Annotated in this window: 36 protein-coding genes, 3 tRNA genes and 1 other RNA gene (1 of these 40 cut by a window edge); 19 read left to right on the forward strand and 21 right to left on the reverse strand. The window is 25.0% G+C overall.

Translation table 4 applies throughout. From position 1 onward, the window contains the following. Nucleotides 1–151: 151 nt before the first annotated feature. Genes der through QMA87_RS02195 form a run of 3 tightly spaced genes read right to left on the reverse strand, consistent with a single transcriptional unit; the run spans nt 152 to nt 2,310 of the window. Nucleotides 152–1,444, reverse strand: coding sequence for a ribosome biogenesis GTPase Der (gene der / locus QMA87_RS02185; RefSeq protein WP_283823627.1), 1,293 nt, complete (start codon nt 1,442–1,444; stop codon nt 152–154). After that, a complete protein-coding gene (gene cmk / locus QMA87_RS02190) occupies nt 1,437–2,102 on the reverse strand; it encodes a (d)CMP kinase (protein ID WP_283823626.1) in 666 nt (221 codons plus the stop codon). Before cmk ends, der begins: the two co-directional genes overlap by 8 nt. Then, entirely contained in the window at nt 2,089–2,310 is a 222-nt protein-coding gene (locus QMA87_RS02195) for a hypothetical protein (RefSeq protein WP_283823625.1), read from the reverse strand. The genes cmk and QMA87_RS02195 overlap by 14 nt, the downstream gene beginning before the upstream one ends. Nucleotides 2,311–2,710: 400 nt before the next feature. Here QMA87_RS02195 and QMA87_RS02200 point away from each other — a divergent pair, with 400 nt between their 5' ends. From QMA87_RS02200 to QMA87_RS02235, 8 genes are all read left to right on the forward strand, one after another. Then, complete coding sequence (locus QMA87_RS02200) at nt 2,711–4,324, forward strand: M3 family metallopeptidase (protein ID WP_283833759.1); 1,614 nt, start codon at nt 2,711–2,713, stop codon at nt 4,322–4,324. Nucleotides 4,325–4,541: 217 nt separating this feature from the next. Continuing rightward, nucleotides 4,542–7,490, forward strand: coding sequence for an OppA family ABC transporter substrate-binding lipoprotein (locus tag QMA87_RS02205; RefSeq protein ID WP_283833760.1), 2,949 nt, complete (start codon nt 4,542–4,544; stop codon nt 7,488–7,490). A 10-nt stretch (nt 7,491–7,500) separates the two neighbouring features. After that, nucleotides 7,501–8,718, forward strand: a complete 1,218-nt coding sequence (locus QMA87_RS02210; RefSeq protein WP_283833287.1) for an ABC transporter permease — start codon at nt 7,501–7,503, stop codon at nt 8,716–8,718. After that, entirely contained in the window at nt 8,711–10,102 is a 1,392-nt protein-coding gene (locus QMA87_RS02215; RefSeq protein ID WP_283833761.1) for an ABC transporter permease, read from the forward strand. The genes QMA87_RS02210 and QMA87_RS02215 overlap by 8 nt, the downstream gene beginning before the upstream one ends. Nucleotides 10,103–10,104: 2 nt before the next feature. Further along, nucleotides 10,105–11,253, forward strand: coding sequence for an ABC transporter ATP-binding protein (locus tag QMA87_RS02220; protein ID WP_336619106.1), 1,149 nt, complete (start codon nt 10,105–10,107; stop codon nt 11,251–11,253). Beyond that, on the forward strand, nt 11,240–13,930 hold the full coding sequence (locus QMA87_RS02225; protein ID WP_283833762.1) for an ATP-binding cassette domain-containing protein: 2,691 nt from the start codon (nt 11,240–11,242) through the stop codon (nt 13,928–13,930). The genes QMA87_RS02220 and QMA87_RS02225 overlap by 14 nt, the downstream gene beginning before the upstream one ends. A 1,139-nt stretch (nt 13,931–15,069) precedes the next feature. Further along, nucleotides 15,070–15,146: transfer RNA gene (locus QMA87_RS02230), tRNA-Arg, on the forward strand. Nucleotides 15,147–15,256: 110 nt separating this feature from the next. After that, a complete protein-coding gene (locus QMA87_RS02235) occupies nt 15,257–17,152 on the forward strand; it encodes a ribonuclease J (RefSeq protein WP_283823617.1) in 1,896 nt (631 codons plus the stop codon). 27 nt (nt 17,153–17,179) lie between these two features. Here QMA87_RS02235 and QMA87_RS02240 read toward each other — a convergent pair whose 3' ends face one another. Further along, nucleotides 17,180–18,370, reverse strand: a complete 1,191-nt coding sequence (locus QMA87_RS02240) for a phosphopentomutase (protein ID WP_283827188.1) — start codon at nt 18,368–18,370, stop codon at nt 17,180–17,182. A 148-nt stretch (nt 18,371–18,518) separates the two neighbouring features. Between QMA87_RS02240 and QMA87_RS02245 the strand changes: the two genes are divergently transcribed. Both QMA87_RS02245 and QMA87_RS02250 read left to right on the forward strand, forming a co-directional pair. Further along, nucleotides 18,519–18,604 (forward strand) — tRNA-Leu (locus QMA87_RS02245). Between the two features lie 5 nt (nt 18,605–18,609). Next, nucleotides 18,610–18,685, forward strand: a tRNA-Lys gene (locus QMA87_RS02250). Between the two features lie 84 nt (nt 18,686–18,769). Here QMA87_RS02250 and ssrA read toward each other — a convergent pair. The 3 genes from ssrA to rsmD form a co-directional block, all read right to left on the reverse strand. Beyond that, nucleotides 18,770–19,154, reverse strand: a transfer-messenger RNA (tmRNA) gene (gene ssrA / locus QMA87_RS02255). Nucleotides 19,155–19,187: 33 nt separating this feature from the next. Next, nucleotides 19,188–20,342 carry a hypothetical protein gene (locus QMA87_RS02260; protein ID WP_283833763.1) on the reverse strand — a complete coding sequence of 385 codons (1,155 nt, stop codon included), beginning with the start codon at nt 20,340–20,342 and terminating at the stop codon, nt 19,188–19,190. Beyond that, nucleotides 20,332–20,883, reverse strand: a complete 552-nt coding sequence (gene rsmD / locus QMA87_RS02265; protein WP_283823614.1) for a 16S rRNA (guanine(966)-N(2))-methyltransferase RsmD — start codon at nt 20,881–20,883, stop codon at nt 20,332–20,334. The genes QMA87_RS02260 and rsmD overlap by 11 nt, the downstream gene beginning before the upstream one ends. A 46-nt stretch (nt 20,884–20,929) precedes the next feature. Between rsmD and QMA87_RS02270 the strand changes: the two genes are divergently transcribed. After that, nucleotides 20,930–21,478, forward strand: coding sequence for a peptide deformylase (locus tag QMA87_RS02270; protein ID WP_283823613.1), 549 nt, complete (start codon nt 20,930–20,932; stop codon nt 21,476–21,478). Nucleotides 21,479–21,548: 70 nt separating this feature from the next. Here QMA87_RS02270 and QMA87_RS02275 read toward each other — a convergent pair whose 3' ends face one another. The 6 genes from QMA87_RS02275 to QMA87_RS02295 form a co-directional block, all read right to left on the reverse strand. Further along, entirely contained in the window at nt 21,549–22,886 is a 1,338-nt protein-coding gene (locus QMA87_RS02275; RefSeq protein WP_283833764.1) for a hypothetical protein, read from the reverse strand. Between the two features lie 1,241 nt (nt 22,887–24,127). Further along, the gene (locus tag QMA87_RS03235; protein ID WP_369128165.1) at nt 24,128–24,295 is read right to left on the reverse strand and encodes a helix-turn-helix domain-containing protein; all 168 of its coding nucleotides are present in this window, start codon (nt 24,293–24,295) and stop codon (nt 24,128–24,130) included. A 117-nt stretch (nt 24,296–24,412) separates the two neighbouring features. Next, the gene (locus QMA87_RS02280; RefSeq protein ID WP_283823786.1) at nt 24,413–25,588 is read right to left on the reverse strand and encodes a hypothetical protein; all 1,176 of its coding nucleotides are present in this window, start codon (nt 25,586–25,588) and stop codon (nt 24,413–24,415) included. A 1,194-nt stretch (nt 25,589–26,782) separates the two neighbouring features. Continuing rightward, nucleotides 26,783–31,165, reverse strand: coding sequence for a DNA-directed RNA polymerase subunit beta' (rpoC, locus tag QMA87_RS02285; RefSeq protein WP_283823787.1), 4,383 nt, complete (start codon nt 31,163–31,165; stop codon nt 26,783–26,785). Beyond that, the gene (rpoB, locus tag QMA87_RS02290; protein WP_283823788.1) at nt 31,165–34,797 is read right to left on the reverse strand and encodes a DNA-directed RNA polymerase subunit beta; all 3,633 of its coding nucleotides are present in this window, start codon (nt 34,795–34,797) and stop codon (nt 31,165–31,167) included. The genes rpoC and rpoB overlap by 1 nt, the downstream gene beginning before the upstream one ends. Before the next feature lie 102 nt (nt 34,798–34,899). Continuing rightward, the gene (locus QMA87_RS02295) at nt 34,900–36,087 is read right to left on the reverse strand and encodes a hypothetical protein (protein WP_283833765.1); all 1,188 of its coding nucleotides are present in this window, start codon (nt 36,085–36,087) and stop codon (nt 34,900–34,902) included. Between the two features lie 146 nt (nt 36,088–36,233). On the opposite strand from QMA87_RS02295, the gene pyrH reads away from it, so the two are divergent. The 3 genes from pyrH to pulA all read left to right on the forward strand — a co-directional run bounded on the left by pyrH (nt 36,234) and on the right by pulA (nt 39,702). Beyond that, nucleotides 36,234–36,950, forward strand: coding sequence for a UMP kinase (pyrH, locus tag QMA87_RS02300; RefSeq protein WP_283823790.1), 717 nt, complete (start codon nt 36,234–36,236; stop codon nt 36,948–36,950). Next, nucleotides 36,950–37,501, forward strand: coding sequence for a ribosome-recycling factor (locus QMA87_RS02305; protein WP_283823791.1), 552 nt, complete (start codon nt 36,950–36,952; stop codon nt 37,499–37,501). Before pyrH ends, QMA87_RS02305 begins: the two co-directional genes overlap by 1 nt. A 119-nt stretch (nt 37,502–37,620) precedes the next feature. Beyond that, on the forward strand, nt 37,621–39,702 hold the full coding sequence (pulA, locus tag QMA87_RS02310) for a type I pullulanase (protein WP_283833766.1): 2,082 nt from the start codon (nt 37,621–37,623) through the stop codon (nt 39,700–39,702). A gap of 20 nt (nt 39,703–39,722) precedes the next feature. Here the strand turns inward: pulA and QMA87_RS02315 are convergent, their stop codons facing one another. Then, nucleotides 39,723–41,723: a C1 family peptidase gene (locus QMA87_RS02315; RefSeq protein WP_283833767.1), complete on the reverse strand. Its 2,001-nt coding sequence runs from the start codon at nt 41,721–41,723 to the stop codon at nt 39,723–39,725. Nucleotides 41,724–41,956: 233 nt separating this feature from the next. On the opposite strand from QMA87_RS02315, the gene QMA87_RS02320 reads away from it, so the two are divergent. Further along, complete coding sequence (locus QMA87_RS02320) at nt 41,957–42,565, forward strand: hypothetical protein (RefSeq protein WP_283833768.1); 609 nt, start codon at nt 41,957–41,959, stop codon at nt 42,563–42,565. Between the two features lie 44 nt (nt 42,566–42,609). On the opposite strand, the gene QMA87_RS02325 is transcribed toward QMA87_RS02320, so the two are convergent. From QMA87_RS02325 to QMA87_RS02340, 4 genes are all read right to left on the reverse strand, one after another. Continuing rightward, complete coding sequence (locus QMA87_RS02325) at nt 42,610–47,205, reverse strand: alpha-amylase family glycosyl hydrolase (protein WP_283833769.1); 4,596 nt, start codon at nt 47,203–47,205, stop codon at nt 42,610–42,612. Between the two features lie 164 nt (nt 47,206–47,369). Further along, nucleotides 47,370–48,785: a DUF2130 domain-containing protein gene (locus QMA87_RS02330; protein WP_283833770.1), complete on the reverse strand. Its 1,416-nt coding sequence runs from the start codon at nt 48,783–48,785 to the stop codon at nt 47,370–47,372. Beyond that, entirely contained in the window at nt 48,778–50,721 is a 1,944-nt protein-coding gene (locus QMA87_RS02335; RefSeq protein ID WP_283833771.1) for a UU173 family protein, read from the reverse strand. The genes QMA87_RS02330 and QMA87_RS02335 overlap by 8 nt, the downstream gene beginning before the upstream one ends. Before the next feature lies 1 nt (nt 50,722). Further along, nucleotides 50,723–51,595 (reverse strand): MAGa7180 family putative nuclease, encoded by an 873-nt coding sequence (locus tag QMA87_RS02340; protein WP_283823874.1) that lies wholly within the window; start codon nt 51,593–51,595, stop codon nt 50,723–50,725. 347 nt (nt 51,596–51,942) lie between these two features. Here QMA87_RS02340 and QMA87_RS02345 point away from each other — a divergent pair, with 347 nt between their 5' ends. The 3 genes from QMA87_RS02345 (at nt 51,943) to QMA87_RS02355 (ending at nt 55,610) form a co-directional block, all read left to right on the forward strand. Next, entirely contained in the window at nt 51,943–52,554 is a 612-nt protein-coding gene (locus QMA87_RS02345) for a hypothetical protein (RefSeq protein ID WP_283833772.1), read from the forward strand. Nucleotides 52,555–52,706: 152 nt separating this feature from the next. Next, nucleotides 52,707–53,708, forward strand: coding sequence for an IS30 family transposase (locus QMA87_RS02350; RefSeq protein WP_283833773.1), 1,002 nt, complete (start codon nt 52,707–52,709; stop codon nt 53,706–53,708). 519 nt (nt 53,709–54,227) lie between these two features. Then, on the forward strand, nt 54,228–55,610 hold the full coding sequence (locus tag QMA87_RS02355) for a hypothetical protein (protein ID WP_283833774.1): 1,383 nt from the start codon (nt 54,228–54,230) through the stop codon (nt 55,608–55,610). A gap of 81 nt (nt 55,611–55,691) precedes the next feature. On the opposite strand, the gene rbfA is transcribed toward QMA87_RS02355, so the two are convergent. From rbfA to ftsY, 3 genes are read right to left on the reverse strand one after another with little or no spacing between them, the layout of a single operon-like run. Beyond that, entirely contained in the window at nt 55,692–56,033 is a 342-nt protein-coding gene (rbfA, locus tag QMA87_RS02360; RefSeq protein WP_283833775.1) for a 30S ribosome-binding factor RbfA, read from the reverse strand. A gap of 1 nt (nt 56,034) precedes the next feature. Further along, nucleotides 56,035–56,253 carry a sigma factor-like helix-turn-helix DNA-binding protein gene (locus QMA87_RS02365; protein WP_283827342.1) on the reverse strand — a complete coding sequence of 73 codons (219 nt, stop codon included), beginning with the start codon at nt 56,251–56,253 and terminating at the stop codon, nt 56,035–56,037. Beyond that, nucleotides 56,253–57,383, reverse strand: coding sequence for a signal recognition particle-docking protein FtsY (gene ftsY / locus QMA87_RS02370; protein WP_283827343.1), 1,131 nt, complete (start codon nt 57,381–57,383; stop codon nt 56,253–56,255). The genes QMA87_RS02365 and ftsY overlap by 1 nt, the downstream gene beginning before the upstream one ends. Nucleotides 57,384–57,434: 51 nt before the next feature. Between ftsY and tpiA the strand changes: the two genes are divergently transcribed. Next, nucleotides 57,435–57,671 carry the 5' portion of a triose-phosphate isomerase gene (gene tpiA / locus QMA87_RS02375; RefSeq protein WP_283833776.1) on the forward strand. 480 nt of this gene lie beyond the right edge of the window, so the window shows 237 of its 717 coding nt (coding positions 1–237); the start codon lies at nt 57,435–57,437; its stop codon lies off the right edge, out of view.

The raw sequence follows: 57,671 nt of genomic DNA on the forward strand, positions 1-57,671 counted from the left end.
TAGTAACTTTTTAAAATGTATTTTACTTATATTTAAATTTTTTTGTATTTTGTTTATTGTTATTTTATTTTAATAATTTAGCAAAATTAGAATAAAAAATGTAGCTAAATTGAAATTTAGCTACAAATTTATAAAAAACAATATTATTATTTTACTTGTTAATAAAATTAAGTTTTATTGGACAACCTTCAAGATTTATTGATTCTCTCAATTCGTTTTCAATTGCTCTTTCATAAGTAAAGTGTAAATAGTTTTTATTATTTACATATAAATTAAACATAGGAATTTTAAAAGGTATTTGTTTAATTAATTTGATTTGTAAAACACCTCCATGATAAGATTTTGGTTGTCTAAATGTTTGCATATCAAGAAGAATATTTGTTAATACACTTGGTGATATTATTCTTGTTAAATTATCTCTTACCATTTCAAGAGTAGAAACAAATTTATTAATATTTTTATTATCTTTAACAGAAATAAAAATAATTGGAACTCAAGGAATAAAATGTAATTTATTTCTTATTTTTTTCTCATACTCTTTTTGTGTGTTAGTATCTTTTTTAATTAAATCTCATTTATTAATTAAAACAATAATAGGCTTATTATTCTCTAAGGCATAACCTACAATTTTTGAATCAAAATGATCTAAATCTTTTGAAGCATCAATTAAAATAATTGAAAGATCTGACTCACTAAGTGATCTTTGTGCTCTCATTAAAGCATAATGCTCAACTGATTCTACTAATCTACTTTTCTTTAAAATACCAGCAGTATCAATAATTTCATAATCCTTTTTATTAATACTAATCAAATTACTTACACTATCTCTTGTTGTTCCCGGAATATCAGAAACTATTGAACGATTTTCGTTAGAAAGTAAATTAAATAAACTCGATTTTCCTGCATTTGGTTTACCAATAATTGAGATTTTAAAATTTTTGGATTCTTTTTCAGAAATTTTAGAAAAATAAGAAGTCACACAATCAAGTAGATCACCAATTCCTTGTCCATGTAAAGCTGAAATTTGAAATACTTCATCAATACCTGTTCCAAATCATGAATAAACCATATCATTATTATGTTCTAATTTATTCATAGCTAAAATAACTTTTTTTCCTGATTTTCTTAATTTATTAATAATAAATAAATCATCATTTGTAATTTCGCTACGAGCATCAGCAACAAAAATAATAACATTTGCTTCTTCAATAGCAATTTCTGCTTGAATTAATATTTCTTTTTGAAAAGATGCATGATCAATATGGATACCACCAGTATCAATAATATAAAATTCTTTACTCTGTCAATGAGCTTTATGATAAAGACGATCTCTAGTCACGCCAGGCTGATCATCAACAATTGACTTTCTTTTTTGAATTATTCTATTGAATAATGTACTTTTTCCAACATTTGGACGCCCTATTAATGCTACTATATTATTCATTTTCCCTTTCTTTTGCAAGAGATATAATTTTTTCAACGACTTCTCTTATGCTCATATGTGTACAATCTATTTCATATGCATCTTCCACCTTCATTAAAGGGTCAACACTTCTTTCCATATCGGATTGATCTCTTTTTAATACTTCATTTAAAACTTCGTGTTTTTCTGAAGCAAAACCTAATTCATGATTTTGTTTCAGCCTTCTGTCCGCTCTAACATTTGGCTCAGCTCATAGAAAAATTTTAAGTTCTGCATTTGGCATTAAACGATAAGTAGTATCTCTGCCATCCATTACTATTCCGCTTTTACCTTTAATTAAATTATGAATATAATTAATTACATAATCACGAATATACTTTTTTTGTGATAATTTTGATGCAACTTCAGAAATAACTTCTTTTCTTACATGATTACTAATATCAACCCCATTAAGAATTACCGTATTTTTTTCAGGAATAATATCTAATTTACTTAAAATGCTAGTAATCTTTTCATCATCATTAAGATTAATATTATTTTCTCAAACATAATATGAAATCGCTCTATATATGCTGCCTGAATTAATAAAAGTGTAACCATATTCATCACTAATTATTTTACTAATTGTTGATTTACCAACTCCGCTAGGTCCATCAATAGCTATATTAATTTTTTTCATAATTTTTCCTACTTTCTACTTTTATATTATCTTTAAATTCTTCTAAAGGACATATGTCCATCATGTTTTTAAACAAAAAATGATATATTTCATTTTTAAACATAGGTAATTTTATTTCATCTATATCAATTTTTAAATTATCTAATTGTATTTTTTTAAAATTTTCTTCTAATTTTTTATAAGAGTATTTATTTATTTTTTTACTCATAAAATTCCTTGTGTTTACTAAGTTCTTTAATTATAGTTTAAAAAAGGCAAATTTTAAAAATATCTTAAACAAAGATCGGCACTTTCTTTTAATAAAATTTAAATTAAAAATAATTAAATAAAATAAAAAGTTTTTCAAGACAATAATTTTTTATCTCCATATATATAACAAAAAAATCATTTTATTTTAAATTTAATTTTTTTTGACTATTTTTTAATAATTTTATTATAATTTACCTATGTTTAGTAAATCGTTAAATGTAGTTAATAAAAATATATTTGCAATTCGTGTAAATAAAATTACGCTTTTTTAACTATCGTTTAATACTTAAGAAATTAAAAAAATAAAAGTACAAAACGATAGAGGCAAGCCTTTATCGTTTTTATTTAAAAGGGGGAAGATGAAACAATATAAAAATATTAATGATGTTGAAATTCAATATCGTTGAGATTTAGAAGATATTTTACAAAATAAAAGTAAAGAAAAATTATTAGAAGAAATTATTAAATTACAAAAGTACATAATTCTTAATAAAGAAAATAAATATAAAACATTAAAAAACTATTTAGTTATTCTTGAAAAAAGTAATGAAGTGGAAATTCTTACAAATAAATTAAAAAATTACATTTCAAATAAGTTAAGTGAAAATATTTTTAATAATGAAATGTTGGAATTTTCTTTAAAAGTAGAAAATATATTTGAAAAATTAGAAATAGAAAACGGATCAGAAATTGAGCGTATATCAAAATATCAAAAGCGGTTAAGAAGATGAAGTAAGTCACCAAAGCTTTTAACATATAAACGTTTTCTTATTCATACACTTGATTCTTTAAAACATAAATTACCTAAGAATGTTGAAGAATATATAATTAAAACTAGTTTTTCAATTCCTTCGCCTTATGAAATTTTTAATATTGTTGAAAACAATGAAATAGATTATGGCCAATTATTAAAAAATGGCAAAAAAATTAAAATTACTAATGCTAATTTATCATCGTTATTTAAAGATAAAAATAAAGATGTTAGAAAACAGGCGAGAATTAAATTTGCTAAAGCTTATTTAAAAAGAAAAAATTTGCTTTCAAGAACATTGTTTGATCAATTTAAGCTTATTGTTTCTGAAGCAAAAAATAGAAATTATCAGTCAACTATTGACATGCTAACTTATGATGATAGAATTTCAAAAACCTTTATTAAAAAATTTATTGAAAATATTCGCAAAAATCTAAACTCTTTTAAACCATTTTATAAATATAAAAAACAGTTTTATAAATTTAAATTTAAAGAAAAAATGACTAAGTATGATCAAGCCGTTGATCTAGTTAAGTTTAAATCTAAATATACAATTGAAGAAGCTAAAGAAATTATTATTAATGCATTATCAATTTTTGGTGATGATTATATAAAAATTATTAAAAAAGCTTTTAATGAACGATGAATCGACTTTATGAATGTTGATAATAAAAAACAAGGTGCCTATTCTATTGGGGACACATATGGCATTTCCAAAAAATATATATTAATGAATTTTGATGAAACCTTAGATTCTGTTTATACATTAGCCCATGAATTAGGTCATTCTATGCATAGTTATTATTCTGATTTGAATAATCCGATTGAAAATTCTCAATATGAAATTATACTAGCTGAAATAGCTTCAAATGTTAATGAATTAGTTTTATCAAACTACTTAATTAATAACGCTAAAGATGAAAAAGAAAAATTTTATATTTTAGAAAAGATGATTGATAATTTTATTCAAACAGTAAATAAGCAAATTGAATGGGCTGAATATGAATTAAATTTATATGAATCTATTGAACAAGGAGTAGCTACTCCAAGTTGAGAATATATTTCTAAGTTATTTTATGAAAATGCTAAGAAATATCATAATGAAGTATCGCAAAAAAAATTTAAATATAATGAAGAAGATCTAATTGGAGCCATATATGTTCCTCATTATTATATGGGATTTTATATATATAAATATGCTATTGGTTATTTTGTAGCTTAAAGTTTTGTAAAAAATTTTGCAAAGCAGGATAATATTAAAAAATATATAAATAATTTTTTATCTTCAGGAAATAAATATTGACCTTTAGATCTTTTAAAATTAAACGAAATAGATTTAGAAGATCAACAAGTTTATCAAGATTGCTTTAATTATATTGAACAAATAATTGAAAAATGAATTCAATCAGGTAAAAAAATTTTCAGTGAAAGGAAATAGGATGAAAAAATCAAAACTAAGACTTTTAACGCTTGTTAGCGGCACTTCAGTATTAGCTGCTTCTGCGTTTTCAATAAGTTGTTCTACAAACGTTTTACAAAATATACAAAATCAAAGTCTTGAAAGAAAACAAAAACAAATTGTGAGATACAATTCAACTAAAAAAGATAAATTATATTCAAGTAACTTTTCAAATTCATTTGGTTCAGATTCATTTGGAACAGATATAAACTATGCTGGAGCAAGATTTTGAAGATATCAAAGATCTGGCGAAACAAAAGTTATTGACTATATCGTTAAATCAAAAGGTGAAAATGATAAAGTATGAAATTCAAGTTCACAACTTATAGTTAGACCGACATTTGAATGATTTACATTAGATTTAATTAAAGAACTTATTATTACAAAACCTGATGGCTCAACAATTATTTATACAAACTCGAAACATGAGCTAATGCCTACTGATGACGAAATTAAAAAATGAGATAAATGATCTAAAGAAGGAAAACAAGAACAAGCTATTGATGAAATTAAAATGAAATATGGATGAAATGGTGAAGATGTTTCCTTAAAAATTTATTCAAATGATCCTCAATCTATTAACCACGTTGACTTCTTAAAAAACATGAAAGGTGCTGCAAAACTTGCTCTTATTGTAAAAGATGTTAATTATTCAGATTTTGAAGGAAATAAGACAAAATATAAATTGAAAGCAGAAGACTTTTATAATTCATGATTACATACGCAATTATCTGCATTTGATTTTAGAATGCAAAATGGCGGGGTCAAATCTGGAGAAGGTAAAAGTGCTGTTGATGCAATTGGAGAAAGAATCAAAAAGATATTTAATGATCCTAATATTAATTTATTCAAACATGGAAAATCATATCCTAATGGCTACCTATTTGAATTATTTGATGTTGATTTAAAATCTATTTCTAAAAAAGAGAAAACGCTCCAAAGCGTTAAAGATTCAACTGGCAAACTACAAGAGGCTTTTGTTTTCTATGCTTCTGACGAAAAAATTGGCGGACAATTTAATCAATTATTTTTTACATTTATTAATGACACAACATTTGTACCTCTTCCAACAGAATATATTATTGAAAATAATGAAAAAGATCATTTTGATGGGAAATTAAACCTTAAAGAATATATTAAAGATACAAATTCTTTAGCTTATAAATTAGGATATTACTGATATGGTCAAACTTTAGAAAATGTTTTATATATTGGACCATATATTCCTAAAAAATATGATGAATTTACACAGAAAAAAATTTACTTTCAAAATCCCAATTATTGAGATCAAGAATGAGTAAAAGCTCAAGATAATATTAAAGTTATTCAAGAAGAATATAAAACTTCCCCACTTAATCCAATTGAATTTGCTACTGAACAATTAAATGCTTATAAGGCCGGGTTAATTGATTCAATTGCTTTTAGAGATTTATCTGATACTGTTAAAGAAGAATTAATAGCTGGTGTGCCCGGTATGCCTATTGACTATTCAAAAACAGAAAACAAAAATAAAACATTATTTAGTTTATTTGAAACAACAGCTCCAGATCCTTGATATGTTAATAAGGTTGATGAAAATGGTAACCCGCTTTCTAAAGAAGAATATGAAAAACAAAAGTCCGCTGCTATTAGCAAATTTCAATTTAATGATCAATACAGTAAAATCATTTATGGATTAACAAGAGAAGAATTAAAACTGGAAGAAAAAAGAATTTCAACTCTTGATGCAATGTTAAAAACAGCAAAATCATTTAGATCAATTTACATGAATGTTGCCAATATGTATGCTTTAGCTGATTATATTTCAACTGGTCAAGCAAAACCGCTACTTCCCGGTATGGCTCAAGATGCTATTTTTAAAACTGGAATGAGTGTAACTCCAAGACATAAATTAAATGAATTAAATAGCACATATGTTTTTGATAAAGACGGAAATAAACATAAATTTGCTGATGGGAGCATTTTACTTAAGCCTGATTTTTCATTCTTAAATAAAGTTGGTTCATTAGAAAGATTGAGAAGTAAATATTATTTAGAACTTCAACAATTAATGAAAGATTTATTGGACAAGGTTTATAAAGAAAATGGATGAAGTAGTGATAAAAAGGTGGCATGACGTAATGTGTTTCGTTTTGCAAATGCTGATGCCAAAATGAAAGATTCTATTAGAAATTTTGAAAAGTTAGTAAATGGTTTAGATCCAAGATTAGAATTTAAACTTGATGTTCCAAGTGATATTAATGATTTAATTGATGCTGTTATCACAAACAAAGGGCCTAAATTCTTTTCTGGTTGAGGTTATGATTATGAAGGTATTGGACAATACTATACTTCTTTGGCTTCATTTGAAGCAGGTTCATTTATTTATATGCTTTCAACAATTTTAAAAGATGAATTTGAAAATAATGGTGCTGCTGGTTATAAAACTAAAATTCCTGAACTTTATAAATTGGCTTTAAAAATTAATGAAAAAATAAGACATGAAGTAGAAATTACCGAAAAAAATAAAGACAAATTTATTTATCTGCCTATTGATCTTAAAGATATAGTAACAGCAACTAACTATGAAATATTGCATGGCGATCTTGAATTTACTAAAACAAAAATTGTTGATGGCCATGTTGAAAAATTAGACCCATCAATTGAAAAAGATAAAAAACAAATTGATAAAATTAAAAATTCTAATATAGAAAAATTTAAAACTTCATTATCGAAATTTTTCTTATTCTTACAAGAAGAGTACTCAATAGAAGAACATATTGCACTAATTCAAGAAATTAATTCAATATTTGGATGAGACTTCGGAGTACAATTGCAAATTACTACATCATTTAATAAATTTGTAAAGAACCCTAAATTCATTACGCCCGGCGGTTCATCAAGTATTCCATATGTACAAGATATAAAGCTTGTTTTAGATATTAAATAGAAAGGAAATAATGTTTAAATACATACTTAAAAGATTAATGTTGGCTATTTTAACAATGCTTATTATTATTGTGGTTGTTTATACAGTAACTGCATTATTTCAAAAAGATCCTTTTGTCTCATTAGAAGATGCTGGTAATAACGCTAATATTAAGGAGGAAAACTTAAAATTAGCAAATGCATACTTTTTAAAAGATAAAAGCGGGGCATGAGTCCCTGTTTTGGATAGACTGGCTTTATATTTATTTGGTAATAAATTTTTTGGAATGCCAATTTATTTTAGAGCTTCTACTCAAGAATTGTTCCAAACTATATCAGTTACTGGAACGCCACAAACAGAAACAATTTATGGAATATTTGAAGGTAATCCAGGACCAATTTTCTTACCCGAAAATGCACCGGGTATTAACATTGCGGAAATTTCTGTTGATCAGCAAATACCATTACTATTTTTTAGACCTCTTAAATATACAATTGGTGTTACATTACCTTCATTTATAATTTCAGCAATACTTGGGGTTACTTTGGGTGTTGTTGCTGGATATAAAAGAGGAAAATTTTTAGATACATTTATTAATAGTGCGAGCTTACTATTTGTTGCAATACCTTCATTTGTATTGGCTCCATTAATTATTAAATGAGGGCTAGCATTAGGATTTCCGCCTTCATATTTACCAATTGGTGAATACACATTAGCAGAAGTAATAAAATCATATATACCTATTATTTTTATTATTTCTATATCTTCATTATCAGGTTATATTATTTATACACGTAACCAAGTTGTTACAGTTTTAAATAGTAACTATGTGCTAATAGCGAAATCAAAAGGGTTAAATCAATCACAAATTTTTTTCAAATATGTTTTAAGAAATATTTCAATTCCTTTAGTTGCTATTATTATTCCTTCATATATTATTCTATTATCAGGTTCAATTGTTATTGAAAGATATTGAAATATACCCGGGACCTCAACAATTATTGTTAACTCATTCCAAAAAGGTGAAACAAATATTATTATGTTTAACGTAATATTTTTCTCACTACTTAGCGTATTTACGGCAATTATTGTTGATGTTGCTGTTGCAATTATGGATCCAAGAATTAAATATTCTTCAGATACACCAAACTCATTAATAAAAAGATTTCATGCTTGAAAAATAAGAAAACAAAAAATAAAAGAATTTAAAATGAATTCATTACAACAGAAAGGAGAAATCGATGTCTAAAGAAAATTTATTTAAATTAAGTCCTGAACAGAAAAAATTATTAGTGTTTGCTGACTCAAAAATTAGAAAAAGTACAAATGAAATTACTGGAAAACCTAAGATAATGTTTGTGGAAATTTTAAAACGTTATTTTTCAAATCCATATGTAGTTATTGCAACAATCGTTTTCTTTGCTATCATCGTTATTTCTCTCTCAGTTATTTTATTTTCAAAAGTGTATCATCCAGAATATTTAGAGCAAAATATTTCGCCATATAAAATTGATGTTGCTCCTTCTGCTGCTGGACAATTAATTGATAAATCACCTGAATGGTTACCGCCAGAATATATTCAGATAATTAGCAAATTTAAAGAAACTGGAAATACTTCACTTCTTGGTGGAACTGATGCCGATAAACTTCAAGGTATTTATAACTATATACCTGAACTTAATAAATATTTACAATTAACGCCTGATTATTTAAAAGAAATTAATGGTAGACTTGAATTTACATATAATGCTTATTACTTTAATTATATTAAAAAAGTTATAGAAAAAATGGAGCAGCCAATTTCTGAAGGCGGACTTGGAATTATGTTTAAAGACTTGCTTCCAACAATTAATGGTGATAAACTTGTTGATCCAATAAAAACATTGCAAGGACATGAACAATGAATATCTGATCAATGAAATGAATTTGCAATTAAAGGTGCTTATAAATCACTACTTGGAACAGATGAAGTTGGGAACGATATCTGAACAAGAACATGAGCAGGTACATGACAAGTTATTTGAATTGCTTTAGTGGTAGCTACTATTGAAACAATTATCGGGGTTGCAATTGGAGCTTATTTAGGATTTCATGCTTATAAAAAAGTAGATACAATTATTATGAGAGTAATTGAAATTATTACTTCAATTCCAGGCTTAATTTGATTTTTACTTATTGTTTCATTCTTTAACTCACCATCATCAGGCGCATTAATAATTGCATTTATTATTATTGGCTGAACAGGCCCTGTTGCTGGAGCAAGATTATTTATTATTACAGTTAAAGATGAAGAATTTATTGTTGCCTCAAAATCATTGGGGGCAAAGGAAGCAAGACAAATTTTCTCACATGCCTTGCCAGCAATTATAGGGAAAATTGCGCAGTCATTTGTTAGAAGAATTCCTTCTGTAGTGCTAGGTATATCTTCACTAGCATTTCTAGGTTTTTATAAAGATGATGGGTTAAATGCCAACTTAGGAAGTTTATTAATTGAAGCTAATGGTAAATCTGATAAAAATATTTGATTATTAGTTCTTCCAACAACAATATTAATGTCACTATCATTATCACTACACTTTATCGCGTTAGGAGTGCACGATGCTTTAGATCCTAGAGTAATTCGGGCAAAATAATTATGAAAAAACAAAACTGATTTAAAGAATTAATTCAAGAAATTAAACAAAAATTTATGCCTGTTTCATCTGTTTTAAAAAGCATTGAAACAGAAGATAATTCTTCTGGTTTATTAGAAGTTAAAAACTTAAGAGTTTCTTTTAGAACTTCTAAAAAGAAAGTGATAAATATTGTTAGAGGAGTTGATTTAAAACTTAAAAGAGGGGAGATTGTTGGACTTGTAGGCGAATCAGGTTCAGGTAAAACAGTTACTTCAAAATCTTTATTAAATATTAATGAAAATGCAATTATTCAAACAGATACATTTAGAATTTCTAAATATGATTTATCAAAATTAAAATTTGATAAACAATGACAAGCAATTAGAGGAAGTAAAATTGGTTATATTCCTCAAGATCCACTTACTTCATTAAACCCAACAAGAAAGGTTGGAAAACAATTATTAGATGCATTAAATAATAATATTGAGTGAAAAGATAGATCATTTACACAAAAATATGAATATTTAATTGATTTAATGAAAAAATTTGGTCTACAAAATGCTGAAGACTTATTTTATAGATATCCACATACATTATCTGGTGGTATGAAACAACGTATAGTTATTGCTATGGTTGTAGCTTTAAAACCAGAATTAATTATTGCCGATGAACCAACTACTGCTCTTGATCCTACTGTTCAAGCATCAGTACTTGCTTTATTTGAAAAAATTAGAAAAGATTTTAACATTTCAATTATTATGATTTCGCATAATATTTCAGTTATTGCTAAGTTTTGTGATTATGTTTATGTTATGTATGCTGGAAGAATTGTTGAAAGAGGATTAAAAGAAGAAATTTTTACTGATCCAAAACATCCATATACATGAGCTCTTATTTCAGCAATACCTGAAGATGAAGATGAAAGATTATACACAATTAAAGGTAATCCACCTGATATGGCCAACCTCCCTTCAGGCGATCCATTTGCACCTAGAAATGATTATGCTTTAGAATTAGATTTTATTAAGGAACCGGAATTAATTAAAGTAACAAAAACGCACTATGCGGCCACATGATTGTTGGCCCCGGGCGCTCCAGAAGTACAATTAAATGATGAGCTAAAAAGAAGAATAGAAAGTTTTAAAGAGGTTTTTGATGGAAAAAAGTAAAGAAATACTAAAGGTAAAAAATTTAAAAAAATATTTTGTTAATAGGGGGTTTGTTAATAAGGCTGTTGATGATTTAACTTTTAATCTTAAAGCTGGAGAAATTTTAGGAATTATTGGTGAGTCTGGTTCAGGTAAAACAACTGTAGGTAGAACTCTTATTCGACTATATGAAGATTACAATGGATTCATTACTTTAAATGACAAAATTATTTCAGGTAAAAAATTAACAAAAGCAAGAGAAAAATTTTTAAGAAGAAGTATTCAAATGATTTTTCAAGATCCTCATGCATCACTTAATGGTCAAAAAACTGTTTATTCAATTTTAGAAGAACCTTTAATTGTTAATGGCATGATTAAAGATCGCATTAATGATCTTCTTCAAGATTGAAAAATTATTAAAACAAACTTTAGATATTCATTTGAAAAAGAGTATAAAAAACTCAAACTTTCAAACTTGAAAGCTATTAATGAAACTGCAATTCTTTTTTTTAAAAAATATCACAAAATGATTAATGAACTTGAAATTGAATCAGGTGCTGATATTAAACAAAATGTTGAAATATTACTTTCTTATTTAGAAAAAAAGCAAGAAATGGAATCTTTTATTGTTGATAAAATTTATACAAATTTTGATAATATGCTTAAAATTTATTTTAAATATCAACAAGATTATAGAAATAATAATGTTGATGTTGATGAAATCGAACTTAAAAAGGCAATTAATAATTATGAAAATGTAAAAGCATTAAGAAAAATTACTGAAAAGGGTCATTTATTAGAAACGAAATTAGGTAACAAAATAAAAGAAAAAAATGACAAAATTAGTGAAATTAATGAATTAATTTTAAATAATAAAAATGCTTTTAATAACTACATCAATGAATTTGAATCCGAGTTAAGACTTAAAGAAATTTCTAAAGGGTTGACTCATAATTTAGATGAATTTGCTTTATTAGAAAAAAATATTCTTTTAATTAAAAAATCGCACACTTTAATTAAAGCTATTTCAAAAGAATTAAGATACTTAACAATTGATCAAATTACTGAATTAGTAGATAATATAAAACTTTATAATGCTGAATTTACCGAAAAAGAGTTGAATTTCTCATTTGTTTTAAAACACAAAAAGGAAGTTTCAAGTATTATTCAAGAAAAATATGATTTTAATTATTCAAAATATTTAAAGCTTTCTCAAAAACAACATAAAGAGGCTAATAAAGAAAAAACCAAAATTAAGCACAATGTTGCAAAATTTAAAAGAGAACTTGATATTGAAAAGAAAATTTCTGGAATGAGTAAAGAAAAAGCTTTACTATTAGAAACATTTTTAGTTAAAATTAATAAATTAATTGACAAAAAAGATGATTTGCTTTCTTCAAATGAAGATCCTAATAGATGAATGATTATAGAAAAACTTAAACTTGAAATTAAAGAAACTAAAATTCAATTAAAAGCTGCATTAGCTAAATTTAATGAAAAAGAAAAATCTGCTTATAGACTTAAAAAAGAAGTTTATAAAACAAAAATTACTGAATTAAAATCGCAGTTAAATGATTCAAATCATAAACTAATTTATCAACAAATTAAAAAGGAAAAGACAGAATACTTTAATTCATTAAATTTAAATGTTAAATCAAGTTTTGATCTTAAAGAGGCTGCCAACAAATTGGCTAAAGCAAAAGCTGAAAATAAAGAGGAAATTAAAAAATATATTCAACAAAATATTGAAATTAATTCTAAACTTGATGATGAAATTAAAAAAGAAAATGATTTATATTTATCATTAAAAGCTGAACAATCTGAAGTAAATAAATTATTTGAAATTAAATATAAAGAGGCATTAGATAAATTTAGAGAATATAGTATAACAATTGGAAAATCAAAAAAAGATATTAAATTTGAAATTAATAAATTTATGACAATGTTAAAAGAAAAGCAAGAAACTCTTGAATCATTTAATGTTGAGGTTAAATACTTAAATAAAGATATTAAAAAATTAAATATTTTAATGGGTATTAATGAAACTCTTCTTTCAAAATTATTTAAAAATTCTGATTTATATAGAAATATTCAACATTACTTAATTTACTTTATTGCCAAAAGCAAAATAAGTAACTTATTAACTAAAAATAAAATTTATAAGGCCCTTGAAGATGTTGGTCTTTTAAAACAATTTGCTTATAGATATCCTCATGAATTCAGTGGTGGACAAAGACAAAGAATTGTTATTGCTAGAGCATTAATTTCTGACCCAAGTATTATTGTTGCTGATGAACCTATTGCTTCTTTAGATATCTCTATTCAGGCGCAAATTATTAACTTATTAAAAGATTTATGTGAACAAAAAAATATTGGATTAATATTTATAGCTCATGACCTTTCAATGGTTGAATACATTGCTGATAGAATTTTAATTATGCATCTTGGTAAAGTTGTTGAATCAGGAAAAACAAATAAAATATATGAAAATCCAATTCATCCATATACAAAAAACCTATTTAAAGCAATACCTAAAATTTCAAATGCTGATAAAAAGTTTGAAAATATTTCTTTTGTTTTAGATTATCTTTCAGAACAAAATTTTTATAACATTCCTTCTGTTCACAAATATGACGAAGAACATTTTGTTTATGGAACGGATGCACAATTTATTAAGTGAACAAATAAAAAACGCTAAGCAACTTCAGCTAAAGCAATATAATTTTATATTAAATTTTTTCTGCTCTAGTATATTCGGCTTTAGTTTTTTTAAAACATTTAATAAGTTTTTGCTTATTAACTGAATATGCTTGCTTATATTTTTTAAGTACTATAATAATTTTGTGCTTGGTTTTTGTTTTAAAAACAAACTGATTTTAAGGTATAGAAAAACTAATAAAAATATGAATAATAAATTGTTAAAAACTTAAATATAAATTTTTGCTTTGTATTTTGTTTTTATTTTTTATTATAAAAGTTAAAAAATAATATTAATGAATAAAACCACAACTGCAGCATTCGCGTATTTGTGGTTTTAATTAATTTTTAATTTCAATTATAAAGCTTGTGCTAACTTATTTAATTTTTTAGCTAATTAACTTTTTCTAAATTTAATAATTCATTTATAAATATTGCTAATTTTAAACTGGAATAACAAAATTTTCTTTTTTTAAAATTTTATTTATTAAAACTTTTAAATATATTTGTTAAGAATCATCTATAAAAATAAAAATAACTCTATCTTTTTTAAGAAGTTTTCTAGATAATTAAAATCTTTCGTTCAAAATATTTAGTCAGTCATTGCAGCTAAATTTATATTAATAAACAAATTTGTTTACCAAAATATTTTTTATTATTAGTTATTATATTGCCATTATTTTTTGCTGATTTAGTATTAAAGGAAAATCGATGTAAATTACATCATAATTAGCACATGTACAATCTATCTTTTTCTTTCTTTGCACTACTAATAAAGTTTTTAAAAGCATCATAATTTTTACAAGTAATTGATTGGTTATTAGTTATGCTTTCAATATTATTAAAAAATGATTTTTTATTAAATTTTAATAAAGTTATTTTTTATTATTTATTTCAAGCACTGCGTCAAATGTAAAAATCTTTAAAATTTTCTAAAATTGTTTTAAATATTTTTTTAATTTTTATAAAAATCGCTAACAGCAATTTATCATTTTTTTAGAACTTGAAATAATATTACTTCAAGTTTTTTTTCAAACTTTTAATGTGTATATTATTATTTTTATTTATTATTTTCGTAAAGTAATTATTAAATAAATTTTTATTTTTTTGTAAAAAAGTTATATAATATTTATTATAAATGGTCGCGTAGCTCAGCAGGACAGAGCACGAGCCTTCTAAGCTTGTGGTCAGAGGTTCGAATCCTCTCGTGATCGCCATTTTTTTATACTTTTTAAAGTAATGTGGCGATATAGTATATACTTTTATATATATTATTTTTATAAAATAATATTTAATTGCTTAAAGTTAATAATATATAAGGAGAAAAATGAAACCAACTAAAATCGTTGCATTAGGTGGTGTTCAGGAGATTGGTAAAGCTACATTATTAGTAGAACAAGAAGATAATATTCTACTAATAGATGCTGGTATTAAATTTGCTGACATGTTTTCTACAGGAGTAAAGGGTATTATCCCTGATTATTCTTATTTGAATACACCTGGCAAGAAACCACTAGGAATAATTATTACTCATGGACATGAGGATCATATTGGTGGCGTTGTTTACGCTTTAAAACAAACATCAATTAATAGAATTATTGCTCCAAGAATAGCAATATCTTACTTAAAACTGAAAATGCAAGAGCATGGAATTAGAAGAGAAATTGAATTTATTGAATTGGACAAAAATACTGACTTTAATTTAGGCCCTTTCCGAATAGATGTTTGAACTGCTCAACATTCAATTCCAGATGCGTTTGGAATTAGATTAACTACTGAAAACGGTTCAATTATGTGTACTGGTGACTTTAGGTTTGATTATCGTCCTATTGGTAATTTGACAGATTTTACAAAATTAAAACAAATAGGCGATGAAGGTTTGACTGTTCTTTTATCTGATTCAACAAATGCTATGAGACCGTATCATTCGCCTAGCGAATTGGACATTTTATTTGATATAGAAAAATACATGAGATCTGCTGAAAAGAAAATTATTGTTACTGCTTTTGCTTCAAACCTAACAAGAATGAAAGCAATAATTAATCTTGGTATTAAACTTAAGAAGAAAATTTGTATTTTTGGTCGTTCAATGGTTAATAGTGTTGATATTGGTAGAAAACTAAATTATATTGATGTTCCAGATGATTTATTTATTAATAAAAAACAAATTAATGATTATAATGACAATGAATTATTAATTATTACTACTGGTTCACAAGGTGAAGAATTAGCTGCTTTAGCTAAAATGTCAAATAATAAACATCCACAAGTTCAAATAAAAAATAAAGATTTAATTTTATTTTCAAGTTCACCAATTCCTGGTAACAGAATTAAGATTGAACTTTTAATTAATAAATTATGTAAATTGGGTGCAATTGTTAAAGAAAATGGCGTAGATGGTTATTTACATACTTCAGGTCACGCTTATAAAGATGAACATGCTAAAATATTCCAATTAACAAAACCAAAATACTTTTTGCCTTACCACGGTGAATATCGTATGTCTGTTGTTCATGGTGAATCCGCCGTTAATAACGGAGTTAATAAAAAGAATGTGATGATACCTAAACTAGGAGTTCCATTCTACATGATTAATAATAATTTAATGGAAGCAGATAATGAAAGAATTAATGTGGGGCCAATTTATATTGATGGTAATACAGCATTAGAATCAGATTCTAAAGTATTAAATGAAAGACATAGACTTGGTAATAATGGATTCGTTTATATTATTTTATCAATTGATAAAAAAAATAATAGTATTGTTGGAAAACCAAGCTTAGTTTCTAGAGGAACATTTTATACTAAAAATAATGAAGATGTTATTAATGAGGCTAAAAAAATTGCTCATGGAGCCGTTTTATATACAATTAAAAATACAAACGATTGAGATGTCATTAAGTTAAAAGCATTAATAATTCAAAGATTGCAAGCTTTCTTCTATAAACAAAAAAGAAGAAATCCAATTATAGTTCCGGTTATTTTGTTTACTGAAAATGAAATTAGTGAAGAAATTAATCAATTATCTGTAGAACTAATTGAAAAAGGAAAAGAAAAAGTTATTGAAAAAGAAAAAGCTGTTAAAACTTTTTCTGCTGCACAACAAAAAATTCTCGCGTCATTAAAGCAAGAAATGATTTATGATAATCCTGATGGCGATTTTGATGATGAAGATGAAGAGGATTTAAGAGATCTTCATGAATATGATGAAGACGATATATAAAAACACAGCAGGCGCTGTGTTTTTATATTATATTAATTGATCATAAATATCTTCGCCAGTAGTTTCAATTGGGTCAATGCCAAAGTTTCTTGCAACGATATTACCTGTTGTGCCAAGACCTACAAGTGGTCTATCAAAAGCTTTAGGATGTTTAAACATTTTTGAATATACAGTTAATGGTAAAAATTCTCTTGTATGATTAAATCCTGGATAAGAAGGATCATTGCCATGATCAGAAGTAACAATTAATAAATCATTTTCTTTCATAGCATTAATTAATTTTCCTAATTTAATATCAAATGTAGAAATGTTTTCGGCATATCCTGAAATATTTCTTCTATGTCCATAGTGACTATCAAACTGAACTAAATTAGTAAATATAAATTCATTGCTTGTATTTTTCATTACTAATTCAATTGTTTGATCCATATTTTCAGCATCTGATTTTGTAGGGTATTTTTCATCAATTCCGCTGCCTACATAAATATCATTAATTTTACCTACTGAAATAACTTTAATACCTTTTTCTTGCAATTTATTTAAAATTGTAGTGTCTGGTGTATTCGCATAATCATGTCTATTAAATGTTCTTGTATAGTTTCCTTTTTCACCAATATATGGTCTAGCAATAATTCTACCAACATTTCATTCTGGTCTTGAAGAACATATTCTTCTTGCTTCCTTCGCATATCTATATAGATTGTCTAATCCTGTTCATTCTTCATGAGCACATATTTGTAAAACTGAATCGAATGAAGTATAAACAATAATTGAACCATTTTCTTTTTCTTCATGAGCTAATTCATCAATAATTGTAGTTCCTGAAGCGCTTTTATTACCAACAATTTTTCTTCCGTCAAATGCTTTTGAAAGCTCATTAATTAATTCTTGAGGAAATCCGTTTTCAAAAAATGTTGGAAATGGAACTTCAGTTTTAATTCCCATCATTTCTCAATGACCTGCTAATGTATCTTTAGCATTTGAAACTTCTTGGATTTTTGCTACATAAGCGATTGGATTTTTAACAGGCATAACATTATGAATTTTCGCGATATTAGCAATACCCATATCCCTTCATGTTTTAATTTTAAAGTTTTCGTCTTTTGAAGCTGAATATAGTGTATTAGCTCCTTCATCACCAAATTTCTTTTGGTCTTTATCAGGCCCAATTCCTAATGAATCAGTAACAATCATAATAATACGATTAAATTTTTGCATTTCTTCTCCTTATGTATTAAAATTATAATATGTTTTATTATTAATTGTTAATAAGATAATTATGATAAGTTTTTAAAGGAAATGCTTTAAAAAAATTAAAAATTTTTATTGAAATAAAAAAATTGTTTATATAATAATATAGCTAATAGCCTAAGTGGCGGAATGGTAGACGCAAGGGACTTAAAATCCCTCGGAGGTTACTCTGTGCTGGTTCAAGTCCAGTCTTAGGCACCATAGATGCGTCTTTAGCTCAGCAGGTAGAGCAAATGGCTTTTAACCATTGGGTCAGAGGTTCGAATCCTCTAAGACGTACCATATTGCAAAAGCAGCCTTAAATCTAACTTTGGTTAGATTTTTTTATAGTTTTTTTAAAAAAAAAATCAGAGCGTCGCTCTGGTATGGTGGAGATGCCGGGAGTCGAACCCGGGTCCGCATAAAAATATTATAATTAATTCTACAGTTTAGTTTATTTCAATTTTACTAATTATTATTGACAAATAAACAATTCAAATAATAATAGTCAGTGTAATTTAATTAATTAGTGACACTAAATATACTAATTAACGATCTCTAACCCTATTAATTTATTCGAGAATTATAAACTAATAACTTGCTATCAATTAAACGAAAGCAAGATTTGCATAACCGCTATTTGCGATCATTAATTTTGAGTATTTAAACTCTTTGTTTTCTTCTGTTCCATTTAGGAATGCCTAGTGCCTTATAGTCTGCAGACTACTGCCTTAATTACATACCTAATATACGTCGAAACCATTACATCCCCAAAAAAAGTATATTATAATTATATTATAATTACTTATTCATCACTAAAACTATCTAATACTATTTTAATTTCATTAATATGTTTAAACGCCTTTTTAATATTAAGTAATCTATCTGAAAATGAAAGTGAATTTTCTTTTAAATATAAATTTATATTTTTAATAACTTTAAAATCAGAGTCAATTTTTTTAATAAATTTTTTGTCAATATTAATATTCTCGTGTTTAATTTTATATAAAAATAATGATATATTTTCTTTCGCTTCCTTATATACTTCAAATCAATTAATTTGTTCTACAATTTTTTTTGCTCTTTTTTCAATATATAACATCAACTTAATTTCATTTAAATTTTTAACTAAGTTAGCCGAAATATCTTTTAATTTACTTAAATGTTGTTCCTTAAAATCGGTTTTTTTATTTTCTAAAGTTTTTTTAAAGTTATTTAAAAGTATATATATTTTTGAATAAGGAATTACTTCTTTTAATAGTTTGTCAGCTTCTATTTTTAATGATTCAAATAAAAATTTCTCATACTCATCACATCAATTAATTTCATTAATAAGAAATTTTATTTTCTTGTTAATGAAAAGTATTTCTTCATTTTTATGTTTAAAATTTGTATGTTCACTTTCAATAAAATTTAATTGAGAATATAATGAGTTAATTTCATTTTTGAAATAATTTATTCTTATAAATTTTTTTGTTTCTACAAACTCTGATATCAAACTTAATATTTTTTTATTTTTAAATAAATTGTTTGAAAATTGACTTACTTGCATTAAAAGCCAATCAAATTCAACTTCAAATTTATTTATAAAATTATTAATATTTTTTTCAAGTTTTTTAAATTCAAATATTTTTTTGCATGCTCAAAACAATCTAAAATTATTTAAATTCTTATTATTTATAAGTCATAAATATTTTTCTAATTCATTACTTAACTCATTGGCTTGTTTGCTATAAGTAAAAATTAAACTTGTATTTTTTTCAGAAATTAATAATTCATTATAAATAAGGCCGCAATGTTTATTGATAATTTTTAGCCTTAAAATATCTTTATTGCTTTTTATTTGGCTTTTTTGTATATATTTATTTAAATATATATTTATTGATATGAAAAAAAATAGCAATATAACTGCGCTTGCTAATATTATTAATAAAACTATTTTAATATTGCTAGATTTCATTAAATGATTTTGTTAAGTAGAATATTGTAGTAAGTCCATAATTTTTTTCTGAAAGAATTTCATAACCATCTAAGTTAATATCTTTCTTTCTTCTTGTTTCTACTATAACAATCCCTTCAGGTTCAAGAATAGATCTATTCTTAATAATATTTAAACTCTTATTATAAGCGGATATATCATCATAAGGGGGGTCAATAAAAATTACTGAGTATGTTTCAGTAGTTAAATATAAATAATCAAGAAAATCTTTACAAAATAAATTAACGTTTTTGAGTTTTAAAAGATCAATATTTTGTTTTATAACATTACAAATATCTGTGCCTTTTTCAACAAAATCAACAAATTCATAACCATTACTAACAGCTTCTATTCCCATAGCACCAGTTCCAGCAAAAAGATCTAAAAATCTTTTTTTATTTTCATTAAATCTTAAATAATTAAAAATTGCTTCTCTAATTCTATGCTGTGTTGGTCTTATTTTTTTATTAATATGGCTGATTAATTTTCTATGCCTTAACTCGCCTGAAATAATTTTTATCATAATATATATAATAGTATATTAATTATATTAATATATAATAATTATTATGTTTAAAGTAAAATTAGTTGAATTACCAGAAAAGATTTTAAGAGAAAAAAGCAAGGATGTGCCACTTCCTTTATCTGTTGAAGACATTGAATTAGCAGAAAAAATGATTTGACATGTTACAGATTCGCAAAAAGAAGGAAGTCAGTTTCGTGCTGCTGTTGGAGTTGCAGCAATTCAATATGGAATTCCTAAAAAAATGTTTTATTTTAGAGTTCCTGATAATGATGGAAAAATTATTGTCGAAGATTTAATGATAAATCCTTATTTTGAAGCATATAGTGATTATAAGTTGGCACTAAATACAGGGGAAGGCTGCTTGTCAGTAAATGAAAAATGGCCTAATCAAGAAGGTTATATTTATCGACCTGCTAGGGTTATTCTAAAAGGATATTCATATCTTACAAAAAAAGATGTGACGCATGATTTAAGTGGTTATGCTGCAATTGTTGCTGGGCATGAAATGGATCACTTAAATGGTATGTTATTTATTGATAGAATAAATCGTAAAGATCCTTTTTATAAACCTAAAAATTCTGAATTGATATAATAAAAATAGCGAAATAAATTTTGCTATTTTTATTATTTTTTATTTTATATGCGTTTTAAAAACACAATAATTAGTTGTCATAATTGTTTTCAATTCAATTTTTTATTGTATCAGGCGTAATAATATCAGTAATTTTAAGTTTATTACCATTTCCGTTAGATAATAATCCTCACCCTCAACTTAATATATTACCTAATCCTCATAGATTTGGAATTGATATATATAATTCGTTTTTTTCAGAAAATCATTTTACTATATTAAAAAGAAAATTATACAAAGTGTCTAGTTTATCATTATATTTATCTTTATTTTTATTAATTTTATCTCTTAAAACAGTAATAAGTTTTTCAAATATAGTTAAAAACCCTTTTTTTTCATTATTAAAAATGTTTTTTCCATTTCCTATTATCATATCTACAACTTTTTTTATTGTATTTGAGCCTGAAAAAAATGTTGTTATTTGTGGTAAAAGATTTTTATTATTATTTGAGTTTACAAAAAACATATCAATATCACTAAACTCGGGGAAGGTTTTGAATTTATCTTTTTCATCTGAAACTTTTTTTAACAATTTTAAAAACTCTTCTAAAATTGTTCCGCCATTATCATCTTCAAGTATTTGAAGCAAATATGATATCGGATTATTTTTAATATCTAATTCCCCATTTTTGCCAAAATCTTTTGCTCATCCTTCTATTTCATCTTTACTTATAATGTTTTCAATTTTTTCTTTATCAAAAATAATTTCTTTTGCTTTTCCTAATAAAAAATCAATAAGTTTTTTATTTTCATAATCATTTTCTTTATATAAATAAAAAATTAAATTTTTAAATGAATCTTTAAAATCTACATTAATGTTTTTATATTTTAAATATGTTTTAAAAGCAAGATCAGTAAAATAAGCTTTAGTTTTGTGTAATGGATCTCTATTATACTTAAATAAATATATACCGGCCCCAATAACACCTCCCGCTACTAAAAGTGCTGAAATTGTTGAACCCGCTATAATATAAGCATTTTTCTTTTTATTAGCTGCTTCTAATTCTTTTTTTCTTAGTGTTTGTTTTGCTTTTTTCTTTCAAATTGTAAATATATTTTTAGTTTTTAAAATTGCATTAATATCAGATTTTTTTTCTTTTTCTTCTTCAATATTTTCAAAATTATTTTTTTCTACTAAATTTGAATCAATGATTGAAAAATTATTTAATTGTTGATTATCTTTTATTAGACCAAAAATTAAATCTTGCTTATTATTAAATTTAAACTTATTTTTTTCTTGATTAATTAGTTTCTTGCTAATTTCTTTTTGCACTTCTTTTTTATTTATATTTAAATTACAACTAACAATAGTAGTCGATAATCCTATTACACTTGAAAAAAGAAATGCTAATTTATGTTTTTTGATCATAATATCCTTTCAAATAAAGGCGCAAAATTTACACTTTTAAAAAAATAAATTAACATTATACTATTAAAAAAAATTAATAAAAAAATATTTAAGAATTTATAAATATTAGATTGTTTTGATACATAAATATTATTAAATTACATATTTTTGTTTTGTTAATTTTTAATAAAACTTCAATTATTTGTTGTTGGTTTTACAATAAATAATGAAGTAAATTATATTGTTTTGTGCATAACAAGCAATTAGTCATTTTTAATAAAAAACTTGAACATTGCTGTTCAAGTTCAAAAAGAAATTTTAAGCATAACATTTATGTGCTTGATTTTTTTATTATATATTTTAATCAAAAATGATTAAATAAATTGTTGTAAAAATAAACAAGAAATAATAAAAAATATTCAAATTAATTTGAGATTAATATAAAACAGATTTTTGAATATATCTAATAAATAAAAAAATGAATTATTTTTATTTTTGATTTTCTAATAAAAATAACTTTTAAAATGATTTTCAATTAAAAATATTTTGATACATGCTATTAATTTTACTTACAACTTTTAATAGTTTAAATTCAGTAGTTAAATTGAAATTGTATTTTTTTAAATTATTTTCTAATTAGATCATTTTAATTTTCATTAGATATTCTTATATCCAATTATTTTGCTAAAATACTTATTTTTTTAAATTTTATTTCATTGTAAATTGTTATAAATTCAACAATAAGATTGCGCTTTGTAATAAGTTATTTTATTTTTATGTCGTGATTTTAAGATAACAAACGTTGTAAATCCTACTCTTGTTTTTTTATTAATATTAACGCATTTCATATTTTGATGTTTTTTTTGCGAAGCACCAAATCAATTTCTTAATTACCTTATTCTATTTTTAGTTTTAATTTTTTTAGATCTTATTTAGATAGAAAATACAAAATCAGCACTTGTGAGTATTATTTTTAAAACTAAAGCGTAGCGTTTTTCGCCTTTTCATAATAGCTTATTAATCTATTTCTTTTTGTTAAAACTTAAGAATTTATTTTAATTTAATTAAAAATTGTTCTTAATAGTAACACTTTAATATCTGATATTTTTTTAAATTTAATATAAGTTGCTTTAATTTCAAAATATTTTTATTATATCTATTTTTGAATAGCTACTAAAAGATTAAAATTTGAAATTAACTGAAAAACGAACCATATATTTATGAAGATGGCGTTTAATTGCTTTTTTGTCAACGGCATTAAATTAATAATTATTAAAAAAGTTTGAATTTCTTTTAATTCTTCTCGATATTGTAGAAGGGCTTTTCCCTATTGTTCTAGAAATAGAACGTATACTTACATTATTTTCTAATGATTTTGAACAAAAATCTTCTTTTTTTAAAGCGGAAATATTTTTTGTTATAAAAATTATATAATTTCCCTAAATTACAAATATAGGGTTGCTTTTTTGTTCTTAGAGTAAAAAATCTTAAATGCTTCACATTTAAAATTGCAATTTGGCGAATAGTGAAATAAATTTCACTGTTTTTTAAATAACTTTTATTAGTGTGATTGTTCCTAATGGAGTTTTGTTTGGATTATCAACAGCCTTATTTCTGCCATTTTCATTTATAATATTATAATAATCGCTTAATAAGTATACTTTCTCATTATTTTTTTCATTATATTTCAAATAAAAAGAATTTGTTTGGTTTTTTGCACCTGTATTAGATATTTTTAAAGTTATATTTACTTTTGAAGGATCTTTTACATTTTCGATTCTGATACTAAATTTACCGCTTCCTTCATTTGTAAATTTATCATTTATATTTTTATTAAATGTAAAATTTGGATCAAACGACCCTATTATATTACTTCCTAAACCTTCTCCGAACGCATATAGTGATCAATTTTTATTTTTATATTCTTCTTTTTCAACTTCAAGTATTAATTTATAATTTTTTGACTCATCTAATAATTTTTTATTTCTTGCTTCGATACCCTTATATATTCCATATCCAGCACCAGCAAGAGTTCCTAATCCAAATAATGAAATAAACCCTCCTATTAAATATTCTTTGAAACCAAAATTAGAAAAAAGATTAAATAAGAATCCAGAATTTCTTGGTTTTTGAATTTCCAATAATCGCAATCTTGTTTCTGAAAAAGTTTCTGTATTAGAAACGAAACCTTGTAAGTGGCTTTTAATATTTTCTTCAAAAAACTCTTTTTCTAAATCAATATTTTCAATTATATTTTCCTCATTCAATTTATTATTATTAAATTCTTTCGTAAATTCTTTTTGCAATTTTAATTTTTCATATCCATAAGTAAGGTTAATTTCTTCTAATAATTTTAATAAATTTTGATTTTTTGTTTTTAAGGACAAAAAGTTTCTTTTCGCTTCTCCAAACTCTTGATATTCTTTTATAAGATTAGGTTTTAAAATAATGTCACCAGTTTCTAAAGAAGATATATATTCTAAAGGAAATTTATATTTTTTATCTACTCAATTAACAAAAATATAACCTTCTTTAGTTTTAGGAATATTCAAAATTGTATTTTTATTTGTTATGTAATTTCTTGTTAAATTATTAGTATAAATATTATCAGTTTCAACATAATAAATAGAAAATTCTTTTTCTGAATCTTTTACCGAAATTAATGAAAAAATAATAATTGGAATACTAATAGCTGCTAATAACATTCTAAATTTTTTGTTCATAAATCTTCTTTCAATAAAAAAAATTTTGTATTTTTACATTATTTATAAAATTATAAAATATAAAATTAATAAATTAATTAATTTCAAATAGATAAATTAAATTTCGATTAAAAATAGATGAATTTATTATGCTTATTTTTTAATTAAATTGATGAATCAGATTCTAACAATTATCAAATTTATTAGATTATTGATTTTTATTTTAATTTGAATTGTTATATTTAAATAAAACATTTAAATTAATAAATTAAATTATTAATTTAAAAATGAAGCTATGTGGCAATTTTAACTCTTAAATATTTTTGAAAATAAAATTGTTTTTAATAATTTCTTTAATTGCTTTTGAAAATTTGAATATAATATTTGACTTTAAATTTTGTCAATTATTAAAGTTTTTTATAATTTTTAAACAATTAATTAAATTAGTTTTTTGTTATTTCTTTACTTTTAAAAATTTATTGCGATATGTATTTTTTGGTATTTTAAAAAATTTAACTTTTGTTTGCTTTATCAATCAATCTAAAAATTTTTTGCTTTTATAAGTTTTCTTTTAAAGTAAATTAAAAATAAGATAATTAAAAATGCTTTTGGCTTTTTAAATAAAGAGATGTTATATTTAAATAAAATAAAAAAGTAAAGTAAATCAATTTGAATCTAAAATTACTAAAGCACTTAATAATACAATGTTAAATATTTCAAAATTTTTTAAAATTATTTACTTTATTGATCAAGAATTTTTTTATTTTAATATTTTTTTATCATTATAAGTCTCATTTTTAAAATTAATTATATTTTTAACAAATATTTGTTTTTATTATCTTTTTGAAATTAGTAGTAATTTTTTTAGAAAAATTACTGATTATATTTATTCTTTATCATCTGTTTGTCTTATTTTTTGAATAAGCTATATTTAAATTTTCATTAGATAAGTTACTGAATTTAAAAAAAAATAAGTTTTATTGTATGATAAGTCAAATCGACTATATGTTGTTTTTTAACATATGAAGCAACACTTATGTCATATATAGATATAAATACTAAATTATTCAGAATTAAATATATTTTTTGCTTATTAAACTTTTCTTTTTTTTAATTCATTTTTATATTTTATTATATTTTTAAATTCATTTTATACAAAACAGTCAATTATTAAAAACAAAAAAACTTGAACATTGCTGTTCAAGTTAAATTTAATTATTCCTCATCTTCAAGATCATCAATATAACTATCCAACTGTTCCTCTTCAGTAGCAATTTTGCTAATAAATTCACGCATATTTTCTGGATAGTAATCTACATTAATATCTTCAATATCTTCTTCTTCATTTTCTTCTGTTTCTGCAATTTCAAATATTTTATCTTTAAAGTATTCGGCAGGGTTTTTAATATCATATTTTGATTCAGGTTCATAATTTGCATTAGTTCCAGCAGGAATTTTATGACCAAGAATAATATTTTCTTTTAGACCTTGCAATGTATCTACTTGATTAGAAATTGAAGCATTAACAAGAATTTTAGCAGTTTCTTGATATGAAGCAGCTGCTAAGAATGAACTTGAAAGTAAAGGAGTTTGTTTAGCACCTTTAATTACAGGCTCACCATATGGAGGTCTTAAGTTTTTAGCAATTAATTCCCCAGCTTCTTTTTCATATTCATGAATATCTACTAAATTACCAGCAAAAAATTTAGAATCACCAGCGTATTGAATAAATACTTTTGAAAGCATTTGGCGAATAATAATTTCAATATACTTATCACTAATTGCAATACCTTGCATACGATATAATTTTTGAATTTCTTTTAATAAATAATTCTGTACTGTTTTTGAGTCTGTAACTTCAAGAAGTTTTTTAAGAATAATTGGCCCTTCAATAATTTTTTGACCAGGTTTAACGATATCACCAACTTTAACTCTAATTCTTCTATTGGTTCTAAATGGAATTTTTTCATATTTACTTTCACCATTTACGTTATATTTAATAGTAATTAAAGATTTGTTTGAAACAATATTTTTGTTATCTTTCGATTTGATTTCTTCAATTGATTCAATTACACCAGGATACTTAGCAATTTCAGCTGGACGCCCTCAAGGTTTATCATAAGCGTCAATTAACTCAATTAAACGACCAAAACCTCCTGTAATATCCTCAGCATCGGCAACCCCTCCAGTATGGAATGTACGCATAGTTAACTGTGTACCAGGCTCACCAATTGATTGAGCCGCAATAATACCAACCGCCTCTCCAATTGAAACAATTTTGTTTGTTGCTAAATCTTTACCAAAACATTTTTTACATACACCATTTGTTGTATGACATGAAAGAATTGATCTAATTTGCAATTCATTTACTCTCATTACATCAGAAATATAATATGCTAATTCATCTGTAATTAATTGATTAGGTTCAAGAATAATTTTTCCATTTTCGCCATATAAATATTGAGCAGAAAATCTTCCCTCTATTCTTTCCTTGAAAGGAACAATAATTGTATTTGTTTTTGTATCAATAATATTTTTAATTAGTGTACCAATATCTGATCCACAATCATCTTCTCTAACTACGATTGATTGAGCAACATCAACTAAACGACGTGTTAAATATCCTGACTTGGCAGTGTTAAGCGCTGTATCAGTTAGACCTTTACGAGCCCCGTGAGTTGATGAATAAAATTCATAAGCTGATAGCCCTTCAAGAAATGAAGCCTTAACTGGAACTTCAACTGTTGAACGAACAACTCTTTCATTTTCAGCATCAGCCTTAAGGGTTTTGGCGTTATTTGCCATAAGTCCCCGCATACCAGCAAGCTGAACAAAGTTTGAAATTTTACCACGAGCTCCTGATTTCATCATCATAAATAATGAATTGTCAGGGTGATGTGAAGTAATTTTTTGTAATTCTTTTTGAATTTCATCTTTAACTTTTGTTCATTTTTCAATAGTTAGTTCATATCTTTCATCATCAGTTAAAAGCCCGTCATTATAAGCTTCTTTAAGCTTTTCAATATAACTTTCTCCATCCTTAATAAAGTTTTCTTTATTATGAAGGGTAATAATATCTGAAATAGCAATTGATGTTCCTGATTTTGTTGAATAATTAAATCCAAGATCTTTCATACCATCTAAAATTGTAGCTACTACATTTGTATATTTGAATCAAACATTTTCTAATATTGTCACATAATCTTTTATAGACATTAACATATCTAATTTTTGTTTACGTTTTTCATCATTTAATCTTACAAACTCTTTATAAATAAACTCTTTTAAAATATCAACATGACGTTCATTAATTTTTTCGCCTTTTAAATTTCTGATATTAGCTAATTTTTCTACTCATACATCTTTTTCATAGTAATTATCAAGTGTAATTTCGTTTAAAATTCTTGAAAGTGCTTCTTTTGAAATTGATGTATCATAAGTATCAAAAGCATGTCTAATAATTTTAGCAACTTCTTTTTTGCTTAATGGTCCTGAAACAGGAATTCCCTTAATAAATTCCTTAATATTTGTTCCATAGGGAGCAAAATAAGTTTGCATTACTAAATCGTTATTATGTAATGATGCAGGAGTATTGTCGAAAATAAATTCAAAATTCTTTGGAAATAAATTATTAAATATAAATCTTCCAACTGTTGAAATAATAAATCCGGGTTTATTAAATTTTCTGTCTTTTTTGACTTCTTTTGCAGGAAGTGCAATTAAAGTATGCAATGTTATAAATTTATTTTCATATGCTTTTAACATATCTTGATATGTCATAAAATATCTTCCTTCACCCTTAGCGCCACGTTGTTCCATAGTTAAGTAGTAAAGTCCAATCAACATATCCTGTGAAGGGTTAATAATTGGCTCTCCATCTTTAGGTCCAAGAATATTCCGTGAAGCAAGCATTAATTCTCTTGCTTCGCGAATTGCAATATCAGAAACAGGAACGTGAACTGCCATTTGGTCACCATCAAAATCGGCATTAAAGGCTGTTGTTACAAGTGGATGAAGTTTTATGGCTTTACCTCTAATTAATACTGGCTCAAATGCTTGAATTGAAAGACGGTGTAATGTAGGGGCACGGTTTAAAAGAACTAATTTATTTTTAATAACATTTTCTACATGAGGTCAAATAACATTTTCTCTATTTTCAATAAGTTTACGGGCCGTTTTAATTGATGCAACAACGTTTTTTGATACCAATTCTTTAATAATTCATGGTTCAAATAATTTTGCTGCCATATCACGAGGAATTCCTGTTTGATGCATTTTTAAATTTGGGCCGACAACAATAACACTACGTCCAGAGTAATCAACTCTTTTACCTAATAAGTTTTGTCTAAATCTACCTTTTTTACCAACTAAAGCATCAGAAATAGATTTAAGAGGTCTATTGTCTTTAGCCATAACAGGATTCGGTGTTTTTCTGGCATTATCAATAACGGCGTCAACTGCTTCTTGAATCATACGTAGTTCATTTTGTACGATTAATTTAGGAGAATCAAGTTCATTTCATTTTTTAAGACGATTATTTCTAATAATAATTCTTCTATAAAGTTCATTAATATCTGATGTAGAATGACGACCACCATCAAGTTGAATTAAAGGTCTTAAATCAGCAGGAATAACTGGAAGATTATAAATTAACATACTTGTTGGCTTTTGACCTGAATTAATAAATGAATTAATAACAAATAATCTTTTATATAATCTATCTCTTTCAGTAACTTTAGATTTATTTTCTTTATCATCATTATAAATCTTGTCTTCAATAACTTTGATTTTTCTTTTTACTTTATCTCTCTCTTCTTCAAGATTAATGTTTTCAAGTAAATATTCAATTGCCTTTGAACCTGTACCAATTTTAGCATCAGAATATTCTTCTATAATTTCATTCAATTCATAGAAATCAATACCATAATCTTTACCAATTTTTGACTCAGCCAATTCAACTAAATCTTCAAGTTTTTCGGTAATGTCAATATATTCATCTGAATTTTTGTCTTCAAATTTATCTCTAATTTCAAGTAATGCATTTTTATAAATAACTGCGGCATCATTAATCTCAATTACTGTGTTTTTAGGGAGTGATTTTAATCCTCCTGATTCAAGAACAATATGCGTTTTATAATAAATAATATTTTCAATTGTTGGCTTAGGAATAACTTTTTGAGTTCCTTCAACTGTTAATCCTAATAATTTAAATATTGTTGAGTGATCAATTTTAAAGAATCAAAAGTGTACAACAGGTGTTTCAAGAGCAATATGCCCCATTCTTGAACGACGTGAAATTTTAGGTAAAATTTCTGGTCTTTCTGATCTACAAAGTTCTGTATTAGTACAAATCATATTTTCATTTGATTGCTTATATTTTTTGCCACAAATTACACATTTGTAATCTGTTTTAGGCCCAAAAATTAATTCGTCAAATAAACCGCTTTTTTCTGGTTTATAAGTTTTATAGTTAATTGTTTCAGGTTTTGTAACTTCACCATGAGATCATTCAACAATATCCTTATTTGTAGCAAGAGATAATGAAATTTTATCAATTTGTGATTCATCTAATCCACTATATTTACGTCATTGTTTCATTATTCTCTACCTCCTTCAATATCATCTCTATTAATTTGTTTATTACCTTCAGTAATTTCATCTTCAATAAATTTATCTTTTCTATGAACTTCTAGCTTAATACCTAAACCTCTTAATTCATAAGCAAGAACGTTAAATGATTCTGGCGTACCTGCTTTTGGAAGTGTTTTTCCGCTTGCAAGAGCAGTATATAAATCATTTCTTCCATTAATATTATCTGATTTATATGTTAATAATTCTTGTAAAACATTTGTCGCTCCATAAGATTCAATAGCTCATGTTTCCATTTCTCCAAATCTTTGTCCACCCATTTGAGATTTACCTCCAAGTGGTTGTTGAGTAATTAATGAATATGGTCCTATTGAACGGGCATGCATTTTATCATCAATCATATGGCTTAGTTTTAACATATACATAACACCAACAGAAATTAAATTATCAAATGGCTCACCTGTAATTCCATCATAAAGTTTCATTTTACCATGTCTTGGTAATTGAGCCTCATCAAGAATATCTAATAATTGAGTTTTTGAAATTCCATCAAATACTCTAGTTGCAAATTTTACACCTAATTTTTTTGCTGCTAGCCCAAGGTGTAATTCAAGAATTTGACCAATATTCATACGCGAAGGAACCCCTTGTGGATTTAACATAATATCAACTGGTGTTCCATCTTCCATATATGGCATATCTTCTTCGGGAACAACGATTGAAACAACCCCTTTATTACCATGGCGACCTGCCATTTTATCCCCTACTTTGATTTTCCGTTTTTGTGCAATTCATACTTTTACAATTTTTTCAATGCCGTCTTCTAAAGTATCTCCATTTTCTCTTGAAAGAACTTCAACACCAATAACTGTCCCTGAATGACCATTTTTAACTTTTAAAGATGTATCCTTAATATTTGCTGTTTTTTTACCAAAAATAGCGGCAACTAATTTTTCTTCTGGAGAAGGATTTTCATCACCTTTAGGAGAAACACGCCCAACAAGAATATCACCAGGTTTAACTTCTGCACCAATTGATACTATACCTTGTTCATTTAAATGCCTTTTTGAAAATGTTGATGTATTTGGAATATCAACTGTTAATTCATCATTACCGGCTTTTGAATTTCTAAATAATAATGTTTCTTCTTCAACATGAATTGATGTATAAACATCATCTTTAACTAAACGTTCATTTACAATAACAGCATCCTCAAAATTGTACCCATGTCATGTAGTAAATGCAACAGTAATATTTTTACCAAGTGCTAGTTCCCCATTTTCACAAGAAGGACCATCAGCTAAAATATCTCCTTTTGAAACTAATTGACCAATTTTAACAACTGGTGTTTGATTAATAATAGAACCTTGATTTGATCTTTCATATATTCTTAAAAAATATTTGTCTACTTTTCCTTTTTTTCTTGGCTTATCTTCTTCTACCTTAACATGAATTTGATTTCCATCAACATAAACAACTTCACCATCTCTTTGACAAATAACATTTGAGAAAGAATACTTAGCTATATCAGCTTCAATACCTGTTCCAACAAGTGGCGCTTCAGCAACTAATAACGGGACAGCTTGACGCTGCATATTTGAACCCATAAGTGCCCGGTTAGCATCATTATTTTCTAAAAATGGAATAGCACTAGCGGCAAGAGATGTCATTTGTTTCGAATCAACATCAATAAAGTCAATTTCTTCTCTTGGTGTAGTTACATAATCGCCATTACATCTTGAAATAACAAATTCATCAACAATTTTATTATTTTCGTCAATTCTTGTTGAAGATTGAATAAATTTATGGTTAATTTCTTCTCTAGCTGTTAAATAAACAACATCATCAAAATCAACAATACCATCTGTTACTCTAAAATAAGGTGTTTCTAGAAATCCAAAATCATTGACTTTAGCGTATGTAGCCAAGTTAAGAATAAGCCCAATATTAGGTCCTTCTGGTGTTTCAATTGGACAAATACGCCCATAGTGAGTTGGATGAACATCCCGAACTTCAAATTGTGCTGTTTCACGGTTAAGACCACCAGGCCCTAAAGATGTAATCCGTCTTTTATTTGAAATTTCAGCCAATGGATTAATTTGATCCATAAACTGTGAAAGTTTTGATGTATTATAAAATTGCTTAATTTGATTGTAAATTAATTTATTATTTGTTACATTTTTAGGAGTAATTTTTTCAGTATCTTTACTACTTAAACGCTCGCGTGTATTTTTTACTAGTTTTGAAAATCCAACATTAAATTGGTTATATAATAATTCACCAATTGCAATAATTCTTTTATTCATTAATGAATCTGGATCATCATCTAGCCCTACGCCATCAAGTAAATTAAAGTAATAACCTACAGCTGCAATAATGTCGCTAATAATTAAGTGATGTTCATCAGCTGTTGGGTCTGTTGAAATAACAAGAACTGGCTCTTTTCCAGAATTCATTCAGTTTTTTGTAGGATAAATTAAAAGTGTACCTATTTTAATTCTGTCTTTAAGTTCTGGTTTTTCTAATAATTGTTTTCCATAAACATCAGGCTGAATATCCGGAATATTTTGTAATGATATTTTGCCTGTATCAAATAATTTTTGAATTTTAAGCGCAATTCTATTTGTAATAAATGTATTTTTTGAATATATTGCTTCACCTTCAACAATAATATCTTGAGCTAAATAAGTGTTTGTAATACGATCAACAAAGTTTAGTTTTCTGTTAATCATGTAACGACCTGTTTTTAGCAATGTGTATCTTTTTTTATTAAAAAGCATTCCTGGCAAGAATGAAGCTGCTGCTTCTTCAGTAAACCTGTCACCCTTCTTAAGGTTACGGTAAATATTTTCTTGACAAAGTGCTTTAATTTCATCTGATGAGTAATTAGATTCAACAGCTTGATCATTATTAATTTTATCTTTTTTAATTGTTTCATTTAAAACTCGAGAATCTCCAAAAAGTTTTCTCATTGTTGATGCTGTAATTCCAAATGCGCCCAAAAATGTTGGAAGCACAAAGTTTTTATTTTTGTCAATTTTAATTTTCACATAATCAACACTTGTTCCTGTAACACGGTGAGAAATTTCAATTCATGAACCAATTCTTGGAAGAATTTCTACCTTATTAAAAAGATCATCAGATTGTTTATTACGAACGTTAAGCCCATAATAAACACCAGAACTCCTAATTAATTGAGAAACAATAATTTTTTCTGAACCGTTAATTATAAAAGAGGCTCCTTTTGTCATTAATGGTAATTCACCAAAAAGAACTTCTTCTTCTTTAACTTCACCAGTTTCAGTATTTTGCTTTCTTAACCTTGCGTAAATCTTTGCAGCGTAAGTTGAACCTTTTTGTTTTGCTTCTTTGATTTTTTGTGATTCTTCACCATCAAATTTAATCACTGCTGAATTATCAACATATTCAATTTTTATCTTTTTACTTGTTGAAGTAATTGGATAGTGTTCTTGAAATATTTGTTCTAACCCTGTATCTAAAAATTCTTGAAATGATTTCTTTTGAATTTCTAAAAAGTCTACAACAGGAAGACTTTGCTTACCAATTGCATAGTCTCTTCTTTTTGTAAATGTAGTAAATTGTCTTTCACAATAATCTAATCCTGTTTTTTTATTTTGCATCAATACTCCTTAAATAAATGAAAATAACTAATTAATTATATAATTAGCTTTTTTATTGTATCATAAATATATTTTTATATGTAAAGAATATTATTTATTTTTTTAAGTATTTTTTTGTCGCTCAAATAAGTCAAAAATTTCAGTTATGCATGCTAAAAATTCAAATTTAGCTTGCATAAAACTTTCGCAATTTATTAAAAATAAATTAATATTTTTTAAATTTTGAAATTTGTTACAAAATTTGATATATGCGTAATTTTCATCAATAATTTCTTCATAATTCAAGTTATAAAAAAGTGAAATTTCAGCATAATATTTGGCAATATTTTCATCAGAAAGTAAATAAAATCTTTTGGCTATTGATTCTTCGGTAATAATATTAATTAAACTATCATTTTTAAAATAATTTAAACATGATGCTATTTTTCTAAATCCTATTTTTACTTTATTAATAAAACTTTTATTTAAATTAAATTTATAATTTTTTTTATAAATTTTAATTAGTTCATTTATTACCTTTAATTTGTGTTTATTTTCTGCTTTAAAATCTAATATTTCTTTTTTAAATTTAATTAATTGTTTAATATTTTTAATTCCGTTTAAACTTAATTCTGAAATTAATTGTGCATTAGAAATTGAATGATTTTTAAAATGTGAATTTAGCTTAATTTTTACATTAAATTCATCATTTTTGTTTTTTATTTTAAAATTAAAAACTCGTTGTTTTTTATTAAATTTACTAGTGTCTAATTGCTTGAAAAATGGGTAATCTTCTAAATTTAAAATGCCACTAAAATTTAAATATTGATATTTTTTAATAGAGTGTTTAATTTCAAAATCACCAATTAAATTTGCATTTTCAAGATAATAATTGGCGTTTTTTATATAAATTGTTAGATCATTATTAAGCGCGTCAAATGCTTTTAATAATGAACACTTGCGATTAAAACGTTGAAAATTAAATGAAATATTTTGTAATTTTTTTAAATTTTTTTGCTTTTTTTCTTTATAAAAATAAATATCAACATTAATGTTTTCTTCACTTATTTCTTTTAAACAATAGTAATATGTCGGAATATAAAAATACGTTTTTTTGTCTTTAAAATAATTAAAATTATAACTAAATTCATAAACAAATTTGGTGGCGCAATGTTTTAAAAATTTTTCTTTTTCTTCTTTAGAAATTGTTTTTAAATCAACATTTAAAATTTTTTTAGAGTTTGAAATAATATTACTTCAAGTTTTTTTCGAAATATTTAATGTGTATATATAATAATTTTTTTGTTCCATACTAACAAATAAATTGTTATTGTAATGATTAAAAATAAAAGAAAAAAAAATGATACAATTTGTTTAGTTTTTCTTAAAGTTTAATCAAATTAATCAACTTAAACAAAATTATTTTTATATAATTTATAAGACATAAAGAGGTAATTATGAAAAATAGAATACTGTTGAAGCTTTCTGGCGAAGGATTGGCCAATAAACAGAAGCGTTTAGTTATTGATCCAGTAATTGTTGATGATATTGCTCAACAATTAAAAATAATTAAAAAAGAATTAAAAACGCAGATTGCTATTGTTATTGGTGGTGGTAATCTTTGAAGAGGTGAGTCTGCTGCCAAAAATGGTATGGGAAGAAATAGAGCTGATTATATTGGAATGCTAGCAACTATAATGAATGGTAAGGCATTACAAGATGGTTTTGAAAAACATGGCCTTAAATGTCGCGTTATGTCTTCACTTAATATGGACCCTAAAGTAGCGCAAACTTATGTTAATGAAAAAGCTATTCACAGTTTAAATAAAGGCGAAATAATTATTTTTGTAGGTGGGACAGGAAGACCATTTTTCACAACAGATACTGCAGCAACGTTGTTTGCTTCTGAAATTAAAGCAAGTAAAATATTAATGGGAAAAAATGGTGTTGACGGCATTTATAGTGATGATCCAAAAATTAATCCAGAGGCAATTCATTATGAAAAAATAACATATGATGAAATCATAAAAAAAGAATTAAAAGTTATGGATATAACTGCCACATCAATGGCTAGAGATAATAATATAAAATTAACAGTTTTTGATATTACTAAAAAAGATGCAATTATTAATGTTATAAAAAATAAGGTTAAACATACGGAGGTTACAAACTAATGAAAGATTTTGATGAATATTTAATTATCTTTTTAGAAGAAGCAGATAAGGGAATAGAAGGATATGAGTATAACTTATCTAGAATTTCAACAGGTAGAGCAAATCCACAACTTATTAGAAAAATTAAAGTTAATTATTATGAAAGTTTAACGCCGCTTGAAGAAATAGCACTAATTAGTGTTCCTGAGCCACAACAATTGCTTGTTAAACCTTATGATATTAGTAGTGTTAGAGATATTACTAGTGCCTTAAATAATGCAAATTTAGGTATAGAAGCAATTAATGAAGGAAATCAAGTTAGAATGACATTTCCAACTCTTACAACCGAAAGAAGAAAAGAAATGGTAAAACAAATGTCTAAATATACTGAGCAAGCTAGAATAGCTATTAGAAATGGCAGACATAATGCACTTAAAGCTATGAAAGCAGATGAACTTCCTGAAGATCTAGAAAAAAGATATTCAGATATGATTCAAAAACAAGTTGATAAATATAATGAAATAATTTTAAAATTAACTGACCTAAAAACTAAGGAATTAACAAACATGTAAAACAATCATTCAAGATTGTTTTTTTATTTTTTTATTTAAATTCAATATTTTTAGGCAAAGTAATTAAGAAAAAAAATAAATATATTTAGTAAAATTATTTATACGCTTAAGGAGAACTTATGAAAGAAAATTCAATTTACAATTTTGATAAAACACTTGCATATTTTGACTCATTTACAATAATAACTCTTATTGATACAAAGAAAGTATTTACTAATAATGATAATTATATTTTTGAAAATAATCAATGTACATTAGTGGGTATTGAAGACTTTAAAACATATAACAAAATTTCTATTAAAATTAATACAAAACCTATTTTAAATAAGACTAATTATTTACACATTAATAATGAAAAAATAAAAATTAAGTTTGGATATATTGTAAAAACAGCTGAGTTTGATAAAAAATATGCTGATACAAATTTAGAATTTGGTGCTATTTATGAAAATGATAAAGTTACTTTTAGAATTTGGACACCCGTTTCTGAAAGTGCTAATGTTTTAATTTATGATAAAAATTTAAATTTAATTGCTGTTCATAAAATGAATAAAGTAGGAAAAGGAAGTTGAGAGACTTCATTGCCTGCTGCTGAATATATTTATAAATATCAAGTTATTAATGAAAATGAAGTAAAAGAATTAATTGATCCATATGCTAAAAATTCTACATATAACCACACTCATTCAATTGTTTTAAATCCTAATAAATATATGATAAAACAATATAAAACAGATTGGGGAAACAAAAGTCTTTTAAGATCAATTCTTTATGAGCTAAGTATTAAAGACTTAACTGATAATAAATATTTTAATAATAAAGGTAAATTTTTAGGTTTAGTAGAAACTCATAAAAATGATAATGGTGATATTATTGGATTAGAATACTTAAAGTTGTTAGGTATTACTCACATACAAATATTACCATTTTATGATTTTCAAACTGTTGATGAGTTAGCAGATAAAAAACAATACAATTGAGGTTATGATCCCGTTCAATATAATGTTTCAGAAGGGTCATATATTTCAAATAAAAAAGATTTTAGATCTAGAGTTATAGAAGTTAAACAAATGATTGAAACAATGCATAAAAATAATTTAAATGTTGTTATGGATGTTGTTTATAATCACGTTTATGATGCTAAAACATTTAGTTTTAATCAATTAGTGCCTAATTATTTTTATACTATTGATAATAATGGAAAATATGGTAATGAGTCATTTTGTGGATCTACAAATGATACAAAGCAGTTAATGGTTAGTAAATTTATTATTGATTCATGTATTTATTGAGCTAAATTTTATAATTTAGATGGATTTAGATTTGACTTGATGGGTCTAATTGATACACAAACTATGAATGATTTAGTTGAAAATATTAAAGAATGAAAGCCTGGTTTTCTATTTTATGGAGAAGGTTGAAATATGAAACCTGATACACCAAGTGTAAAATATACTAATCAAATAAATTGACATCAAACACCTGAAGTCGCTCATTTTAATGATATTTTTAGAGGATGCATTAAAGGTGAAGGTGAACATAATAAACCTAATCCAAAAGGATTTTCTATAATTGATAAAAATAGAAATATTAGTAATATAATTAATACTATTTTGGGTTCAATAGGAATTGGCTATACGCCTCACTATTCAACGAAATGCATTAATAATATTAATTATGTATCTATTCATGATGGCTATACTATAAGTGACTATTTAGAAATTAAAGGCGTAGATAAAGAATTTATAAAACCTGTTTCAAAGATGATGATGGGTTTGGTTATTCTTTCTCAAGGCGTGCCTATTATTCATGCTGGCCATGAATTAATGCGCAGTAAAAAGTTGGAAGGAAATTCTTATAATCTTTCTATAGAAATTAATAAATTTCCTTGAGATAACATTAAAGACAACTATGATTTTATTAAATACTTTCAGGATTTAATAAAATTTAGAAAAGAAAATAAATTATTCAGATTAAAAAATACTTTAAATATTTTAAATCATGCTAGAGTGAGTTTTGAAAATGGTATTATTAAGTACAATTTATTTAATGAACAAAAAGATATTTTAATTTATATAAATGTGGAAAATCAAACTGTTGATAATTTTGAAGAAGATAGAGATTTAATAATATCTAGTTATGAAAATAAATTTAATTCATTGCTTCCTTATGAGTTTAAAGTTTATATAAAAAAAATGTAAGATGGCTTACATTTTTTTAATTATTTGTTTTTTCATGATGTGAAAAAGCTAATAAGCATTCCACCTAATGTAGCAATAACTCCTATAATAGGAATTAAAATTTCCTTATTAACAAGTTTAGAATCAATAACAGTTTGATTAGAATTTTCATGTGTTTTTTTAACTGTGTTTTGCTCGTTTTGAACTATTGTGTTATTTACATAATGCTGTAAATAAAGCTCGTTGTCTTTAATTGATTTTTCAGTTGTTATTTGACTGTTTTTAAAAACATTTAATGTTGTTGAATTATTTTTATAGTATTTTCCATTATTGCCACTATAATAAATTTTAATAAAATTATCGCCTTCTTTTAATAGCTTAAAACTTTCTATTATTTTTCAGCCGGCATTTAATGGAATTTCAGAAGTACTATTAATATTTTTTCCAACCTCTAATTTATTTTCTAAATTATATTTATGTTCTTTTCCTCTTCTTACTGTTAAAAATGTTTCATTTTTTCCTTGGTATGTACCTTTTGCCTTAATAACTACATGATTGTAACCAATAACAGAATCATCGTAGTAAAAACCTTGATCAGGGTCTAAAAATTCTTTTAATTCTAAAGTATAATCTTTTTCTCTTATTAAAAAGCGGCCATTAAATGAAACTTCAATATCATCTAAATTAAAATTATCACCAATTCTATAATCATAATTTTTTAAGGTTACTTTAGCATATCTCAAATCATGTAAATTTGTTTCAATATTATGATTTTTTGTAAATGCTTTAATTCTTGCTACTGCACCATTTTTTGCTTTTTGACTACTAATTCATTGATTATTTTCTTGAATATAACTAAAATCGTTTTGTCAATCTTTTTCTTCTCCAAAACGTAATTTAGCATTCTCAGAACCACTTTTTATTTCTGCTACTATACTAAATCATTCCCCGGCTTTTAAAGTTACTTCTTTATCTAATTCAATAGTTCTTATTCCCGCTTTTTCAAATTCAACAATTTTAGATGTAATTTTTTCGCCTAACTCTAAATTTCTAGGATTAATGTTATTTTCTTTTTGTTTGTAAACCGAAATTTCTAATTTGACATTTTCTCCATCAAAGCCAACATTTACTGCCTTTAATTTTTCTTCTTGATTAATGCTAGCGCCTTTTGCTTTATAAGCAACAGCCGCTTTCTTATACTGATGACCATGAACATCTCTAAAAGAACCATCATAATAATAATTGTTTTGATATGAACTACGTGGCATCATATCTAATGTAAATAATTCAGAAACATTAGTGTCATATGAAACCCAATAATATCCATTTTCGCCAAATGAGTTTCCTCAACTATTTTTAACTAATCAAGCACCATTTTGTTTAGTATTGCTTCCAAATAAACTTTTGTCAATATTATCATCTCAACCAACAATAGTCGCAGCATGTGCTCTTTGTTTTTGATGAATGTATTCTTTTGAATTATAATATTTGCCATTATGACCAGGATAAACTAAAAATAAAAATGAAACTGCACCATATTCTTCTATTGCCTTTTTAACTTCTTCACGATAATTTGATTTTTTATGATCAATTTCAATATAATTTTTAACCACATATTCACTAAACTCTGAACCAATTAAATTTTCGTTTTTAAGTTTATTTCATTGAAATAATGAGACTGCCGCTAACGCTGGCTCAAATCCTGATGTTTTTCAATCGAAATGACGATAATTATCAAAGTCAGTATTATGAAGTGGGTCGGCATCTTTTCAACGATTTAATGTTTTAAAAGCTAAATTTTGTTCTGATAAATCTAATTGTTGTGGAATGGTTATAAATTGTTTTTTAATTAAATTTGCTTCAACTACACCAATTGTAGAAAATGCCCAACAAATGCCTTCTGCAAATTGATTTCTAATGTCAGTAAGTGTATTTTTATCTCTTGGGTCAAATTTAGTTTCTTTATATTGCGTTAACTGTGCAGAAGGCAAAAATAATGCAGAGGTAAGTGATAAACCTGTTAAAAATATTTTTTTATTCATAATAAGCTCTTTCTAAAAATAAATTTTAATATTATATTAATTTTACAATTTATAAAAAAGCATTTAAAAAATAAGCAAAAAAAATATAGAAACTTTAATTGTTTTTTAATTTTGCATAAATACTATTAAAATAAAATTTTTATTATTTTGATAGTAAATAGGCATTAAATTCCTAATTTTTTCCTTTTTTAAATATTTAGGCTTCTTGCTTTTAATTGTTTTATGGGGGAAAAATGAATAAAAATTTTACAATAGGTGAAAAAATTACTAAAAAACAATTTGAAGCTAACATGAAACTATATAAAAAGCATGAATATACATTAGTTTATGATCAAGAAAAGATTGAACACACTTTAATCAGTTATAATACTCTTAAAGAAATAGAATCAAGTGGAGATAATATGACTAGAAAAGAATTCGAGAATTTTAAATCAGAGCTTTTAAATATTATTAAAAAAAATGAAAATCAACATCAGGTTGATAAACTGGAAATTAAACAAAGTTTGGATTCATTTAGAAATGAAATTCTTGAAATGCGTAAAGCTGATAAACTGGAAATGAAACAAAGCTTGGATTCATTTAGAAATGAAATTCTTGAAATGCGTAAAGCTGATAAACTGGAAATGAAACAAAGCTTGGATTCATTTAGAAATGAAATTCTTGAAATGCGTAAAGCTGATAAAATTGAAAATGATAAAAGATTTGATTTATTAATTAATTTAATTAAAACTAATCATTTTGAAATTACTAATAGATTAGATAAGCTTGAAGAAGATGTTAAAATGCTAAAATCATTTCATAAAGAAGATATTAAGAATTATCAAACTAATAATAAAAAATAAAGTATAAAAAAATATCAAAACTTTCTTCGATATTTTTTTATACTTTATTTTCTTAATTTTGCAACTAAAACTGTTGTGTTTCCAGCCACTTTATTTGGGTTAGTTTTTTTTATTCCATTTAAATGAACCCCATTTTCATCTAAAAGAGTAATATAAGATTTATCTAATTTGGCACTAATAAATTTATCGTTATCGCTTGAATTTGAAAAAATAATATATTCTTCAAATAAAGGGTCTTTAGGAGATTTAATTCTATATTGAATGTAATTATCAATTGAATTATCATATTGATCAATTACTGCCTTATTTCCTTGTTTTTTAAAATTGAATTCAACAGTTTTTTCTTTCGAGATAGATCAATAAGGTATTTCGCAAATACCAGCAAAATTGTCGTAAATATTTTTGGCATCAATAATTTCGTGTAATCTAAAACTAAATGTTTTTGCAGATGTTCAATATTTATCTTTTTTTGAAAGTGCAAGAATAATAGTTGAAGGAATAATGACTTCACCATATCCATTTTTATCAATATAAATTTTTATTGCATGTTCATTAAATTTTTGAATTTTAGCATAAATATCGCAAATAAATCATTCTTTTTCTCTTGCTTCTTTAGGTGCGTTTATAAATTTAATTTTTATAAAGTTTAAATTTTTATCTTCAAAACTATCAAAAGGACCAAATTCAGTATTTATTTTTGATTCACCAAAAAATCTAAAATTTTCTTGAATTTCTTTGGCAGTTTCAAATCTTAGGCCATATAATTTTTTTCTTAATGCTATTAAATCAGCTACAAAATCACTTAACTCTTTAAATTTTCCTCCAAAATAACTTTTTGAAAGACGATTTCATCTGTATTGATTTGTAACATCAGAAGAGTTAAATGAATTTTCTATATAAATGTTACTTGTATTAAAATTATTATTAACATCTGGCAACATAATTGTTGACATGCATGTCGCAGATCTATCAATATTAGGCTCACCAGCATCTAAGGGTTTTGTTTTACCCATTTCATCGCCGCCATTGATAATTAATCTACCTTGTGATGTAAATAAAATAGCAAAAGATTGTTTTATTAATTTTAATTTATAATCAAGTTGTTCTTCAATAGTTCGCCCTCTTAAATCTGTTGCAATATTTATTTTATCTCATAATGTAAAACCATCATGAATTGAAAGATATTGCAAGGCCTCATTAGGGGAATCTGCAAATATATCATTAGAATTATATCTAATGTTTACATATAAATTTCCTTTTTGAACATTATTTTGAGGGAAGTTTTTAATGCCTGCAATAATACTTGATCTTAATAAATTGGTTTTTCAATCAACACCTTGAACAAATGCTCTATCAAAAGCACCGCCTTCAGATGTTTCTCCTTTAATAGCTCTTCTTATTGAATCATTAAAATATCCTATATCTTTTATGCCGTGATCTTTATATGATGTTCATCCTTTAACTGGCGATTCACCTTTTGGTAAGTCAGTATGAGGTCAAGCCTCTCCATATATAATTGCATCTGGAAATTCATTTCTAATAATATGAACTGTTTCATTATCCATATATCCCAACATATCAAACCTGAATCCATCAACACCATATTCATGCCATAACATTCTTAGGCTTCTTAAAATAATATCTCTCATCATAGGATGCTCAGAAGCAATGGCGGGAGAACCAACGGGGGTAATTCCATCTTTAGATCTAAAATAAACACCGTGAACAATATCATCATATATTTCATTTCTTCACATATGATTATAAACAACATCAACAATAACACCAATATTATTGTCATGTAACTTTTTAATTAACTCTCTTAATTCTTTAATTCTGACATAAGGTTTTTTTGCATCCGATGCTAATCAACCATCAATAGACATGTAACTATGTGGATCATATCCTCAACTATAGTTAGTTACTTTTCCTTCTTCTCCTTTAACAAATTCTTTAGAGTCTTCATCTGTTCCAAAAAAAGCAAGTAATGGTAAAAATTCAATATGAGTAATTCCTAATTTTTTAAGATAGTTAATACCTTCTTCCCAATTAGTCATCCCTTTAAAAGTTCCTGCATATTTAATGGGATTACCCATATCATCTTTTGCACTAATAGTATAATCACGAACATGAATTTCATATGCTATCATAGCATTTAGCTCGCCATTTATTCCGCCTGAATAAATACCTCTTGCTGGTGAAATTTCACCAGCTTTTTCAGAATCCAATCTTACAAATGCTCCTTTACCAATTGAATCAAGAGCCGGATTATGTGATGCCATTGAATAAGCATATGGGTCTAAAACAATCTTTTCAGTTACATTTAAATCATAATCTAAAACATATTGATAAAAATACTCTTCAACTGTAGGCAAATTAATGGTTTCTTGATTCAAAATTCCTTCTCAAACATATTTATGTTCATTTGATCTATGTAATTTGTATTCTCTAATTAATTTGGTTTGATCATGCTTACAAAAAATGCGAATCTTTGCATTTTTTGAAACGGGCGCTCATATTTTAACACTAGCACTCCCATCTTTTAATAAGATTGATCCTAAATCGCTTTTTCTATAAATGATTGTATCTTTTTTAAGTAATTCTCTTGTTATTTCTTCAAGACCTAAATCATATGAATCATATGAAAATCTAAATGAATCACCTAAATTATATTTTGAATCTAATATAATTAAAAATCCATCTTTTTCTGTTTTTTCCATTACTTCATAATCAACAATTTCATTTGTTTTAATTTCGGTAATGTTTAACAGGTTGATACTATAGTTTTTATCTTTTATCCTTTTTTTAAATTTTAAATCAATAACATTTTCTTCAACTCTTTTTATAAACTGTGTTTTATATTCTTCATTAGGGCGCGATTCATAAATACATTTATCATTCATTAAAAATCAAAATTCGGCATAATCAGGATATTTAGGAAATTCTAATGCAGATTCAAAATGTTTAATATTATCTTTATGAAGCATAAACTTTAATCCATTTTCAAGATTAATAATATCTATTTCTGCTTTATAAAAGCCATCTTTATCGGCATTTTTATTAAATAGAATTGGTTTTTTTCATTCTGTTTTTTGAGCTATAGCCTTTAATGATTCATTAGAGTTGAATAAATGAATTCCTCAGTTATCAATTTTTTCATTTGGTTTAAAATGAATAATTAACGTTTTATTAATTTTAGGTTCTTCTTCAGTATTAGGAGCAAAGCCTTCAAGAGTTATAACCTTAATAGCGCTTTCAAAGTTTCTTCTTTCTTTATCATTTCTAAAAATTTCAATATGAAGATCTAATGTTGTTGAATTTAATTTATCACTTAAATTTCATTTAATAAATTTAAATTGATAAGGGTTGCAAATTTTGCTATTTAATAAACATCCGTTTTCGCCTGTATTATTAAATGATCATCTGTCAATAAGTGAATTAATTAATGATAAAGTTTTAACGTCTTTTGGTCTAATTCCTTTTGAATTAATAATTTTTACTTTATCATTAATTTGATTTAATATTTCTTTTGGAATTGTTTTAGTTTTAATAATATTATCTTTAGATTCACATTGGCCTTCACAGCAATTTATACAGTCTTTATTTGGAATACAAGTTTCTACTTTACATTCACCTTCGCAACAATCAAAACAATTATCTTGTTTTTGTTCTTTTTTAACTTCGCATTGGCCTTCACAGCAATTTATACAGTCTTTATTTGGAATACAAGTTTCTACTTTACATTCACCTTCGCAACAATCAAAGCAATTATCTTGTTTTTGTTCTTTTTTAACTTCACATTGGCCTTCACAGCAATTTATACAGTCTTTATTTGGAATGCAAGTTTCTACTTTACATTCACCTTCGCAACAATCAAAACAATTATCTTGTTTTTGTTCTTTTTTAACTTCGCATTGGCCTTCACAGCAATTTATACAGTCTTTATTTGGAATGCAAGTTTCTACTTTGCATTCACCTTCACAACAATTTGAGCAATTATCTTGTTTTTGTTCTTTTTTAACTTCACATTGACCACAGCAATTTATACAGTCTTTATTTGGAATGCAAGTTTCTACTTTACATTCGCCTTCGCAACAATCAAAACAATTATCTTGTTTTTGTTCTTTTTTAACTTCACATTGACCTTCACAGCAATTTATACAGTCTTTATTTGGAATGCAAGTTTCTACTTTGCATTCACCTTCGCAACAATCAAAGCAATTATCTTGTTTTTCTTCATTTTTAACTTCACATTGGCCTTCACAACAATTTATACAGTCTTTATTTGGAATGCAAGTTTCTACTTTACATTCGCCTTCGCAACAATCAAAACAATTATCTTGTTTTTGTTCATTTTTTGGTTCAATTTTTAACAATTCTTTAACTTCTTTATAAGTTATTGCTTTTCTAAATTTTCCCGCTTGGTGTATTCAAACTCTAGTTGTTTTATCTGTTTCATTAACTATAGAAATAAATTCTTGAAATGCATCTGTAATGTTCATAAATTTCTTTATATCTGAATCAATAGAAGATTTAAATCTAAAAAATTTTTCTTTAGTTTTTCTATCTATTGCTTCAGAAATAAAATATTTTATTTTTTTTATATTGTTTTTAATTATTTTTTTATTATTTATATTCATTTTCACCTTAATTTTTAATTTAATTATAAGTTTATAATTTAATAATATTTAAAATAAAGATATAAAAACGATTATTAAAAAGCGCTATGGGAATTTTGTGGGAACAAATATTTTATATTAAAAGAAAATTCAGCCCAAACAAAGGTCTGAATTTTAATTATTCACTATTTTTCTTCTATTTGTTTCTTGATGTTTTCGCAATCTTTTGTTAATTTTTTTAAACTTATATTTTGGACTTTATCATTTGCGAATCTAAGTTGTTTACCACTTTTAACTAATTCATCTCTTGTGTTTGTCAGCTTTTCAATAGCTGCATTAATTTCTTTTATTGCTTTTTCAAAATTTTTAGCCGCTTTCTCAGTGTTGCTGCCAAAATCTACTTTAAATTTATTAATATTATCTTCAAATTTAGTTAAATCAATATTGCGTTGTCTGTTTTCTTCAAGTTCTTTCTTAATCTTTAAAGAATTTAAAGCTGCATTTTTTAATAATGAAATTATTTGAATAAAAAATTGTGGTCTAATAACAAACATTTTGGGGAATTCTGGCGTTGAGACATCAACAATTCCAGTATTATATGTTTCATCATCTTGTTCCAACATACTTACTAAAATAGCATATTCACAATTTTTTTTAATTCTATCTTTGTGAAGTTTTTCAAAAAAATCTTTATTTCTTTTTTTGTTTCTTTCTAAAGAATTTTCTAACTCATTTTTCATTTCAAACATAATTGAAATAAACTCAATTCCGTCTTCATAATCTCTATAAATAAAATCACCTTTTGTACCATCAGCGATTTCATTATCTTTAATAAAAACAGCATTTTTAAAGCCTAGTGCTTTAACTTTCATAAATTCACTTTCGCAATGTTTTTCAAGAGATTCACCAATTAATTTGACTGATTGTTTAGCTTTAAAATTTTTGTACATTTCAATTTCATCTAATAATAATTTATTTTTATTTTCAAGTATATTTATTTTATTGTTATGTTCGTTTTTTAATTCGTTTATTTTGTTTTTAGTTAATAAATCATTTTTTTCATTAATATTATCTAAATCTTTTTCAAGTTTTTCTTTTTTAAAACTTGTTTCTCGCAATTGTTGATTTAAGTCATTTAGTATTTTATTAAATTCAAGATTATCGCTTTTCTTTTGGGCTTCTAGTGCTTTTTCTAAATATTTTTTTTGACTTTCTTCATTATCTAGAATTTTTTGATTTAACATTTTGATTTGTGTTTTTTGTTTAAAGATTTCATTATCTTTTTCTCGATATTGTTCTTCAATTTTTTTTATTTCAAGTTGTATTTTAGAATCAGCGCTGGCTTTAAGCATCTCTCTTTCCTTTTCAAGAGATTTAATCTGGTTTTCAAGTATTAAAATTTTGCTCTCTGCGTCTTTTTTATTTTGCTCTTTTATTCTTTTAATATTTTCATTATAATTTTTTTCTAAATCTTTTTTTTGAACTTCTAATTGTTCATTAAATTCTTTATTACTAATTTGTTGAAGAATCAAGGCATACTGTTCTTCATCAATTTTAAAAATAGTTAAACAATTTGGACATTTTATTTCTTTTTTATTCATTTTTATACCTCTGTTTTAATAAATATTTAACTAAATCAAATACCATTATCATTGCCAATACGTCATTATGACAGTACTTTTTAAGTGAATCAACAACTTTTGGCCAACTTTCATTTTTTGTTTGATTTAAATATCTTTTAATAGCTTCAATTTGAGCATACATACCATTTTTAATATCTAATTCCTTATAAGGGACAATAAGATGATCTAATTTAAGATTATTACTTGTCACATAATTTTCAATTTTTTTAATTGAATATTTAAATAAAAGTGTTGGTAAATATACTAAAGGGATAATAATATCTTTGTTATATGATGAAATTGTTACATTATAAATTTTTCTAGCTGCAAAAAATTCCATTAAATCAAATGTTTTTTCTTTTATTTGATTTTTAATATTGGCGATTTTTTCTAAATTTAAATTATATTTTTCTTTAACTGTATCTTTAAAACTTGAATCATTAAATCACTTATTTTCTATGGCTTTATACATTTCTTCATTTCTTGTATTTTCAAAATTTTTGTTGTAAACAATATAGTAGTCAGCTTCTTCTCAATAAAGATGATAAAAAATGTCAACAAAATCTAAAAGTGATATTTTTTGTGGATCATAAACGATATCATCTTCTTTTATTATTTTATTTTCAAAACTTCTAAAAACTGAAACCTGAGAAACGATTTGTTGATATGGTTTTGTATATTCTAATACTGCATATGGTAAATTAATTGATTCATAATCATATCAAACAATTTTTTTATAATTAAGATCATCAATCATTTTAGATACGATTTCTTGATGAATTTTTATTTCATTATTTTCTGGTGCTTTTTTAGCAAAGTATGTTAATCTTAAAAAATCTTCACCGCCATTTTCAAATGCTTTGCAAGTTTTTATTTTTGGAAATTTTGTTCCTTGTAAATGTGCAAACTCTTCACCTAATAATTGTTCATAAAGTGATAATAAATCGGGATTAGATCCTCAAACAGTATTATTTTCTTCAAAAAATCTTACTTCCTTTCCTTTATAAGAAGTAATGTCAAATTTATAATCTCTGTCATTATTAATTTTTCTTAATTGATTTATAAAATTAGGTAATACATATGTGCCATTTGAATCTTTTTCATCTTTTGGCTTAATATTAAAATAACTTCTATTAGCAAGAATATTGCTAGCACTTTGTGATTCTGCTTTTTTTGAATTAATAGTAATTGAAAAAAATTGATTATGTAAAATCATATTTATTAATTTTGCTTCATGAAATAAATTTAAATATTCCATATTGTCAACATCTCATTTTGGCAATAATTCTTTTATTTTGCCTGTTGGTTTTGACTTAGCAAATAAAGCAACATCAGTAATTTTAAAATAAAATGTTTTAATTTTAGGATCTTTAACTGATTTTCGACAAACGTATTTTATGTCTTTAACTTCAAAAGGAAGATTTCTTTCTCTAAAATAAATATTCATAATATTGTAAGCGTAATATGCTCTTACAATATCTTTAATTAATAATGTATCTTTAAAACTTTCTAAATATAATATGTTATTCAATTTATCATAAGCATAAAAATTAAAATCAGCATGATATTGTAAGCTAAAAACTCTTCCTCTTACTATCATATTATTAACATCATTTTTAAAAGCATCTAAAGTTTCTATTTCCTTTGCAGTTGAAAGTTTAGAATTAATTCATGATTTTTCTGTTATCCCTACTTCTTTCATAAAAAAATTACTAAGAGAATTTTCATATTCAACAAAAATTTCATTGGGTAACTCATTTGAATATGGTGTTGTTTGTTCTTCCTCTTCTTCATCAAAATCTTTAATATCTATAAGATCAAAAGATTCTTCATTCTCTTCTTGTAAAAATCATAAACCTCTTGAAGAAACTAAGGATCTATAAAATACATTAAAATTTATTCTTTTTTCTTTCATTTTATCCTTCAAAATCGGGATCACATTTGCCTAATTTTTTTCATTTAACAATTAAAGCTGCTCATTGCTCTTCATTTTCACACTCAAGATACTCTAATAACTCACCATCTCTTGTTGTATTATATTCTGGGCTTTCACCTTTATAGATAAACTGTTTATATCAATTTTTTGCATATTCTAAATCATCTTTAGCTTCTTCAACATTAACTTCAAAAGCAAATTTTTTTAATCTTCGTTGATTAATTGGATAATTTTCAGGATCGAAATAATCTTCTTCTTTTAAAAAAGTTGTAACAATTCAATATTTTTGTATTCCTAAAATATAGGCATAAAGCTGTGCTTGTTTTTTATAGTTCTCTGGAACACCATTTAACCAGGTTGAATATTTTGTTTCTCCAGCTGTTTTTATTTCAAGAAGAACTGTATAATTTTTATAATATAACAATCCATCTGGCACTCCATTTATTAAATCATCATAATCTTTAAAATAATTATAATTATAATCTTCTGCCTTAATCCCTCTTACATCATAACGAGGCTCATTATCTTTTTTGTTTTTATTAAGTGTTTTATCAATTAAGTCAATAACCTTTGGTTCAATTGCAATCCCGGCATTAATATATTTTTTAATTAATGGTTTAGGTGCTAAATAAGCGTAATTACAAAATGCTTTAAAGGGTGAGCTAAATGCTGTTGATTTTAAAATATCTCCAAGTGATGATCCACCAATTTTTTTGTATCCATATTTAAAATTAGTATATGGATAAACACATTCCTTATTTAATAATTTTTGATGCAGTTCAGGATTGATAATAACTTTCTTATTAACCTTGTCTATAAAATAATCTTTGTTGTTATAGTAATATCTTTTCATACTCATAATTATATAAGTTTGAGCATAATAGTAAGATAAAAACAAATTAGGAAAACTAAACATAATAATAGTATTTAGGCTGTTACTTATTTCAATTTAAATTAAATTAATTTATATTTTGATATTTAATATTGCTTTTTTGTATAAGCAATAATTATTAAAATAAAATATATCTTATGTTTAAATTAAGAAAAAAAATAATAATTTATTTTTATTAAATAAGGTTATTTTGTTTATTTTTTGCTTATTTATTATTATTTTGTTCATAAAAGCATATTATTAGACAAATAATTATCAACTTATTATGAAAGCATATAATTTTATAAATAAATATGTGAGGTGAATATATGAAGAAAAAGATATTATTCTTTTTAGCTAGTGCTTCTTTAGCATTAACACCAATTATTGCTCTTTCTTGCTCAATAAATAAAAAAGATGAAATTAAAAAACAAAAGAAGGAAATTTTAAATAATACAACAAAAAATATTACTAATTCAACATTAGATACAAATTCAAACTATAATAATTCGAAAGAATTAGATTCTAAAACTTATAACAATCAGATTAATAATCCAACGGTGATAGTAATTATTTATAATAATCCTAAAAATTTAGATCCAAATACTTTTGTTAAACCAAATGTTAATATTCCAAAGAAATGCGAATGCATTCCTAATGAAGCTAGTAAATTAAATTTAATACCTTCAAGCAATTTTGTTGGTAAAGAATTTACTAATGAAGGAATAACATTTATTAATAATAAAAAACTGGATCCTAAAACTTTTATTAAACCAATTATTACTGATCCAAAACCTTTTCGCGAATTAAAATGATATGAAAAACTTAATGAATGAGTAAATAAAAATCGTTATAAAACAGCTGCTATTATAATAGGAACTGTTTCAACACTATTTACGCTTGCAACATCAATTTCTCATAATTTTTTTAGTGAAATGTAATTAGTAAAAAGAGAGGCACAATGTCTCTCTTCCCACATTGCAAGTTCAAGTGCAACACGTTTATTTTTATGTAAAATAAATGTAGGACACTTGAACTTTTTATATTTTAAAGAATAAAAAAAGTGGCCCCACATAAGCATTTAGGAGACCAAATGAATTATACAACAAAAAAGTATTGCCATTTAACAAAAGAAGAAAGATTTTTTATTCAAAATTCATTAAAGAATAATATGAGCATGCGATCAATTGCTAGACAAATTGGAAAAAGCCTATCTACAATATCTAGAGAAATTAAAAGAAACTCGAATTATTTTGGTTGTTATCAGTTTGAGAAAGCAAATATGAAAGCCGTGAAACGGCACTCTCATAAGCACATTTTTCGCTATTCAGTCAATTTCGAATTTGAAGCCTTTAGTAAACTGTTCAAAAATAAATATGACAAAAAATATTTTGGAATTAAGGCAATTTACAATGAACTTAAAAAAGTTGACAATCTAAAAACGCCATCTTTAAGAACAATTTTCAATTGAATTAAAACAAATGCTTGAGTTTTAACAAAAAAAGATAGATTAAGAAGCTATTACAAAAAAGGTGGAAAACGCCAAGCGTCTGTTATAAAAAGGCTAATTACAAGTGCTGATTACGTACTTCCTATTTGAACAAGACCTAAAAAAATAGATTTAAGAGAGGAATATGGTCACTGAGAGGCTGATTTAGTGCTAGGAAAAAGAGCTTCTGGCTACAGGAATGTATTAACACTAACCGAAAGAAAAACAAGAGTTGGGTTTGCCGCCTTTGTTAATTCAAAGTCACCACATGAAATCAATTCGAAATTAAAAGAAATGATTAAACATTATAATCTTATTGTTAAATCAATAACAATCGATAATGGATTGGAATTTGAAAAAATAGGAATACTGGCAAAATGATTAGAAATAACAATTTATAGGGCTGAACCATACGCATCATTTCAACGTGGTTCAAATGAAAATTGAAATGGGCTAATTAGAAGAGAATTTAAAAAGGGATATAATTTCAATCTAATTACTGAACTCGATTTATTAGAAGTTGTGAATAAAATTAATAATATGCCTCGAGAGATTTTCAACTGAAAATCATCTCAAGAGCTATTTTCTTTAGAAAATCGAAAATAAGTTATTCAAATTTTTAAGAAAGTTTTCAAATATATTAAAAATCTTGATTTATGGTAGTCTCGATTTGTTTTGAGACATTTTTTGTTATTCCTTATTCATGTTATAAGAAATTTTTTTGAAGTTACAAATTAAAAGATAAAATAAAAAAATATCAAACGCGTATGTGTTGCACTTGATATTTCTCTTTAGCAAGAAAAGATTTTATCTTTTCTTTTTTGTACTACCTTTATTTTGTTTGTATTTTATGTAAATTAAACTTAATATTTTTTTACTTTTTTAGCTTATTCTTTTTTTGTTTAATTTTTTTCTTTTTTGCAAAAAATTAATTTTTTTCATTATTTTGTTTGTTTTTTGTTTTTTTTAAATTTTTTAAAAATTTATGAGTTTTAACTGCTTTACCATAAATTAAAATAAATAAAAATTTTTTCCGATTTTGTTTCACTTTTTGCTTAAAAATATATGAAATTGGTTCAAATTGCTTATATAATATTATGTTAAAAGAAATTTAAGGGGTGAAAAATGAAGTCTAAAGTAATAAAGTTGGTTGGGTTTGTTAGCTTAACAAGTATCGTTGGTTCAACAACTATAAGTTGTTCAACAAACAAAGTTAATGCAGATAATGCAAAATCCAAATATGAAACTTTAAAAGGTTTTGATAATTTTAAAACTAAACAAGTTGAACTTTCTAGTTCAATAAAAGATCATGTAGTGTTAGAAAATATTAGCACTACTGTCGAGTCAGCTTTGGCTTCGAATTCGATAGTTGGTGAAGTAGTTGAAACAATAAAAAATAATCCAATATCAACGGTAAAAAATGTGGCGTCTATTTTTAAAAACGCTAATTATGTAGATTACCAAAAAAATGCTAAAAGAAAATCCTGAATTAGAAAAGGATTAACAATTTTGGGTACACTGGTTTTAAATGGGGCTATTTCGCTGACAGTATATCTTGAACAATATTATGAACCTACAAAACACAAAATTAAATCATATTTACTATCTCTTATATATGCAGCTATAGAAGGATTTGCATTTGAAGAAAATCCACATAATAGCAAAGAGTTTAGAGAGTTGATGCTTAATCTATTTAGATATAGTGATATTAAAAAGGAAAATTTATATACCTTTTTATTGAATAATATATTAAATAATTTTTTTAGTTTTAAGAATATTAAACACATATTTAGTAGTGGTTTAAAAGATGCTATTCAAAATTCAGTAAAAAAAACATTTAATGGCGAAATATTTAAAGAAATGTTTGTTTCTGGCGCAGGAATTTTATCTTCTTTAGCAACAAATATGTTTGAAAATAAAGAACTTTTAGTTTCAATGCTAAACTACTTTTATACAAATAAAAATATTTTAGTAAACTGATCATTTAAAAATGATGAATTCAAAAACTTTTTTAAAGAAGATGTAAAAATATTACAAAAAGAAAATACTGATGTAAATGAAAATAGCACAATAAATTTATTTTTAGATGAAATAAAAAAAGAAAATAATGAAAATAAGGACTTAGAAAGCTTAATGGAATTATTTCAAAAAACAAAAAATTTTTCTGAAACGTTTGAAATTAAAAAAATTTTTAATTTCAAAGAATCAGAAAATGTTAAAAGTGTATTAAAAGTTAGTAAAAATTATACAAGTATTTTCTTTGTGACCTTTATTTCTTCTTTAATTGATTCAATTAAAAAAGGTTTAAAAAATATAAAAACAGAAGATATAGGAAACTTAAATGAAAAAGTTGAGTATTTTGTTTGTTTGATATTAAAGTTTGCTAATAATATATACAAAAAATCTTTTAGTTCTAAAAATAATGAAACTTTTACAAAAAAAGAATTTAAAGAGAAAATTGTTTCTTATGTTTTGGCAGGAATGCAAACTGAACACAAACAATCTTAAATAATTTGTTAAAATTTTCAAATTAAAACTAACATCAATTAATTCGATGTTAGTTTTTTTATTTATGGCTTATTATATTAACTATTTATTTTCTTCTGAATTAATGTTTTTAATTATCATATCTATTTTAAGGCCTGCATCCATCACTTCATCTAATTTAAAGATAATATTAGGAATTTTTCTTCATTTTAAATATAGCGCTAATTGTTTTTTAATGTAGTTTGTTGCTAAAACTAATTTTTCTAATCCCTTATTAGGTTTTTTAAAAAAACTAACAAAAACTTTAGCAACTGATAAATCATTTGAAAGCCTAATATCAATTATAGAAGGAAATATTAGATCTTTATCATCTAATCCTTCTATAATAATTCCTAAAACTTGTTTTAATTGCTCTTCTCTTCTTGCTGCTGGTATACTTCTCATACTAACCTTTCATTTTTTTATCTATTTCTTCTAACTTATTCATAGAAGATTTAACTGATTCATAGGCATTATTTCTTGTTGTATTAAGAATTTCTCCTATTTCTCCATAGCTCATATCTTCAATTAAATACATTTGAAATATTTCTTGCTGTTTAACAGTCAAAAAATGTCTATATTTATCTCATAACTCTAAAAATCTTGTTCTTTTTTCAATTTCCATTATTGCTCCACTAAATCTTTTGTCATTCCATAAATATAATTATCTAAATCGAATTCTTTTAAATCTTCAATACCTTCGCCAAGACCTACTAATTTAACATCAATATCAAATTCATCTTTTATTGATAAAGCAATTCCACCTTTAGAAGTTCCATCCATTTTTGTTAAAATAATGCCTGTTAACTTAGTTATAATATTAAATTCTCTTGCTTGAGAAATTCCATTTTGTCCTGTAGTAGAATCAAGCACTAATAAACACTCATGTGGCATATTTTCATCTAAACGATGAAGAATTTTATAAATCTTTTGAAGTTCATTCATAAGATTTACTTTATTTTGTAATCTGCCTGCTGTATCAATAATTAATAAATCAAAATTAGACTCTTTTGCTTTTTCAATTGCTTTAAAAACAACACTGGCTGGATCGGCGTTTTGTTTTTCAGATTTAACAATTTCACAACCGATTTTATTAGTTCAAACATTAAGTTGTTCAACAGCTCCTGCTCTAAAAGTATCTGCTGCTGCCACTAAAACTTTTTTACCTTTTTTAACATATGAATTTGCTAATTTGGCAATAGATGTTGTTTTACCTGAACCATTAACACCAATAACTATAAAAACATTTAACCTTCCGTCTTTATAATTTAAAGTTGTATTTACGCTTGTTCTATTGGCATAAACCATAAACATTTTGTCTACTAAAATTTCAGCAATTTCTTTAGGATCATTTACTTGATTGAGTGCTGCTTCTTTTTTAATTTCATCAACAATAATCATTACTAAATTTGCGGAAATATCTGACATTATAAGAATTTCTTCAAGATCGTCATAAAAATTATCATTAACAAATTTATACTTGCCTTGAAGTTCTATAATTTTTCTTGAAAATGAATCATTAATTTTAGAAAGACCTGCAATATATTTATCAGTATTATGTTTTTTATAATAATTTTTTGCTACAGCTTCAAAACCTTCTTTTTCTGTTTTAATAATCTTTTTTTCTATTTTTTGTTGCTTTAATTCTTGTTGTTTTTTAAAGTGCTGTTCTTTATCTTTTCCTTCTTGTTTTATATCAACTTTTTGTTCATCTAAACTAAACACTTTGTTTTTTAATCATTTAAAAAATCCCATAGTTATTATATTATAGTAAAATATAAATATAAAATATAAAAGGAGTTAAAAATGATTGTTATTGGTAATTGAAAAATGAACAAAACTTTTGCTGAAACAAAAGAATTTATTGAAGAATTTGCAAAACTATACAAAGAAAATAGTGCTAAAATTTGTGGCTGTACAAAATTTGCTATTGCTGCACCATTTACAAGTTTAAGCGCTTTTGTTGGGAAAGAAATTTCTGTTGCTGCACAAAACGTTTCATACCACAATCCTGGAGCACATACGGGGGAAATTAGTGCTAAC

This window comes from Mycoplasma phocimorsus, from assembly GCF_030077875.1.
GTDB classification, from domain to species: Bacteria; Bacillota_I; Bacilli_A; order Mycoplasmatales; family Metamycoplasmataceae; genus Mycoplasma_H; species Mycoplasma_H phocimorsus.